The organism is Halorubrum sp. SD690R, from assembly GCF_005435035.1.
In the GTDB taxonomy this organism is placed as follows: Archaea; Halobacteriota; Halobacteria; order Halobacteriales; family Haloferacaceae; genus Halorubrum; species Halorubrum ezzemoulense.
On sequence record NZ_SGTV01000009.1, the window covers coordinates 56,918 to 113,031 of the forward strand.

The following is a 56,114-nucleotide window of genomic DNA, read 5'->3' on the forward strand; positions in this document are numbered from 1 at the left end:
CGTCGGACCGGCCTCAGGAGATGTGTGCGGCGATGTCCGTCGACGACATCATCCCGACGTAGTCGTCGTCGACGACCGGGAGGTGTTTCACGCCGTACATGGTCATCATCGCGGCGACCTCCTCCAGCATGAGGTCCGGCGTCACCGTCTCGACGTCCTCGGTCATCACGTCGCGGACCGTCGTCGCCTCCGGGTCGCTCCCGTCGGCGACCGCTCCGACGACGTCGCTCTGCGTGAGGATACATCCTCCGCCCGTCGTCACGACGAGCGCACTGATGTTCTCGTCGCGCATCCGCCGGGCGGCCTCCCGGAGCGGCGCGTCCGCCCCGATCGTCTCCAAGGGCGTCGACATCACGTCCGCGACGCGGGTCCTGTCGTCGAGATCCATACCGCGCTGTGTGTTACCATGTTTCATTACTCTTCCGGAACGCACAACGCGACGCGATCTCGACTCGGACGCGGCGCCGTCATGCGGCCTCGGGCCGTCCCGGCGCCCGACCCGTCAGCCTCGCCGCGAGAGGTACGCCGTGAGGTCCGTCGTGGAGACCATGCCGATCGGTCTGTCGTCGCCGTCGGTCACCGGGAGGTGGGTGTAGCCGTGTGCGGTCGGCTCCGCCAGCTCCGCGACGGTGTCTTCGCGGCCGACCGTGACCACGTCGGTCGTCATGAACGCCTCGACCGGCGTCCGGTCTTTCGGGTCGTTGTCCCGGACGAGGGCGACGAAGTCCGTCGCAGTGATCAGCCCGGCGAGGGCCCCGTCGGAGTCGAGGACGAGGAGAGAGCTACCCCCGGACTCGCGCATCTGCTCCGCCGCGTCGGCCGCCGCGGCCCCGCGTTCGATAGTCGTCAGGTCGGTCGACATGAGTCGATCTACCGGCACGTCATCCATGGTGCGTGCCAACGCCCCACATAATAATCAAACGTGCGGTCGGTTCGGGGGCGTTCGCCTCGCGACCGCGGACGCCTCACTCGTCGACGAGCGACTCGGGGGCGCCGGCGAGACCGACGAGGGCGTCCGCCTCGACGTGATGGAGGTCACCCGGGATCACGAGCAGGTGGAGCGGGTCGCCGAACTCGCGGTCGGCGAGCGCGCTCAGACGGTCGGCCGCGACGACCGCGTCCGGCGAGCCGGCGCGGGCGACGACGACCGCGAGCTCGTCCGCCCACTCCTCGGCCAGCAGTCCGGCGGCGACGTCCGCGGTCATGTACTCCTCGTGGTCGGGGTCCGGACCGGCGGGGCCCGTTCCCACCTTGATGTCGAGGTAGACGACGGTGTGGAGCCCGCGCTCCCGGTTCGCCTCGATCGTCTCGACCACGCTCCCGGGGACGTCGTCGCCGCCGTGAGCGTACGGGAACGGGAGCGTTGTCGCCTTGCCGAACCGGTAGTTCTGGAGCCCGGTGAGACTCGACGCCGCGGACTGGGCGGTCACGCCGTGGATCACGCGCGTGTCGATCCCGCGCTCCTCGGCGCGGAGGCGGAGGTCGGTGTGGGTGGTCGAGATCATCGTGTCGCCGGCGGTACAGAACGCGGCGTCGCCGGACTCGGCCGCCGCGAGTATCGGCTCCGGGTCCTGCTCGACGCCGGCGCGGTCGCGCACCTCGACGTCGACGCCGTGGTGCGCCTCAAGGTCAGCGACGTCGGCGCCGACCAGTCGGCTGGTGTAGAACTCCGCGAAGACCCTGTCGGCCGCGCGGAGCGCCTCCCGCCCCTCGACGGTGACGGAGCGCTCGTCGTAGAGACCGAGCCCGATGAACGTGAGCATACCCGGAGTCGGCGCGCGGCGAATGAAAAGAACGCGGAAAATCGGCTCGGCAGCGCGAGAACATTTGACACCCTAATAGACCTTCATGATTGTCCCTTGGGATTCCATAGCAAGCCATAAGAGGGAACCAACACAAGTTCAGGCCACGAGACCCACTCGGGCTCACATACCATTATGACTGACGACGAACTCATCTGGCGGATATCGGGGGGATCCGGTGACGGGATCGCTTCCACCAGCCAGAACTTCGCGAAGGCCTTGATGCGATCGGGGCTCAACGTCTTCACGCATCGGCACTACCCGTCGCGAATCCGCGGCGGCCACACCTACACGGAGGTCCGCGCGTCGGCGGACCCCGTGAACTCCCGGGGCGACGGCTACAACTTCCTCTTAGCGCTCGGCGACTCGTTCGCTCGGAACCCGTCCGAGGGCGCCGTCTACGGCAACGAGGAGATCAAGCCGCTCTCGGAGAACCTGGATGAGCTCCGCGAAGGCGGAGTCATCATCTACGACGAGGGGCTGCTCGACGCCTCCGAGATCCCGAACTTCGAGGAGCGCGCCGAGGAGAACGACTGGCACGTATTCCCCCTCGACCTCCGCGGACTCGCCCGCGATATGGGTCGCGAGGTCATGCGCAACACCGCCGGCGTCGGCGCGACCTGCGCGATCACCGGCATGGAACTCGACCACGTCGAGGACCTGATGCGCGACGCGATGCCGGAGAAGATCCTCGACCCGAACCTCGAGATCCTCGAGACCGCCTACGAACAGGTCCAAGAGGAGTACGACGTCGACGCGCCGGACGTGTCGGTCCCGACCGGCGAACACGACGAGACCCAACTGCTCATGTCCGGGTCGGACGCCATCTCCTACGGCGCCATCGACGAGGGCTGCCGGTTCATCTCCGGCTACCCGATGACACCGTGGACCGAGGTGTTCACCATCATGACGAAGAACCTGCCGAAGCTCGGCGGGATCTCCGAGCAGGTGGAAGACGAGATCGCCGCGGCCGCGCTCGCGGTCGGCGCGTCCCACGCCGGCGTCAAGGCGATGTCCGGCTCCTCCGGTGGCGGGTTCGCGCTGATGTCCGAGCCGCTCGGGCTCGCGGAGATGACGGAGACGCCCGTCGTCCTCGTCGAGGCCATGCGCGCCGGTCCCTCGACCGGGATGCCGACGAAGCCGGAGCAGTCCGACCTCGAACACGTCCTCTACACCTCGCAGGGGGACTCCCAGCGCGTCGTGCTGGCGCCCGGCACCGTCGAGGAGGCGTACGAGCAGTCCCGGCTCGCCTTCCGGCTCGCCTACGGGTACCAGATCCCGACGATCCTGCTGTACGACCAGAAGCTCGGCGGTGAGATGACGAACGTCCCGAAGAGCCACTTCGACCGGGAGGCGAACCCGGACCTCGGGAAGACGCTCTCGGAGGACGCGCTGTCGGAGCAGCCCCACAGCGACGACGGGAAGTTCCACCGCTTCCAGCACGAGGTCGACGACGGCGTCTCCCCGCGGTCGATCCCCGGCCAGAAGGGCGGTCGCTTCCTCGCGACCGGCAACGAGCACGACCCGACCGGCCACATCAGCGAGTCCCCGGACAACCGGGTCGCGCAGATCGACCGGCGGGCCGAGAAGCTGGCGGCGATCCGCGACGACCTCGACACGGTCGACACCGGGTCGTACGCCGGCCCGGAGGGCGCCGAGTACGGCATCCTCACGTTCGGCAGCCAGCAGGGAACCGTCGAGGAGGCCGTCGGTCGCCTCAACGACGCCGGCGTCTCGGTGAAGTCGTACGGCGTCTCGGACATGCTGCCGTTCCCGACCGAGCAGGTCCGGGCGTTCATCGAGAGCGTCGACGAGGTGCTGGTCGTGGAGATGACCGCCTCGGGACAGTTCCGCGGGCTCGTCCAGAAGAACCTGGGCCAGTACGGCGAGAAGCTGTCGAGCCTGCTGAAGTACAACGGGAACCCGTTCGAGCCGGCGGAGATCGTCGACGGGTTCGAGACCGCGATCGTCGAGGGCGACGGCGACGCGCCCGGCCATCAGACCACCTTCGTCCCAGCCGCAGGTGACTAAGCAATGAGCACGTTTTCAGCAATCGGAGAGGAGCGAGAGATCGACCGCGACGAGTACACCCCCGGCGTCGAGCCGCAGCCGACCTGGTGTCCGGGCTGCGGTGACTTCAGCGTCCTGAAGGCGCTCAAGCAGGCGCTGCCGGAGGTCGGGCGCACGCCCGAGGAGACCCTGCTGTGTACCGGGATCGGCTGTTCGGGCAAGCTGAACAGCTACCTCGACACGTACGGGTTCCACACGATCCACGGGCGCTCGCTGCCCGTGGCCCGCGCCGCGAAGCTCGCGAACCCCGACCTCGAAGTGATCGCCGCCGGCGGCGACGGCGACGGCTACGGGATCGGCGGGAACCACTTCATCCACACGGCCCGGGAGAACCACGACATGACGTACATCGTGTTCAACAACGAGATCTTCGGGCTCACGAAGGGGCAGACCTCCCCGACGAGCCCGAAGGGCCACAAGTCGAAGACGCAGCCTCACGGGAGCGCCAAGGAGCCGATCAAACCGCTCTCGATGTCGCTGAACGCCGGCGCCTCCTACGTCGCCCGCACGGCGGCGGTGAACCCGAACCAGGCGAAGGAGATCATCGCCGAGGCGATCGAACACGACGGGTTCGCGCACGTCGACTTCCTCACGCAGTGCCCGACGTGGAACAAGGACGCGCGCCAGTACGTCCCGTACATCGACGTCAACGACTCCGACGACTACGAGTTCGACATGACGGACCGCGTCGAGGCCCAGGAGATGATGCGGACGACCGAGGAAGCCCTCTACGAGGGCGAGGTGCTCACCGGCCGCTTCTACGTCGACGAGGACCGCCCCTCCTACGGGGAGGAGAAGCGCTCGATCGGCGAGATGCCCGAGGAACCGCTCGCCGAGCGCTACTGGGACGACGACTACGAGTGGGAACGCTCCCACGACATGTTCCTCGACAAACACGCCTGAGCCGACCGGCGGCCGTTCACGACGCGGCGAGTTCGTTTTTTGATTCGCAAGGTCTTTTTTCATTGGTGACAAACAGACTCATATGAGTACTGTATCGACAGAGGAACGGATCCTTTCCGTGTTAGAAGAGGACGCACAGGCGTCCTGCGGGGAGATCGCCGAGCGAGCCGACGTCTCGAAACCGACGGTGCGGAAGTACATCGACCGCCTCGAGGAGCGCGGCGTGATCGTCGGCTACTCCGCGGAGGTCGACCCGAAGAAGCTCTCTTCGCAGTCGATCGCCATGGTCGGCATGGATGTCGACTCGGGGCGGTACGTGGAGGCCACGCGGGATCTGAAGTCGCTCGACGAGGTTCAGGCGCTGTACACCTCCTCGGGCGATCACATGCTGATGGCGGAGGTCCGCGCCGGCGACGGCGACGAGCTCGGCGACGTCATCTCGGAAAAGCTGCTCGGCGTCGACGGCGTCACCGCGGCCCACCCCTCGTTCCTCCAAGAGCGGCTGAAGTGAGTCGGCCGAGAAGCGGTTCGTTTTGACTGTCGACGCCTCTCAGGTGAGCGCGTCGGGGTCCGCAACGACGATCGATTCGTCGCCCGCCGGGCTCCGCCGGGTCCCGCGAGGCGCGAACCCGTGCGCGCTGAAGAACTCCTCGGCGCTGGGGCGGTCCGAGGGGACGGTCGCGCGGAGCGTTTTCACCCCGCGGTCGGCGAGCGCGCTCCCCACGCGGGCGAGCAGCTCGGCCGCGACGCCCTCGCCCGCGCGGTTCGGGTGAACCCACAGCGCCAGTAGCTCGGCCTCCGTCCCGTCGGGATCCGGGTGCGCGATGGCGAGCCCGACGGGCCCCTCCTCGTCGTGTTCCATCAGGAACGACCACTCCGCCTCGGCGGCGGCCTCGCGGACGCCGGCGGCGGACACGTCGAGCAGTGGCGCGCCGATGTCGTCGAACACCGTCTCCTCGCGGGCTCGTGAGACCGCCGTTCGCAGGTCCTCCGCGTCGTCGGGGCGAGCCGCCCGGACATCCATGTTCGACCGTGAGTAAAGAACGCACCTATAGGTTTTGGGATGCGAATTGTTCCCACAGTATCGGTCGACGAAAGCTCCGACTCGTCGGGCAAGGATCGCGACGCGTTAAGCGAAAGCCGCGGCCCGTCGGGGTCGTTACGCGACCGGTTCGACCCCGATCGTGACCGCGACGCCTTCGACCTCCCACTCTTCGACGAGTCCGCCGTCGGCGTCGGCGGCGTCGCTCGCGTCGTCGAGCCATGCGTCGGCGCGCACCTCGCCGGCGATCAGGTCGGCGTGCTCGTCCACGAAGCCGGCGACCCGGTCGTCGTCGACCGCGACGCCGACGCGAATCCGCGCCTCAACGTCGAGGTCCAGTTCCTTGCGCATCTCCTGGACCCGGCGGATCACGTCGCGGGCGTACCCCTCGGACTCGATGTCGGGCGTCAGCGAGGTGTCGACGTAGACGGTGCCGCCCTCGAAGTCGGCCCCGGAGACGTGCTCCGGCGGCTCCGCGACGTATTCGACCATCTCGTCGTCGAGGTCGACGGGCTCGCCGTCGACCTCGACCTCGCCGCCCTCGACCTCGGCGCGGATCGCGCCTTGAACCGCCTCCATCACCTTCTGGGCGTCCCCGCCGAACGCCGGCCCGATGGCGGCCATCTGCGGCTCGGCGGTCTCGACCAGTTCGTCGAAGGCGTCGGTGACGACCACGTCGCGGGCGTTGACGCGGTCAGCGATCAGCGCTTTGAGGCGGTCGACCGCGGCCGCAACCGTCTCGTCGTCGGTCTCGACGACGACGCGCGGCACGGGCCAGCGGAGCTTGCGGCCAGCCTGCTGGCGCGCGTTCGCGGCCGCCTCCTCGATGTCGCGGAAGGCCGCCACGTCGCGTTCGAGGTCGTCGTCGCGCAGGTCCGCGTCCGGCTCGGGGTACGACAGCGCGTGGACCGTCGTCGCCTCGCCGTCGAGCCGCTGGTACATCCGCTCGGTGAGGTACGGGGCGACCGGCGCGAGCAGCCGGATCACCTCGTCGAGGACCGTCGCGAGCGTGGCGTACGCGCCGCGCTTCGAGGGGGAGTCGGTCTCCTCCCACATCCGGTCGCGGACGGCCTTCACGTAGAACCGCGAGACGTCCTGCGTGACGAACTCGATGACGGCGTTGACGGCGTCGCTGACGCGGTAATCGTCCCACGCGTCGGCGACCTCCGTCTCCACGGACTGGAGCCGGGAGAGCACCCACTCGTCGACGAGTTCGAGGTCGCCGTCCGAGAGGTCGGCGTCGGCCGGGTCGTAGCCGTCGAGCTCCATGTACTCGAGGGGGAACCGGAACACGTTCCAGAGGATGTTGAGCTTGCCCTGGATCTCGCCGAGCCCGTCCCACTCGAACGCGAGGTCGACGCCCTGCTGGTCGTGGCTGAGCAGGTAGGTGCGGAGCGGGTCGCGGCCGGCGCGCTCGATGGCCTCCTCCGGCGTGACGATGTTGCCGACCGACTTCGACATCTTTCGGCCGTCCTCGTCGTTGGCGAAGCCGTGCATCAGCACCTCCTCGTAGGGGATCTGATCGACCGCGGCCGTCCCCATACCGAGCTGCGACCAGAACCAGCCGCGGGTCTGGTCGTGCGCCTCGATGATGAGGTCGGCGGGCCACAGCTCCTCGTGGGCTGTCTCGTCGCTCGGGTAGCCGAGCGTGCCCCACGAGGCGACCGAGGAGTCGAGCCACACGTCGAACACGTCTTCGACGCGGCGGTAGGTCGTCCCGTCCTCGACGATCGTGAGGCCGTCGACGGCGGGGCGGTGGAGGTCGATCGAGTCGGGATCGATATCCTCCTCGACGCGGTCGGCGAGCTCCTCGCGGGTGCCGACCACGATCATGTCCTCGTCGAGGTTCCCCGGCTCGGCGTCCTCCGGGACCCAGATCGGGATCGGGACGCCCCAGTAGCGCTGGCGCGAGACGTTCCAGTCGGGCGCGTCCTCGATGAAGTCGCGGAACCGGTTGTCCCGGGCCCAGTCGGGGTGCCACTCCGACTCCTCCATGTTGTCGAGGAGGTCGTCTTTCACGTCCGTGATCGAGATGAACCACTGGTCGGTGACCAGCTGGATGATCCCGGTGTCACAGCGCCAGCAGTGGCCGTAGCTGTGGTCGACGGTGCCGTGCGCGAGCATGTGGCCGTCGGCGACGAGGTCCTCGATGATGTCGTCGTTCGCGTCGCGCACGAACTGGCCGGCGTACTCGCCCGCCGCCGCCTCGAACTTGCCGTTCGGACCGACGGGACAGTGGATGTCGAGCCCGAGTTCGGTGCCGCGGTGGAAGTCCTCTTCACCGTGGCCCGGCGCGGAGTGGACCAGGCCGGTGCGGTCGGCCTCCACGTAGTCGGCCGCGTACACCTGTCCGGCGCCCTCGAAGTCGGGGTAGTCGGCAACGTGGTCGGCGAGCGGGTGGTCGTACGCCCAGCCGACGAGTTCGTCGCCGGTCAGCTCCGCCTCGACCGCGTACTCCTCGTAGCGGCCCTCCCCGAGTACGTCCTCGACGCACTCGGCGGCGACGTAGAGGAGCTCCTCTTCGCCGTCCTTCTCGGCGCGGACGGCGTTGTAGGTGAGGTCCTCGTCGACGGCGACGAAGGTGTTCGCGGGGATGGTCCACGGCGTCGTCGTCCAGATGACGAGGCTCCCCTCGCGGTCGGCGAGCGGGAACTTCACGTAGATGGAGGGGTCCTCGACGTCCTCGTACTCGACCTCGTTGTTGGCGAGCCCGGTCTCGCAGCGCGGGCACTGCGAGATGGACCGCTTCCCCTGCTCGACGAGCCCGTTGTCGGCGACCTCGGAGAACGCCCACCAGGCGGCCTCCATGTACTCCGGCGAGATGGTCTCGTACGGGTCGTCCCAGTCCATCCACGCGCCGATGGATTTGAAGTCCTCGTCCATCGCCGCCCGGTTCTCCAGGGCGAACTCCTTACACTTCTCGATGAACGGCTCCATGCCGTACTCCTCGATGTCCCGCTTGTTCTCGAAGCCGAGCTCCTCCTCGACTTTCACCTCGATCGGGAGCCCGTGCATGTCGTATCCCGGGCGGTCGGTGACGCGGTGGCCGGTCATCCGCTTGTACCGGATGACGGCGTCTTTCAGCGTCTTGTTCCAGGCGGTCCCGAGGTGCATCTGCCCGGAGGTGTACGGCGGGCCGTCCACGAAGAAGAACGGCGGATCGTCGGCGTGCGCCTCCTTCGCCGCCTCGTAGGCGTCGTGGTCGTCCCAGTACTCGTCGACCGCGGTCTCGACGTCCGCGGGCGCGTACTGGTCGTCGATCTGCTCCATACGCGTTGGTCTGCGCGCGCGTATTTGAATACGGCGGAGTCGTGGGAACGGTTCAGCCCGCGTCGGCGGGGCCGCCGTCGAAGTAGTCCGCGAGCCGCTCAGCCGCCTCGGTCGCTCGGGGCGTCACCAGCGCGAACCGGATCCACTCGTCGCGGGCGGTGCCGAACGCCTCGCCCGGCATCCCGGCGACGCCGGCCTCGTCGATCAGGCGCTTGACGTTCGCCATCGTGCCGGGGAACCCGTCGAAGCGCGCGAGGACGTAGAAGGCGCCCTCCGGGCGGCCGTACTCCGCGCCCGCCGCGTCGAGGGCGGCGGCGAACGCGTCGACGCGGTCAGCGAGCAGGTCGCGCGACGCGGCGTAGTAGTCGGACGGCGTCTCTTCGAGCGCGTGGTACACCGCGTACTGAGAGGGGCGCGCCCCGGTGACGTTGACGAGCATGTGTCGGGTCTTCGCGTCGCCGACGTGCGCCTCGGGGAACACCCCGTACCCGACGCGGAAGCCCGTGATGGCCATCGACTTCGAGAAGCCGCTCGTGACGATGACGCGCTCGGAGTCCAGCGTCAGCGCCGACTCGAACGAGCCGGTGAGATCGAACCGGTCGTACACCTCGTCGACGACGACGAGCGCGTCGACGGCCGCCGCGATTTCGACGACCTCGCGGACCGCGTCGAGGTCGTAGACGGCGCCGGTCGGGTTGTTCGGCGTGTTGAGGACGACGAGTGCCGTGTCCTCGCTCGCCGCCTCGCGGATCGCGTCGACGTCGAGCCCGCCGTCGCGCGCCGTGGGCACGAGCGTCGGCTCCCCACCGAGCAGGTGCGTCTTCCCGGGGTAGTACGGGTACACCGGGTCCATCAGGAGCGCCTCGTCACCAGCGTCGCGGTCCAGCGCCCGGGCCATCGCGAGGTAGTTCGCCTCGCCGGTGCCGTTGGTGACGACCACGCGCTCGGGGTCGACGCCCCGGCGCTCGGCGATCGCCCCGCGGAGCTCTCGGAGCCCGTCGCTCGGCGGGTACTGGAAGTCGGCGGGCGGGAGATCGGCGTACTCGCGGAGGGCCTCTCGGAGCGCGGCGGGCGGCTCCCAGTCGGGGTTGCCGCTCACCATGTCGATGACGTCGCCGTCGGCGGCCGCGGCGTACTGCATCACGTGGAAGAACTTCGGCTCCTCGTACTCCATACGGTCGGGTCGGACGCGCCCGCCGTGGCTCTTTCGGCCCGGGAGCGTTTCGGCCCGTGAGTGGACCCCGGCCGACGGCGAGGCGGTGCGATCCTCTCCGGGCACGCCGCCCGGATCCGGTGGTTTGACCTGCCGACCCGCACACGCAGAGACATGAACAAACGCGGCCACGTCCTCAACGGCCTGCTGCTCGCCCTGGGGCTCGGCTTCATCGTCGAACCGGGTCTCGACGCGGCGACCGCGACGACCGTCGCCGAGATCACCGTCCCCGTCGTGTTGGGGGCGCTGTTCCCCGACGTGGACACCGCCTTCGGCCGTCACCGGAAGACGCTCCACAGCCTCCCCGTGCTCGCGGTGTTCCTCGCGTATCCGATCGTCTTCGGCAACCTCCAGTACGTGTGGATCGGCGTGTTGACCCACTACGTCCTCGACGTGGTCGGCAGCCGACGCGGCATCGCGCTGTTCCACCCGTTCTCGGACCGTGAGTTCGGAATGCCGAGCGGCGTGACGACGAGCAGCAAGTACGCCGACCTCGTCACGGTGGTCATCACCGGGGTCGAGCTGACGGCGTTCTGGGCGATTCACACCTACGTCGTCAGCCTCGACCTGGACCTGTCCGCGGCGTCGGAGGCCGCGGCGGGCTTCGGGCTCTGACCGGGAAGCCGATCGGGATCCGGGCCGCCCCGAGACGCTCGCACGGCCGCTATTCGTAGACGCTCACGTCGTCGAATCGCCCCTCGTATGCGACGTTCGACGGGAGGGTCGGCTCGTTACCGGAGAGGAACATTCGGTCGAGCTTCGTCCACGTGTTCTCGTAGCCGAGGTGCGCGAACTCCACGAGCCCGCGGAGCCGGTGGCCCAGTCCGCCGCGGTGGATCACCGTTCGGGGGCGTCGCTCGCGGAAGGCGTCGGCGACCGCCTCGGCGTCGTCGAGGTCGCCCTCGAAGGCCGTCCACGCCTCGCCGACCGTGCCGGGGAGGTGGGCGTACGAGGATCCGAACCCGGCGCAGCCGGTCTCCGTCGCGGTCCGGCGGGCGCGCGCGTTCTGGTGGGGGAGCAGCTTGGTGTTGTACGTCTCGACCGCGTCGATCCGGGCGGCGTGCGCGTCGACTTCGGGTCGCGTGAGCGAGATAGTGGCGAACCCGGGGTGCGGGACGAGGACGGCCGCGTCCTGCCGCTCGAACTCGGCCATCGCTCCCTCGAAGGTGATGTAGTCGGGGACGGGATCGGAGAGTCCGAGGACGAGGAGGTGTCGCCGGTTCCCCCAGTCGCCGGTGAACACCTCGCGGGCGGGGACGACGGTCAGCTCGTCGTCGGTGTACCGGGCCGCACGCTCGCTGATCGTCGGGAGGCGCGTGAAGTGCGGCGCGTACACGAGCGCGTCGATGTCGCGCGCCTTCGCCCGGGCGACGACCTCGTCGTCGAGTATCTTGACGTGGGCGTCGACGCGCGTTCTCGATCGGGTCACGGTCGCACGGTCGTCGCGCCCGCGCAAATGGGTATCGTTCGACGACGACGGTGCCGCGACTGCGGGGGTGAACCCGCGGTGCCGACCCCAGTCGACCCCCCGGCGCGCCCGCGCCGAGTTGGGAAACCGTTAATCCCCCTCGGGCGAGAGTCCGGGTATGGCCCCTCGCTGGACGTGCGGCATCGGCGACTGCGACGCCGCCTTCGACGACGTGGAGGCGGCGATCGTCCACCAGACGAACGACCACCAGCGCCACGAGTGTAAGGTGTGCGGCACGATCGTCCCCGACGGCTACTTCGCGATCCGGCACGCGTTCGACGAGCACACCCGCGCCGAGTTCGTCCGCGCGTACGACGCCGACTCGGCCGCGGTGCGCCGCCGCGAGGAGATCAAAGGCGAGGTCGAGTCCGAAGCGGACCTCCAGCAGGTCGTCGAACAGCTCGACCGAGGCGTCTGACCCCGGCCTCTCAGTACAAGACGCGCTTCCCGAACGCGCTCGCCGCCAGCTCAGTCGCGAGCTCAGCCGTCTCGTTGTGCTGGTCCAAGGTCGGGTTCACCTCGACGATCTCCATCGACCGGAGCGCGTCAGTCTCGTCGACGATCTCCATCGCGCTGTGCGCCTCGCGGTAGGTGACGCCGCCGCGGACGGGCGTCCCGACGCCGGGCGCGGCGTTGGGGTCGAGCCAGTCCAGATCGAGGCTGACGTGGATCCCGTCGACGCCCGCGGACGCGACCTCGAGCGCCTCCTCCGTGACAGCCGTGATCCCCCGCTCGTCGATGTCCGACATCGTGTACGCCGCGAAGCCGCGGTCGCGGATCAGCTCCGCCTCCGCCCCGTCGACCGAGCGGAGCCCGACCAAGGCGACGTTCTCCGGCGAGAGCCCCGGCGCGTTCGCCCACTCGGTGTCCGCGAACTCGCCGATCCCGAGCGCCGCCGCCAGAGGCATCCCGTGGACGTTGCCAGAGGGCGTCGTCGCGGGCGTGTTGAGGTCCGCGTGCGCGTCGAACCACACGGCGCCGACGTCCGCGTCGCGCGCGGACCCGGAGAGGCTCCCGATGGCGATGGAGTGGTCGCCGCCGAGCGCCAGCGGCACCTCGCCGTCGGCGAGCGTCGCGGCGACCTCGTCGCCGAGCCGCCGGCAGACCGCTTCCGTCTCGCGGATGAACTTCGCTTCCCCCTCGCTCGGCGCGTCCGCGTCCGGGTCGCGCTCCTCGGCCCGGGGGACGTGGAGGTCGCCCGCGTCGACGGTCTCGACGCCGGCGCCGGCGAGCTGGTCGGCGAGCCCGCCGTACCGGATCGCCGACGGTCCCATGTCGACTCCGCGTCGGTTCGCCCCGTAGTCTGTCGGCGCGCCGATGATCCTGACCGTGGTCATACCGGCTACGCGACGCCGCGGCGCTTGAATGGTGGGGATCGGCGGCCGGGTCGAGCCGACGGGGCGGGATCCGCCCGACCGCGGTCCGAGCGAATCCGACCGACCGGATCGGACAGCGTTTTGCGCCCGGGCCGCCACGGACGCCCATGAGCAGACCCGATCCCCGCTCGGTCGACCCCGGCGACATCGAGCCGATCGGCGCGACCATCGCGGTCGCGTTCACCGGCGCGGCGATCGGGCTCGTCGGCGCCGCGGTCTCGTTCGTCGCCGTCGACTTCGGCGTCGCGCTGATCGGCGTCGGTGTCGTCGTCGCGCTGTCGAGCCCGCTCGCGTACGTGCGGATGAAGCGGCTACGCGGCGGGTGAGCCGAACCGGCCCGAACCGACGGTCTCCGGCCGCCGAGACGATTCCACACGATCGTTTATAAATGGGTTCCACCGCATTTAAGCGGGGGCGCGGTGTATTCCGCACCATGTCATCGATCGAGCTCACTTCGAGCCAGAAAAGCATCCTCTCGGCCCTCATCAACCTGTACGGGGAACGAGAGGACGCCGTGAAAGGCGAGGCGATCGCCGAGGAAGTCGACCGCAACCCCGGGACGATCCGGAACCAGATGCAGAGCCTCAAGGCCCTCCAGCTGGTCGAGGGGGTACCCGGCCCGAAGGGCGGCTACAAACCCACCTCGAACGCGTACGAGGCGCTCGACATCCAGCGCATGGACGAGCCCGCGAACGTCCCGATCTACCACGAGAGCGAGGAGGTCGAGGGGGTCAACGTCGACGGGATCGACCTCTCCAGCGTCCACCACCCCGAGCTGTGCCGCGCCGAGATCCACGTTCAGGGTTCGGTCCGCGACTTCCACGAGGGCGACAGCGTCGCCGTGGGGCCGACGCCGCTCTCCAAGCTCGTCATCGACGGGACGGTCGACGGGAAAGACGACACCGCGAACATTCTCATCTTGCGGATCGACGATATGCGAGCCCCCGACGAGCCGGCCGAACACTGACTGCGAGAGCCGCTGTTTCGTTGCGCCGTGGAGGTCGTTCGACGGAGAACAGCGTTTGAGTCGTCGCCGACCCGAGCCGAGGATCGAAAGCCGAGAGTCGCGTCGCTACCGCGCGTCGGCCGATCTCACATGTCGCCGAACGCGCTGACGCCGCGGCTCGCGGAGGAGACCTTGGCGATCCAGCGCGTGGCGATGCCCTTCTTCAGCAGCTTCGCGGGCGTGCCGCCGAACGTCTTGATCGGCATCCCCATCACGTCGTGAGCGACCGCCTCCTCACCGACCGAGATGACCGTCCCCTTGTCCTCGTGGGTCCACGAGCGGAGCGGCGCGCCGCGGGCGGCGCGGGCGAGGTTCGCGCCCGCGACCTCCGCGGCCTGCCAGGCGGCCTGCGCGGTCGGCGGGGCCACGTCGTCGTCGCCCTGCTCGACGAGGGCGGTGTCGCCGATGGCGAACACGCGGTCGTCGCTGGTGCTGAAGTCGGAGCCGGCGTGGACGCGGTTCGAGCGGTCGTCCTTCTCGACCTCGACGTTGTCCAGTTCGGGCTGGCCCGTGATGCCGCCGGTCCAGATCAGCACGTCGTAGCCGAGCTCTTCCGGCTCCTCGTCCTCGCCGCCACCGAGGTAGACAGCCCCCTCGTCGGCCTCCGAGATGAAGTCGCCGGTGAGGATCTCGATGTCGGCGTCCTCCAGCCGCTGGCGGAGCGCCCCCTGGATCTGCGGGTCGTTGCCGGGGAACACCTCGTCGAGCCCCTCGACCAGTTTGATCTCGAGCGGGGCGCGGTGCTTGTCGCGGTACTCGGCGATCTCACCGGCCGTCTGGATGCCGGAGAGGCCGGCGCCGCCGACGACGACCTGCGCCGGGTCCGAGCGGGTCGCGTCGGCGGCCGCCTCGCGGACGTCCTCGTGGATCGCCTTCGCGTCGTCGAGCCCCTTCAGCTGGTGGGCGTTCTCCTTCAGCCCCTCGATGCCGAAGAAGGCGGTCGTGGAGCCGACCGCGAGGAGGAGGTAGTCGTAGTCGACGGTCGTGCCGTCGTCGGTCTCGACGGCGCGCTCGTCGGTGTCGACGTCGACGACCCGGCCCTGGACGAAGTCGGACTCGGGGGATTTGATCTCGTCGACGGGGATCGTGATCTTGTCTTCGACCGCGGGGTTCCGGATCGCGCGGTGGGCCTCGTGGAGAACGAGGTGGTAGTCGTGTTCCGAGATCCACGTGAGCTCGGCCTCGCCCTCGCCGACCTCGTCTTCGAACGCCTTCACCGCCCCTGCGCCGGCGTACCCGGAGCCGACGACCACGACCTGTGTACTCATGCCTGCCGCTCCGCGGTCCGTGGGTAAAGTCGCTTTGGAACGCCCGCGCCCGGCAGCGAGCAGCGTGACGGCCGGAGCGCCCGCTACAGCGAGAGGCCGGCGTGCCAGCGGTCCGCGCCCGCCTCGCGTTTCACCTCGTCCATCCGCGTGAGGAGCTTCACCGCGAGGCTCGCGGTCTCGGCCGCGCGCGACTCGCCCTCGGTCCGGAACTCGCCGGTCACGCGGTTGGCGTACACCGAGCAGACCGCGCCGGCGCGGAGCCCGTACACGTTCGCGACCGTGAGGATGGCCGACGCCTCCATCTCGATGTTCTTCACGTTCGCGTCCTGAAGCTCCGCGACGAGCTCGTCGGAGCCGGCGGCCTCGAACCCCTCGAACCCGGGTCGTCCCTGTCCGGCGTAGAAGGAGTCGGCGCTCATCGTGACGCCCGTGTGGTAGTCGTGACCGAGCCGCTCGGCGGCCGCGACCAGGGCGGAGACCACCTCGCCGTCGGCGCTCGCCGGGTAGTCCTCGCGCACGTACTCGTCGCTCGTCCCCTCCTGCCGGACGCCGCCGGTGGTGATGACGAGGTCGCCGACGTCCATCTCCGGCTGGATCGCGCCGCAGGAGCCGACGCGGATGAACGTGTCGACGCCGACGCGCGCGAGCTCCTCGACGGCGATGGCGGCCGAGGGGGAGCCGATCCCGGTTGAGGTGACCGAGATCGGGGCGCCGTCGTAGCTGCCGGTCGCGGTGCGGTACTCGCGGTGGCGCGCGACCTCCTCGTGGTCGCCCCACAGCGCGGTGATCTTGTCGACGCGCTCGGGGTTACCGGGGAGGAGGACCGCGTCCGCGACGTCGTCGGGCGCGGCCTCGACGTGGTATCCGGCCTCGTCGTTGGGGTCCTCGCTGTCGTCGGTCATGTCTCCGCCCTTCGGCGAGCCGTTTAAAAGTAGTTCCGTCTCGGCCGGACGGGTCTCCCGCCGATCTAGTCCTCTCTCGCGTCGGTCCTCCCTCGCGTCAGTCCTCTCTCGCGTCGTCGAGCGTGCCCTCGTTGATCGTGTTCGGGAGCAGTTCCCCGAGCGTGTACTCCGTGACCGCGTCGTCGCCCTCGTCGCAGGCGACGACGAGGTCGTCGGCCGCGAACTCCGCGAGCGTCTGCCGGCACATCCCGCAGGGGGTGACCCCGTCGCGGACGCCCGACGAGACCGCGATCCGGTCGAACTCGCGGTGCCCGTTCTTCACCGCCTCCGCGAGCGCAACCTCCTCGGCGTGGAGGCTGTTGGAGTAGTTCGCGTTCTCGATGTTACAGCCGGTGTAGACGGTGCCGTCGGCGGTCCGGAGCGCGGCGCCGACGCGGTACTCGGAGTAGGGGACGTGGGCGGCGTCGAGGGCTTCGCGCGCCGCGGCGATCAGCTCGTCCATACGGCCGCGTGACGCGGCGGACCGATAACTGTACTGTGTCGCGGTCGCGCCGTCCGGCTCCCGCGTCGCCGGGCGACCACGGGGGCGGTCACTCCCCGTCCGTCCACGCCGAGAAGCCGCCGTCGATGAGGGCGTCGGCCTGCTGGCGGATGTACTCGCGCTGGGTGTCGACCACCGCGGTCGCGAAGTCGTCGCCGTCGTCGAGTCGGGCGCGGACGCGGTCCCGCTTCCAGCTCGCCGGAGTCGTGCGGTTCGCGACGCGCCACCGCAGTGGCGCGATCCATTTCGCGGCCTCGTCGTCCGCGCAGCCGGCGGTCCGGAGCCCGGCCTCCGCGTGATCGAGGAGGTCCGCGTACATCGCGTCCGAGTCGGTCGTCCGGTGGCCGTCGCGGTCGATCCACTCCATGTCGGCGTCGAGCCCGTCGGCGACGGCGGCGTAGAAGTTGTCGCGCGCGGTCTCCCACTCGAGGCCGATGACGGGGTGTTCGTGCTGGGCGAGCGCCTGCATCAGCCCGGCGAAGGCCGCCTGAAACGCGATGGAGTCGCGGACCGTGGGCTGGCCGGGGATCGGCCGGAACTCGATCCGGGCGTTCGCGGCCGAGCGGCTCGCCCCCTCGAAGACGGGGCGAACCCAACGCCAGTAGCTGCCGTGTTTCGTCCGGAACGTCGCGAAGTCGTCGTCGAAGCGATCGCTGCCGCCCGGGTCCGGCATCGGGATGAGCGTCTCGTCGGCCGCGATGCGGTCGACCGCTGTCTCGACGTCGCGGAACTCCCGGGGGAACCGGACCTTGTCGGCGTCGGTCCGCGCGTTGAGGACGGACTCGAAGACGTGGACCCGGTTCTCCGTCGCCCCCTCGGCGAGGACACGCTCGCCGTCCCAGCCGTCGTCGTACAGCGCCGGCGGGAAGAACGGCGAGTTGACGCCGAGCGCCAGCAGGGGGCCGGCGATCCGAAGCGCGTACCGGAAGTGCCGCGGCAGCGTCTCGGCGTGCGCCACCTGATAGTGGGGCTGGATCGACGTGATGAGGCTCTCGGGCATCACCGTCTCCGCCGCCAGCGACACGCCCGGCGCGTCGAGGGTGACGACCGGCTCTTCCTCGGCGTCGGTCGCGGCGCCCCCGTTCGCGTCGGTGGCGTTCAGGTCGTCTCGGCGCGAGTTCGCCATCGCGTGGTACCGGACCGCGTCGCTCATGTTGACCGCGACCACCACGCCGTCGACAGCGACGCTGTCGGTGAGGTATCCCTCCGCGGTCTCGCCCGCCGGCGGGATAGTCCAGAGGCCGTCGGAGACGAGGCGCATCCCCTCGACGCCCGCGGTGTTCTCTGCGGCCTCCAGTCGGGCGCGGACCTCGGCGAGCTGGGCGCGGAGCCCGTGGTCGGAGAGGGGCTGCGGGCTCGTGGACATCTCGGCGTTGTGGAGCCCCAGCTCCTTCTCGAAGCCCATCAGCTCCAAGAGGCGGCGCGGCACGCGCATCAGCGCGTACTCGCCGGCCCGGGACTCCTCGCTCCACCGGCCGTCGCCGACCGCGTAGAACTCGTACTCGAAGCCGACGATCGACTGGTGGTTGTCGAAGGAGCCGTCGCGTAGCTCCTGTTTGACGATCTCGGCCTCCTCGGCCGCGCGCTCGGCGAACGCCTCGGCGTCGACCGAAAGCGCCTCCCGGACCCCGTCGGCCAGCGCGGACTCGGTGGTCATGCGACCGGGGAAGGACGCGGCGGAGTAAAAAGGCCACCGGCCGAGAGGTTCGCGCCGTCCGGTTCGGCAATCAGTCCGTCAGATTCGGGTCTCCGTCCGCCCGGTCCGACTACTGGTTCGCCGAGCGCGCGTCGAGCGCGACCGGTATCGACCGGCTCGCCACGTCCCCGGCGAACGCCTCGCCGTCGGCTTCCAGCAGGTCGAACGTGTCGTAGTGGATCGGGACGACGAGGTCGGGGTCCATCGCCTCGGCCAGGTCCGCCGCCTCGCGGGGGTCCGAGACGATGCCGCCCCCGCCGATGTTCGCGAGGAAGACGGAGACATCGAGCTCGGCGAACCCGTCGAGCGCGTCCGAGTCGCCGGGCCAGAAGACGGTGCGCCCGCCGAGCGACAGGAGGAAGCCGCAGCCGAACCCGGGCGGGTGCGCGACCGAGCCGTCGGCGTCCGCGTTCGGCCCTTCCGGGTCGTTGTGTGCCGGGACGGGCCAGACCCGTACCTCGCCGGCGGGCGTCTCGACGTCGACGCGGTCTTCCTCGCCGACGCGGACGACCTCGTACTCTTCCGCGAGCGCGTCGATCGGCTCCACGTCGCGGTCGATGCCGGCGGGGTCGACCCCGTCGTAGATCACGAGCGTCGCGTCCTCGCTCGCGACAGACCGGATCCCGTCGCTGTCGTAGTGGTGGTCGTGGGTGACGACGACGAGGTCGCCGTCGCGCGCCCAGTAGTCGTCGAGGACGCCGTACCGGCCGGGGTCGGTGTAGGCCACCGGCCCCCCGTCCGTCTCCAGCCGCGCCGTCGCGTAGCCGAGCCACTCCACCGAGAACTCCTCGTAGCAGACCGTCATGTTACCGTCTGCGGGCGCGCTCGTCTTGAGGGTGGCTATCGGTCGCGGTCGCGCTCGGCGTCGAGGGCCGTGTCGTCGATCGCCCCGTCGTCGACCGAGCCGTCGTCGACCGAGCCGTCGTCGACCGATTCGCCCTCACCGATCACGAGCAGGTCCCACGCCGCCGTGAGCGTCTCGCCGTCGATCGACCGCCCTAGCGCGTGCTCGGGAACGAGCGGCATCGGAATCGGAACGTATCCGGCCTCGCGCAGCGCCGCGAACCCGCTGACCGTCTCGACGACCGTCCCGTCGCCTCCCCGCCGGACGCGGAACCGCTTGTCGTCCGGATCGCGGCGGTACGCGAACGGGAACGCCTCGTCCGGCGGGGTCTGGAGGCTATCGACGCCGGCGAGGACGGCGACCGCCTCGCCGTCGACCTCGCAGAGGAGCCGGGGGACGACGGGTCGCCCCTCGTCGTCGACCGCGGCGGCGTCGACGTCCGAGCGGGCCGTCACCGGGCCGAGGGGCGTGTCCGTCTCGCGCCAGCCGAACGTCGGATGGCCGAGGCCGTCGGCGCGGACGCAGGCGTAGCCGCCGCCCGAGACCGGGACCCGGTCCGGGCCGAGGTGGAAGGTTCGTCGACCGTCGGTCCGCTCGGCGAGCAGCGGCGGGTCGGCGAGGAGGTCGCGCACGGCCGCCGCGGTGTCGGCGTCGCGGGCGACGAACAGCGCGCGGCGGCCCCGGTCGAGCGCGTGGCCGAGCCGCGAGGCGATCACGATCGGCGTCGCGTCGTCCGCTGCGAGCGGTTCCACCGCCAACCGGTCGTCGCCGCGGGTCGCGACCGCCGGCGGCTCGGCGCCCGTCTCCGGGCGGTCGACCTCGAACCCCGCCGCCGCGAGTCGCTCGACGGCCGCGTCGGTGAGGTCTCGCCGCGTCGCGTCGCCGAGCGGGCCTGGCATGTGTTACCCTACGAACCGGACCGTCAAGGAGTTTCGCGTGTCGGAACGTCAGTCGTCGCCGGCGAACCGACGGACGCGGGCGAGCGAGTCGGCGTCGTCGACCCCCTTGTCCTCGCGGACGCCGACGAAGCGGGGGAACCGGAGCGCGTAGCCTGCGGAGTACGTCGGCGAGGTCTGGATCTCCTCGTAGCCGACCTCGACCACCAGTTCGGGGTCGAACGAGACCGTCGTCCCCGTCTCGTCGACGACGTGCGGCTCCAACCGCTCCGTGAGGTCCGCGAGCGCCTCGTCGGTGATCCCCGTCGCCACCTTGCCGACCGTGGCGTACCCCGGTGGCGCGGGGTCGTCGGCGTCGCGGCCGCCGGCGTCGCGGTCGGCCGCGTCGTTCCCGGCGTCCCGCGCCGCGGACTCGTCCCCCTCGCGGACCGCGAGCAGGAACGTGCCGAACAGCTCCGCACGGCGCCCCTCGCCCCACTCGGCCCCGACGACGACGGCGTCGAGCGTCTCCACGTCGGGCTTTCGCTTCAGCCAGTCGCGCCCGCGGTCGCCGGGAGTGTACGCCGCGTCGGGTTTCTTCAGCATGACGCCTTCGTGGCCCGCGTCGAGCGCGGCCCGCTCCTCGGCCGCGATCGAGTCCGTGTCCGCGGCGACGGTGAGATCCGCGGCTGCGTCCGGGAGGAACTCGTGGAGCCGCTCGTGGCGCGTGGTGAGGGGTTCGTCGAGTAAGTCGTCGCCGTCGGCGTGGAGGCAGTCGAACGCGTGGAGCCGCAGGGAGACCGCCTCGCGCATCCGGTCGATGTCGTGTTTTCGCCGGAACCGCCGCAGCACCTCCTGAAACGGGAGCGGGTCGCCGTCGTCGTCGACCGCGACGACCTCGCCGTCGAGGATGACGGGCGCGTCGACGCGGTCGGCGACGAACTCGACGATCTCGGGGAGCGCGTCCGTCACGTCGTCCATGTTCCGCGAGTAGAGCCGTGGACCGAGCGCGGTGCCCTCGCCGCCCGGCGCGTCGCCGTCCGGCACGCCGTCGTCCGCCTCGGCTCCGTCCGGCGCGTAGTGAACCTGAACGCGAGCCCCGTCGAACTTCGTCTCGACGGCGACCTTGCCGAACGCGTCGAGCGCGTCGGTCGCGGTGCCCGCCTGCGCGAGCATCGCCTGGACCGGGCGGCCGACGCGCAGCGACTCCTCGCGGAGCCCCGCGACTCCCTCGTCGCGGGCGCGGACCGCGACCCGCCCGTAGTCGTTCGTCACCTGAAGCGCCCGCTCGACGGCCGCGACCGCGTCGTCGGGCGCGGCGAGTTCGGGACCGTCGCCGTCGGCGGGGCCGTCATCGTCGTCGTCCCCGGACTCGTCGCCGTCGTGGGGCGTCTCGGAGGTCAGGAACGCCTCCGCGATCGCGTCCCGGACGGTTCCCTCGCCGACGCCGAGCCGCATCTCGCCGAGGATAAGGCGGGCGAGGAAAGCCGCCTCGCTCGGCGAACAGCGGGTGAACAGCCCGAACAGGGCGTCGCGTTTGCGCGACTCGCTGCCGTCGCCGCTCGCGGCCGCGAGGTTGCGGAGTTCCTCGTCGAGCGCGGCCACCGTGAGCGCGTCGCGACCGGAGCCGAACGCGGCGAGGCCCCGCTGGCCGCCGAAGTCGTACGCGGCCGCGACCGCACCGATCTCGCCCCGCTCGGCGAGGCGGTCCTCGACGTCGGCGGCGTCGACGTTCGGGCCCGCGGCGCGGGCGATCGCCTCGCGGCAGAGCGCGGGCCCAACGTCGAGCGTACGGGTGTCGTGGGCGGGGAAGACGCGACCGAGGAGGAACCGGACGACGACCGGGAGGTCGTCGGTCGACCCGTGGTTCGCGCCGCCGTCGCCGGCGTCCGCGAGCAGGTTGGCGACCGCAAGGGTCGTCTCGATGTCGCCGTCGTGCGCGGCCACCCGTTCCGCCCGCTCAGCCAGCGCGGCGAATTCCATACGCGTCGGGTCGGCGGCCGGCGGGCAAAAGCGACGCGATGACGGCGGGCGACCGGGCCGGGGAACCGCTTTTCACCTCCGCCCTCGTACAGCCGTCTATGTACGTCCGCGACGCCAAAAACCGTGACGAGGCGTGGTTGTTGGACGCGATCGAGCAGCTGGGGCTCGACGACGTCGCCTTCCGGTCGCGGGACTACGTGATCGCGGTCGACGAGGAGTCGGGCGACCGGGCCGGGTTCGGTCGGCTCCGCCTCCACCGCGGCGACGAGGACGAGGAAAACCGGATCGAGCTCACCGGCATCGGCGTCCTCCCCGAGTGGCGCGACCGCGGCGTCGGGGCGCACGTCGTGGAGCGCCTCGTCGACACCGCGGCCGCGGACAGGTTCGAGACGGTGTACGTGCTCACCGACCAGCCGGAGTACCTGACGCAGTTCGGCTTCGAGCGCGTCGACACCGACGACCTCCCGCCGGCCCTCTCGGACCGCCTCACCGAGAAGCGCGAGTTCCTCGGCGGCGGGGTCGTCGGCCTCGAACTGACCGTCGACGCGTTCGAGATGGCGGACCGGTTCCGGCGGGCGTTCAAGGACGCCGAGCCGACGGGCGACGACGAGCCGGAGGAGTCGGCGGAGGACTTCGGGATCGACCCCGACTCGGCGACGTACAAGTACGACACCGGTCGCTGAGCCGCGAGACTGGTTTTTTGTGGCCGCTGTGGCGCGTGCCTCCGAGCGTCCGAAGGACGCGAGGAGCACGCGCGAGGGAGTCGGTGGTCCGGAGCGGAGCGGAGGACCACCGACGAGGCTGGGGAGGTGTGAGGCGCGGTCGCTGTGCGGGGCGGGGCTCGCGGCTGGGGCTTCGGTGGTGGTCGTTTCGATCGATAATTCATAAGTGGTATCGTCAGACAGCCGAGCGGCTGGGTGTTCGAGGTTGCTCAGCGTGGCGGCGTCAATTGCGTATAACTGGAGCCGGGATGAGGGTGATTTTACGTATAAATAAACGCTCGCCGTGTCGACGCTCACACCGGCGACCGTAGCGTCACAGCATCACCACTCGTCGAAGGAAGCAGCGTATGAATGGCGGACAGGCGGGGTAGCCCGGCGTTCCGTCACGGGGTATCCCGATTGCCTCCTCCACCCCGCGACCCGACGAGCGACTGGCGTCCGGCGGTGGGCTGCTCGCTTCCGCGCCTGACCCAATATCGCCGACGAACCGCGACGGACCGCTCCTGCGAGCGGGCGCCACGGACCGCTGTCCCCGGCGGACGAGGCTTCCACGTTGGCTCTCGGGGCCCGTGCCGGTCTGACCGGACGTGCCCGCTGTTCGGTCCCCGCTGAAGACTGCCTCACGGGTAACGAGCGGGGCCTAACCGCCCGACCTAGTCCGTTCGACGATATTCGGGTGCGGCATAAGGGCCTTTCGTTCGCCGGGCGACGGCGACGCGGGCGGCGAGCGCGCGTCGGAAAAGAGGCGTCCCGCGCGTTCCGGCGTCTCGGCTACGACAACACCGCTCGGGCGTACACCGCCGCGGAGAGCGGCAGCGGGACGGAGAGCGCGACGACGGCGGGCGCGTGCCACACCAGCCAGAGGTGGTCGCGGAACACGGCGGTCGGTTGGACCGCGAGCGCCCACGTCGCCGCGCTCGCGGTTGTCGCGAGCCCGAGGACGATTGCCACGCCCGCGAGCGTCCCCGGGTCGACGTTCCCCTGCTCGACCGAGGCGATAACGACCGCGGCGAGCAGCGCGAACAGCGCGATCCCGCTCCAGCCGACGGCCCCGGAGGCGTAGTAGGACGCGAGCTGCGACGCGTACTCCGGCCCCGTGATGATCGCGTACGGCGCGACGAGCGCGACGACGGTGACGACCGCGGCGGCGATCCCGACCCGACGCGAGACGGCGCGGAGGTTCATACCCGACCTCGGAACGGAACCGCGGTAAAAGGACCGGATCGGAGCGGACGCGGGGGGCGGCCGCCTCGCCGCGCTCCGTTCCCGTAGCGTTTTGGCCCGTCGGCACCCACTACGGACCATGTCACTCGACGTCGACCTGCCGGAGCCTCCCGAACTCGCCGCCGTCGACCCGAACGAGTACGAGGACGCCGAGGTGGCTGGCGGCGAGTACCGCCGCGACGACCTCGAAGCGCTCCTCCGCGAGGGCGCGTGGGAGGAGGCGTTCGATCAGTGGGCCGCGGGCAGCGACATGGACGCAGCGGACTGGCAGATCGCGCTCGACCTCGAGTTAGTCTCCCGGTTCGACTTCTTCTGGGACGACTTCGCCGACCGGGTCGGCTACCACGCGCCGGGGCTGCCAGAGGACTGGAAGGAGCGCGACCTCCACCCAGACCTCGACTCGTGGGGGACCGTCTCCGCGATCAACGCGGGGCTCACGGAGCTCGGGCAGATCGTCTGCGAGACGCTCAAGGAGGAGTACATCGACTGGGAGGCCGACTTCGAGGCGCCGGACGACCTGCCGGACTTCGACGAGTAGCGTCCGCTTGTGGACGGGAGGCGACTGCTCAGTGGCCCCAGCGGTTCCCGTCCGGGTCGTAGCGCGCGTCCATGATCCGGTCCCACTGCTCGTCGGAGAGGTGGAGGTCGGCCGCCGCGACGTTCTCGTCGAGCTGGTCGACCGTCCGCGCGCCGACGATTGGGACGCAGGTGAACTCGTCCCAGCCGGAGAGCCACGCAAGCGCGACCTGCGCGGGCGTCGCGTCGCACTCGTCGGCCACATCGCGGACCGCGTCGAGCACCTTCCAGCCGCGCTCGGAGAGATAGAAGCGCTCGAACCGGTCGTCGAAGCTCGCCCGGGAGCCGTCGGGCGCGATCACCTGCTCGGGGTCGTCCGGGTCGGCGCGCTCGTACTTCCCGGTGAGGAACCCGCCCGCGAGCGGAGAGTACGGGCAGACCGCGAGGTCTTGGTCGATACAGACGTCGAGGTACTCCTTCACGTCCTCGTAGTAGCCCGCGTGGTGGAGTGGCTGGACCACGTCGAAGCCCGCGTACCCGTTGGCGTCGGCGGTCCACTGCGCCTTCGTCAGTTGCCACGCCGCCATCGTCGACGCGCCGAGGTGGTGGACCTTTCCCTCGGCGACCAGCTCGTCGAGCGCGCGCATCGTCTCCTCGATGGGGGTGTCCTCGTCCCAGCGGTGGATGTAGTAGATATCGAGGTAGTCCGTGCCGAGCCGGTCGAGGGTCCCCTCGATCTGCGCGCGGATGTGTTTCCGGCCGAGCCCGGAGTCGTTGGGTCCGGGCTCGCCGCGCCCGTCGAATGGGAAGTACACCTTCGAGGCGATCACGTAGTCCTCGCGGTCCCGCTCCGCGAGCCACTCGCCGATGTACGTCTCGCTTTTCCCGTTCGGCGTCCCGTAGACGTTGGCCGTGTCGATGAAGTTGATCCCGCGGTCCGCGGCCGCGTCGAGGAGCTCGTGTGACTCCTCGCGACCCGTCTCCACGACGCCGTTCGTCTCGCGCCCGAACCGCCACGTGCCGAAGCAGAGCTCCGAGACGCTGAGCCCGGTGTTCCCGAGCCGTCGGTAGTCCATACCCGGTCCTCGCGGGGGAGGTGTGTAAAGCGTGGCGGCGCCGGCCGGCGACGCCGCGAATATCGGCCGAGGCGCCGACGCGAGCGCGGACGGCCCGGCCTGCGGCCGCGCCTACCCGAAGTTCTCGACCTTCGCGGCGTCCGCGTCGCCGCCCGCCGCCTCGATGGCGGCCTCCGCGTCGGCGACGAGGTCGGCGAACCCGTAGACGAACACGGTCCCGCCGTCGGCGCCGGTGAGGACGTCGGCGACGGCGTCGGTCAGGGGGGCATCGCCGTCGAGCAGCCTGACCGCGGCGCCGCGCTCGCGGAGGGCGTCGATCCGGTCGGCGTGGGCCACGTCGTCGTCGCGGTAGACGACGGCGGCCTCGGCGTCCTCGTCGAGCGCGCGCTCGGCGATGGCGACCGCGGGGCCGACCCCGGGGCCGCCCGCGATCACGACCGCGCGTGGCTCGCCGTCGTAGTGCTGGTCGCCGAAGGGGCCAGAGAGCGTCATCTCGGTGCCCGCCTCGGCGCCGGAGAGGAACGCCGAGAACTCGCCGCCCTCGTCGGGGTCGATACCGACCGTGACCTCGAACGTCTCGCCGACGCGGGGCGACGAGAGGGTGTAGAACCGCGCGACCGACTCGCCGTCGATCTCGGTGCCGAGCTTCACGAACTGTCCGGGTTCGGCCGCGAACCCCTCGGGGGCGCGGAAGCGGAGGGCGTACGTGTCGGAGCCGACCGGCTCCACCGACTCGACCGTCGCTGTCGTGTCCATACGTCGGATCGGCGGGGCAGACACAAACGCCTTCCCGTCGCCGTCGGTCCTGCCCATGTCGAAACCGGTTCGGACGGGAGGCCCAGACCGCCGCTGCGGTGACCGGCCCGCAGGGCCGACTGCCTCGGCATGGGGACGACCCGACACATGGACGCCAGATGCGAGGATACCCGACGCCTTGGCCTACCTCGTCGTGAACAAGTCCGCCGCGCACGGGGCCGACGCAGTTCGTCAAACGTCGAAAACGGGTCCGACGCGAAGGGTCGATCGTGATGATTTTGGTGAACGAACATCCAATTATATGCGTTATTACAAGGTATATAGGGCTCAAAGCTGACAATATTCGCGATATCGAAGACGTACGTCCAGATACACCTCGGTGGCTCCTTCCAGAAGCCTTTTGATGAGTCCGCCGGAACCTTGCCCATAGCACATGGCTGCGGATTTCAACTGGGCTGTCGGCGGAGAGGCCGGCGACGGCATCGACTCGACGGGGAAGATCTTCGCACAGGCGCTTTCCCGCGCGGGTCGACACGTGTTCACGTCGAAGGACTTCGCATCTCGGATACGGGGCGGCTACACCGCCTACAAGGTGCGGACCTCCGTCGACAAGGTACAGAGCGTCGTTGACCGACTCGACGTGCTCATCGCGTTGACCCCCCGGACGATCGAGGAGAACCTCGACGAGCTCCACGAGGGGTCGGTGATCATCTACGACGGCGAACGGACGACGATGCAGGACGTCGAGATCCCCGAGGGGATGATCGGCCTCGACGTGCCGCTGAAGAGCCTGGCCGAGGAGGCCGGCGGCGCGATTATGCGGAACGTCGTCGCGCTCGGCGCGGCCTGCGAGGTGGCCGAGTTCCCCATCGAGAACCTCGACTCGGCGCTGGAGAAGCGGTTCAAGGACAAGGGCCAGAAGCTCGTCGACAACAACAAGGAGGCGGCCCGCGCGGGCCAGTCGTACGTCGCCGACGAGTACGACCACGAGTTCGACTACTCGCTGGAGACCACCGACGAGGACTACGTCCTCCTCAACGGCGACGAAGCGATCGGCATGGGCGCCATCGCGGCCGGCTGCCGCTTCTACGCCGGCTACCCGATCACGCCCGCGACCGACGTGATGACGTATCTCACCGGCCGCATCGAGCGGTACGGCGGCCACGTCGTCCAGGCGGAAGACGAGCTCTCCGCGATCAACATGGCGCTGGGCGCGGCCCGCGGCGGCGCCCGCGCGATGACCGCGACCTCCGGGCCGGGGATCGACCTGATGACCGAGACGTTCGGGCTCATCGCCACCTCGGAGACGCCGCTCGTCATCTGTAACGTGATGCGCTCGGGCCCCTCGACGGGGATGCCGACGAAACAGGAGCAGGGCGACCTGAACCAGATGTTGTACGGCGGCCACGGCGAGGTGCCGCGGTTCGTCCTCGCGCCGACCACCATCTCGGAGTGCTTCTGGAAGACCGTCGAGGCGTTCAACCTCGCCGAGAAGTACCAGCTCCCTGTCTACCTCACCGCCGACCTCTCGATGGCGGTCACCGAGCAGACGTTCTCCCCGGAGACGTTCGACATGGACGAGGTGGAGATCGATCGCGGCAAGATCGTCGACGAGACGGCGATCGACGACCACATGAGCGAGTCGGGCGGCTTCCAGCCCCACGAGATCACCGATGACGGGGTCTCGCCGCGGGCGTTCCCCGGTACGGCCGACGGCGCGCACATGTCCACCGGCCTCGAACACGACGAGCAGGGCCGCCGGACAGAGGACACGGAGATGCGCGTCGAGCAGGTCGACAAGCGCAACCGCAAGGTCGAGACCGCCCGCGAGCGCGAGGACTGGAGCCCGCGCGAGTTCGGTGACGAGGACGCGGACACCCTCGTCATCACGTGGGGGTCGAACGAGGGCGCGCTCGCCGAGGCAGTGGAGTTCCTCGACGAGGACGGACTGGACGTGCGGGTCCTCTCGGTCCCGTACATCTTCCCGCGGCCGGACCTCGCGGAAGACGTGGCGGCCGCCGAGACGACGGTCGTCGTCGAGTGTAACGAGCAGGGCCAGTTCGCGGACCTCGTCGAACACGACGTGCTCGAACGCGTCGACCGCGTGAACAAGTACAACGGCGTGCGGTTCAAGGCCGACGAACTCGCAGCGGAGATCAAGTCGACCCTCGAAGCGGGGGTGGAGGCGTAACCAATGAGCTCAGACATTCGATTCACCGATTTCAAGTCCGACAAGCAGCCGACGTGGTGCCCGGGGTGCGGCGACTTCGGGACGATGAACGGGATGATGAAGGCCCTCGCGGAGACGGGCAACGACCCCGACAACACCTTCGTCGTCGCCGGCATCGGCTGTTCCGGCAAGATCGGCACGTACATGCACAGCTACGCGCTCCACGGGGTTCACGGGCGCGCGCTCCCCGTCGGCACCGGCGTCAAGATGGCGCGGCCCGACATCGAGGTGATGGTGGCCGGCGGCGACGGCGACGGCTACTCCATCGGCGCGGGCCACTTCGTCCACGCCGTCCGGCGCAACGTCGACATGACGTACGTCGTGATGGACAACCGCATCTACGGGCTGACGAAGGGCCAAGCGTCGCCGACCTCCCGCGAGGACTTCGAGACGTCGACGAGCCCCGACGGGCCCAAACAGCCGCCGGTGAACCCCCACGCGCTGGCGCTCGCCTCCGGCGCGACGTTCATCGCGCAGTCGTTCTCCTCGGACGCGCTCCGCCACCAAGAGATCATCCAGGAGGCCATCGAGCACGACGGGTTCGGCTTCGTCAACGTCTACTCCCCCTGCGTCACCTTCAACGACGTCGACACGTACGACTACTTCCGCGACTCGCTGGTCGACCTGAAGGAGGCGGACCACGACCCGACCGACCGCGAGGCGGCGAAGGACGTGATCCTCGACAACGAGAAGGAACACCAGGGCGTCATCTACAAGGACGAGTCGTCGGTGCCGTACCACGAGCAGCACGGCGTCGACGAGGACATGTCGGTGCTTCCGGACGGCGCCCCCGAGGGCGCGACCGACCTCGTCCGCGAGTTCTACTGAACCGCGCCGCGGTCCCGGCGGGCGGACCCGATCCGACGCCCGTTTCGGGGGCCGGGTCTGCGTCCGACCGCCGGATGAGACCCCGGTAATTCCGACCTCTCTCGACGGCCAAAACCGGGCGAACGAGGGGGTTCGCGCGTATTTTCCGGTGGGTTTCAGCAAGCCTAATTAGGTGGGTCCGTAACCGTCGTGTATGGTTGACCGCTACGACGTCGCCATCGCCGGCGCCGGTCCGGCGGGCGCGCAGTGCGCCCGTGACCTGGCGACGCGCGACTACGACGTCGTCGTCTTAGAGACGGAGTCGGAAGACGAGTTCCCGCGACAGAGCAACAAGTCGACGGCGGGCACGTTCCCGTCGATGATGTCCTCTTTCGGAATCCCCGACGACGTCGTGATGTCGTACACCGACGACGTCGTGCTGGAGTCGCCCAACGAGTACTATGAGAGCTACCAGCCGGGCGCGGTGTTGGAGTTCGCGGAGTTCAAGCAGTTCCTCGTCGCCGACGGTCGCGACAACGGCGCGGAGTACCGCTTCGACGCGCGGGTCTCGCGGCCGATCCTCGACGACGACGGCGTCATCGAGGGGGTGCGGTACAACGGCGACGAAGCGGTGTACGCCGACATCGTGATCGACGCTACCGGTCCGGCCGCACCGATCGCCAGCGCGCTCGACGTGGTCGACCTCGAACGCGAGAACCAAGCCATCGGTATCGAGTACGAGATGGAGGGCGTCGAGATGAACCACCCGGACTACGCGGACCTCCGGCGGGCGATGATGCTCCGCTTGGACCACAACATCGCGCCCGGCGGCTACTCGTGGATCTTCGCGACCGGCGAGGACACCGCGAAGGTCGGCATCTGTTACATCCAGAACGACCGCCACCGCGAGTTCGCCGAGGCGGGGAAGACCGTCGACGGGTACCTCGACGACTGGATCGACCGCGACCCGCGGTTCGCCGAGGCGGAACAGATCGACGAGACGGTCCACCGCGGCTCCGCGCACATTCAGCGCCCGGAGCAGATGTACACCGACCGGTTCCTCGCCGTCGGCGACACAGTGCCGAGCATCGACCCGCTGTGGGGAGAAGGGATCCACAAGGGCATGAAGTCGGCCCGCGCCGCCGCGGCGACCGTCGACCGCTGTCTCACCGACTCGGAGCGGCGAATCGACGCGGAGAGCCTCGCGGTGTACGAGACGCTCTGGCACCGAGACGTGGCGCCGCGCGCGGAGTCGCGACTGACGCTCACGGAGTTGCTGTACCTCGCACCCAACGAGCGGTACGACCGGTTGATGCGCGATCTCCAAGAGACCGACGACGACATCTTGGCGAAGGCGAACCGCGGCGAGAAAGCGGGGATGGCGCGGCTGCTTCACCTCGACGACGTCCCGCTGCTCGCGAAGTACGCCCGCGAGCGGTTCGGTATCTGAGGAGCCGGGCCGACCGGTCGCGGGCGCACACATTCTGCGGGCGGGTGACGCGTCGCGACGTTTGAAGAACCGTTCGGAGAAGGCGGGTGGGCGGCGGCCGCGACCGTTACCGTTCGTCGAGGGGAACGAACTCGCTGTCTTCCGGACCGGTGTACCGGGCGCGCGGACGGATGAGGCGGTTGTCCTCTTGATACTCGGCGACGTGCGCGATCCAGCCGCCGACGCGGCTCATCGCGAAGATGGGCGTGTACATGTCGACGGGGATGCCGAGCGAGTCGTAGACGGAGCCGGAGTAGAAGTCGACGTTCGGGGCGATCCCCTCCTCGACGAGCCCCTGTTCGGTGAGGTACTCCTCGATGGCGGTGGTGTAGTCCAGCCACTTGGTGTCGCCCGACGATTCGGCGAGGTCGCGGAGCTTCTCCTCGAGGATGTTCGCGCGGGGGTCTTTCACCTTGTAGACGCGGTGCCCGAAGCCGGGGACGCGCCGTCCGTCGTCCCGGGCGTCTTTCACCCACTGGACGGGGTCCTTCGAGGAGGCGTCCACCTCGTGGAGCACCTCCATCACGTCTTGGTTCGCGCCGCCGTGGAGCGGACCGGAGAGCGCGCCGATACCCCCGGTGACGCCGGAGTAAACGTCCGCCATCGTCGACCCGATCACCATCGCGGTGAACGTGGAGGCGTTGAGCCCGTGGTCGGCGTGGAGCGTGAGCGCCATGTCGAACGTCTCCTCGCTCACGTCGTCCGGCTCGGTCCCGGTCAGCATGTAGAGGAAGTTCCCGGCGTGCGAGAGGTCCGGGTCGGGGGCGACCGGCTCCTCGCCCTGACGGACGCGCTCGAACGCGGCGAGGACCGTCGGGATCTTCGCCGTGATCCGTCGTCCCTGACGAAGCGTGGCCTCACCGGCGTCGGCCTCGTCGTCCGGGTCGTACGCCGACAGCATCGACGTCGCGGTCCGGAGCGCGGCCATCGGACGCTCGCCGGCGTCCGCGAGCGCGCGGACCGTCTCGATGACGTCGTCGTCAACCTCGCGCTCCGCCGCGAGGTCGGCGGCGAACGCGTCGAGCTCCGCGGCGGTGGGGAGCGAGCCGTGCCACAGGAGGTACAGCACCTCCTCGTAGCTCGCGCCCCGCGCCAGGTCTTCGATGTCGTACCCGCGATACACGAGCTTCCCGACCTCGCCGTCGACGTAGCTCAGATCTGACTCCGCGACGAGGACGCCCTCGAGCCCGCGTTTTAACTCATCAGCCATACCCCGAGTTATCTAGGCCGTCAAAAAAGCGTTATCTTTCAGGAGGGATACGTTACGACAATCGTGGTATGTGGCCGCGTCGAACGACGACGTGACAGCGAGCGAAAACGTCTGGCGTGGATGCGATCGCCAGCCAGCGGGGCGATCGGACGGCCGTCGGGCGGCTACGTCCGACCCGAACGGCCGGTTGCGGGATTCACCGCGCCGGGACGACCGTCACGGTCCGGTTCCGGTCGATCGCGTCCTCCAGTTCCTCGGCGATGGCCGAGCCGCGCGAGACCTGAACCTCACCGCCGCGCCCGACCGTGGCAGTGAAGAGGTACTCGCCGTCCGCGCGCACTTCGACCGTCTCGCCGACCTCGTCGTCGACGTCGATGACGACGTGACGCGAGGTGATCTCCGGCGCGACCACCGTCCCGCTCTCGGCGCCGACCTGCCCGTCGCCGTGCCCGTTCTCGGGGCCGCCGGCGGGACCGGCGCCGGACCCGCCGGGCTTCTCGTCGTGTGTGCGGACGTCGATGTCGATCCCGAGGCGGTTCTCGATGTCGGCGATGCGGCCGCCGCCCTTCCCGATCACCGTGCCGATGTCGCCCTCGGTGACGTAGACGACCGCCTCGTCGTCGCCGTTCAGCTCCACCTCGACGTGGCCGTGCGCGACCGAGCGGATCTCGCGTTCGATCTCCTTTTTCGCGATGCGGCCGACGCCCGTCTCGCTCCCCGCCTCGCCGCCGTCCTCGTCGAGCGGGACGGTGACGACCTGCCGGTTGAACGTGTATATCTCGTACTCCGGCCGACCGGTCTCGAAGTTCGACACCTGAATGACCGGACGGGCGAGGTCCTCGGCGGTGAGCCCCGCCGGCACCTTCACTTCCGTCGTCACGTCGTAGACCGTGTGGACCTCGCCGGCCTCGATGTAGACGACGGTGTCGACGATCTGCGGGATCATCCCGAGTTCGACGCGGCCGACGAGCCGCTGGAGCGCGTCGATGGCGCGGGAGGCGTGGACGACGCCGACCATGCCGACGCCAGCCATACGCATGTCGGAGAACACCTCGAAGTCGTTCGTCTTCCGGACCTCGTCGTAGATGGTGTAGTCCGGCCGGACGAGGAGGAGAGAGTCGGCGGTGTTCTCCATCTCGCCGCCGAGCGCGCCGTACTGCGTGATCTCGGGACCGACTTGGAGGTCTCGGGGCTTCTCCATCGTCTTCACCGCGTAGTCGCTGTCGTTCAGGAACTCCGCGACCGCCTGCGCGAACGTCGACTTCCCGGCGCCGGGCGAGCCCGAGATGAGGACACCGCGTTTCCGCTCCGCGAACCGGTCGCGGAGCTCGTCGGCGAACTCGTAGTCGTCGAGGTCCGTCTTCGCGATGGGACGGACGGCGGTGATCTCGACGCCGTCGGCGAACGGCGGGCGCGCCACCGCGATCCGGTAGTTGCGGAACTGGACGATGTCCATCCCGTCGTCAGAGAGCTCGATGAACCCCTCGCTCGACTGGCGGGCCAGGTCGACGATCGAGTTCGCCCACTCCCGCAGCTGCGCCTCGTCGGTGGGGTCGTCCGCGATCTCGACGTAGCGCATCTCGCCGAGCGCCCCGCGCTTCGCCTTCGGGACGGTCCCCGTCTTGAGGTGGACTGACATCGTCTCGTCGGTGAAAAAGTCCTGTATCGGCAGCTCGTCGACGACGCCGCGGGCGACGGGCTCGACGTACTCGACGTCGAGCCCCTTCGCGCGGGCCACCTCGGCCTGAACCACGTCGCTGGAGAGGAGCGTCGCGTCGTGGTCGGCGGCGAGGTCGCGGATCAGCGCGTCCACGTCGCCCTCGTGTGCGTTCGAGCGGGCGTCGCCGCTCGCGCGCTCGCCGACGTACCGCAGCTCGATCGTCCCGTCGTCGGCGTAGTCCGCGAGCCGCTTGAGTTCGCTGAGCCCGTCCCAGCCGGATTCGAGCCCGTCGTTCGCCTGCGACTCCAACTCGCCGACGACCGCCTCCGGGACGAACACGGTGACCGACTCGTAGGTCCCGTCCGCGACGCGTTCGGACACGCGGCCGTCGACGACCGCGCTCGTGTCCGGTACTACGTTCATACCCGAGTTCGGGACGGGAACCGTATAAGGGTGTTCGACCGGGGGCCGCGGGCGGACGGCGTGGAATCGCGCCGGTCAGTCGTCGCGTCGGTCGTGGCGGTCGAGCGGCGCGGCGGTCGCGCCTCCGTCGAACCGGTCGACCCGCTCAGTCGTCCGCGGCCGCCCGCTCCGCCCGCTCGGCCGCCAACCGCTCGGCGTAACCGGTGAAGTTCTCGAACAGTTGCTTCGCCTCGCAGGCGGCGTCGTAGGCGTCGGGCGTGATCGACTCGAGGACGCCGTCCACGCGGGCGTCACCGATCTGATCCCGCTTACCGTCGGTCACGTCGCGGGCCGTGTCGATGTCGTACTCCGGGTGGAACTGGACCCCCCAGCAGTGGCCGTCGCGGAACGCGTGGACGCCGCGGTCGTTCTCCGCGAGCAGCGTCGCTGACGGCGGGAGTTCGACGACTGCGTCGCCGTGGGTGGTGAAGGCGGTGAACGTCTCGTCGATCCCCTCGAACAGCGGGTCGTCGCGAGGTCGGCGGATCTCGTTGTAGCCGATCTCGAACCCGTCCATGCCCGCGACGCGGCCGCCGAGCGCCTCCGCGAGCACCTGGTGACCGTAACAGACGCCGAGGACGGGGACGCCGGCGTCGGCGGCCTCGGCGACGTAGTCGACGAGCGGCGGGATCCACGCCTCGTCCCAGTAGACCGACGAGCGCGACCCGGTCACCACGACGCCGTCGAACTCGGTGTGATCGGGGAGGTCTCCCGCGACGGCGTCGAACTCGACGAGGTCGGCGTCGAGCTCTCTGCGGAAGTTCCGCCGGGTGTTCGCACCGTCGTGGGCGGCGTTCAGCAGGGCGAACCGGAGGCGAGTCATCAGGCGAAGAGTTCGGCGAGAGTCACAAAACGGTTGCGACGCCGGACGCCCCGGCCGACGACGCGGACGCGGGCGTCGCGCGGCCCCGAACGCCGCGCCTACTCGAACCGGCCGGCCGCGTGTTCGGCGAGCCAGCCGACGAGGAGGTCGTTGACCGCGGCCGACGCCTCGACTCCGACGAGGTGGCGCGCCCCGTCGATCCCGTGGAACTCCCCACGGGGGAGCCCCTCCGCGAGCGTCTCCCCGGCCGTGGCCGGACAGACCGTGTCGTCGGTGCCGTGGACGACGAGCGCGGGCGTGGTGATCTCGTGGAGGCGACCGGCGAGGTCGAACCCCTCGATCGCGGCGCGGTGCGCCTCGTACGTCTCGCGGTCGGCGTCCTCCGCGAGGCGCCACTCCGCGATCCGCGAGAGCGCGTCGGGATGGGCCTCACGGAAGTCGAGCGAGAGGAGGCCGTTCAGCGACCCCTCGACGGCGGCCGGATCGGCCGGGGGGGCCCAGACGCCGTCGGGGTTGTAGGCGTCCCCCGCGGGCGGCGTCCCGACGAGCGCGACGCTCGCCGGCCGCGAGGAACTCGCCGCGGCCGTCAGCGCGACCATCCCGCCGAGCCCGTAGCCGACAAGGTGAGCGTTTCGGATCCCCTTGGCGGCACACACCGCGTCCACGTCGGCCGCGAGCTCCCCGACCGCGTACGGGCCGGGCGGGGCGTCGGACCGCCCGACACCCCGCGTCTCCGGGGTGATCACGGTGTGTGGACCGGCGAGCGCCGCGTGCTGCCAGCCGAACTGCCAGGCGCCGAGCCCGACGTCGCCGCAGAACACCACCGCCTCGTCGCCGTCGCCGGTGTCGGGGGCGTCCACCTCGTACCGGATCTCGGTCCCGGCGTTGGTCGCGTGCGGCATAGTGGCGAACTGGGCGCGTTCAGGCCTCCTGAAGGCTGCGGAGGACGTCCGGCGCCGCGTCGAGGGCGTCGTCTAAGGCGTCCGCGTCCGGGCCGCCGCCCTGCGCGAAGTCCGGCGGCCCGCCGCCGCCACCGCCGACGCGCCCGGCGAGCTCCGAGACGACCTGCCCCGCGTTCACGTCGACGCAATCGGGGACGCCAACGACGAAGCTCGCGGAGCCGTCCGCGCCGCTGCCGATCACCGCGACTTTCCCGTCGTCGACGTGGGCGTTCGCGGTCGCGCGCAGTTCGTCGGCGTCGCCGTCGAGCCGCTGGATCACCGCTGTCGTCCCGGCAACCTCGACCGCCTCGGCGTCGGCGCCGCCGGCGGCCCGCGCGGCCGCGAGCTCCTCTTTGAGCGACTCGATCTCCTTGCCGCGGGCCTTCCACTCCTCGAAGAAGCGCTCGGCGGTGTCCGGCACGTCGAGCGGGTCCACGTCCAGGACCTCGGCCGCGTCGTACAGCGCGTCCTCGGTGCGCTGGGTCGCCTCCACCGCCGCGGCCCCGGCCGCGAAGACGATGCGCTCGACGCCGTCCTGTACCGGCTCCGTCTTCAGCACTTTCACGGCGCCGATCTCGCCGGTGCGGGCGACGTGCGTGCCGGCGCAGGCCTGAACGTCGGCGTCGCCGACGTGGATCAGCCGGACGTTCGTTCCCGGCGGGACGCCGCCCTGATACAGGTCGAAGCCGTGCTCGGCCTCCGCCTCGTTGCGGTCGGGCCACTCCTGGCGGACGGGGACGTCGTCGCGGACCAACTCGTTCGCGACGCGCTCGATCGCCTTCACGTCCTCGCGGTCGATGCGCTCGAAGTGGCGCACGTCGAGCCGCGCCGAGTCGGTTCCCTTCTGGGCGCCAGCCTGCCGGACGTGGTCGCCGAGCACCTCGCGGGCGGCGTGACCGATCAGGTGCGTCGCGGTGTGGTGCGCGCGCAGTCGGTCGCGGCGGTCGCCGTCCACCTGCCCCGTGACGAACTCGCCTTTGCCGGGGTCCGCGTCCGTGCGGTGGAGCACGACCCCGTCGACCTCCTGAACGTCGTCGACGTCGACGGTGGTCTCTCCGACCGTGAGGTGGCCGCGGTCGGCCGGCTGACCGCCGCTCTCGGGGTAGAACATCGTCTGGTCCAGCACCACGTCGTACCCGCCCTCGGCCTCCAGCACGTCGAGGACGACCGCCTCGAACTCCGTGCGTCCCTGGTCGTCGTAGAACAGCTTCTCCGTCTCGGGGAGGTCGGCGAGCCGCTCGTCGCGCTCGTCGCTCTCTCCCGCGGCGTCGCCCTCCTCGTGTCGGTCGGCGACGAGCGCGTAGAAGTCGTCGGGCACGTCGACGGTCGCGCCGCGCTCGTCGGCGATGTCGGCGACCATGTCGGGCTGGATCCCGTGGGAGTCGTACAGCTCCAGTAGCTCCCCCGTCGGGATCGGCTCACCGGTGCCGGCGTACTCGTCGGCGAGCTGTTCGACCTTGCGGGCGCCGCGCTCCAGCGTCCGCTCGTACTTCCGCTCCTCGCTGCGGACGATCTCGCGGATCGTGTCGCGGTTCTCGTAGCCGAGCCGCTCGGCCTGCATGTCGACCAGCTCGTCGAGCGGCGCGTCGACGCCGACCTCGTCGACGAGGCGCTTCATCCGGCGGAGCACCATCCGGGCAAGGTAGCCCGTGCCGACGTTCGACGGGACGATCTCGTCGCCGAACATGTACGCGAGCGTCCGCGAGTGGTCGGCGATCGCGTAGATCGCTTCGAGCGGTTCCACCAGCTCGCGCAGTCGGTCGACGTCCACGTCGAGCCGGTCTGCGATCTCGCCGCGGGCGGCCTCCACGTCGTCGACGTCGTCGATGTCGAGCCGGCCGGAGAGCTTGGCGGCGCGGTGGACGATCTCGCGTTCGGCCTCGGTGTGCTCGACACCGGCGTTGTCTTTCAGGAAGTCGATCGCGTCGGGGTAGACGGCCTCGTACACGGTCGCGGTCCCCTGGCTCATCCACGTCCACCGCTCTAACCCGTACCCGGTGTCGACGATGTACGTGTCCATGAACGAGTACGAGTTCCCGTCTTTCATCTCGTAGTCGCCGTCGGGGTCCCGCTCCATACACATGAAGACGAGCGTCGCCAGCTCGGCGCCCTTGTAGATGACCTCGATGGCGGGGCCGGCGTTACCGCCGCCGACCCACGGGTCCTCGATGTAGGTGATCTCTTCGAGGTCGGCGCCGAGACTCTCGAACAGCTCGTCGCAGTACCGGACCGTCTCGTCTTTCCAGTACACCTCGCCGTGGTAGGCGTACTCGTCCTCGTCGACCTCCTCGCGCGTGTTGAACGCGTGGTGGGCCATCATCTCGAACGCCATCGTGTGCCGGCCCGTCTTGCCGACGTTGTCGATGTCCTGCATCCGGATACAGGGCTGCGAGATGGTCAGCGGGTTCGCCGGCGGGGGCGTCTGTCCCGAGGTGACGAGCGGCTGGAAGTCGTAGATTGACGCCTGCGTCAGGAGCACGTCGTCGCGCCAGCGGTTCGCGGCGACCGGGTACGGGTCGATCCGCTCGTGGCCGTTGTCTTCGAAGAAGGAGAGGAACGCCTCGCGCATCTCCGACAGCGAGTGCGCCTCCGGGAAGCCCGGGTCGTCGATGAAGCTGTAGTCCTCGCAGGGCGGCTCGCCGCACAGGTCGCGGTCGCCGTCGCGGGTCCAGAAGTGCGCGCCACAGGAGGGACACTCCTTGCGCTCGAACCCCTCCTCCTCGAAGTAGTCGAGACGGTACTCCGCTTCGAGATCGCTCATTACACGAACGTGGCCCGTGTTGCTCCAAAAGGGTTCCGGGGTCGCTCGTCGCCGGCGAGGAGGGCGGAGCGCGGGACGGCCGGAACCGCCCGACTGCGGAGATCGGTACGAAGTTTTATGCTCTCGGCGTGTACTAATTCGTACAATTGTGACTCCTGCGTTGGGTGAGCGCGCGTCCGTTCTCGTGCTCGCAGACGACCCCCGACTCACCGACGAGGTCGAGTCGGGGGCCGACCCAGAGAACCGCGGCGACGACGGACCGGTCGCGGTCGAGACCCACGCGACAGCTCCCGCCGACGTCGACGAGGAGCGCCTCGCGGAGGTCGACGTGGCGGCCGTCACCGACGAGGCGGGGCTCGACCGGGTCCGCTCGGCCGAGGCCGTCGAGTACGTGATCGCGTACGTCGACGATCCGACGGGCCGGACCGCGACGGACCCGCTCGTCGACGCGGTCGCCGGAACGCCCGAGGCGCTCTCGGAGACGGTCTCGTGGCTGCTCGCCCGGGATCAACGGTCGACCGTCCGGGCGAAGCCGACCCGGACCCCGTCGCGAATCGAACAGCTCAACGCCGGGATGGCGGAGCTCGCCGCCGTCAGGTCGGTCGACGAGGCGTACCGGGCGGCCATCGCCGTCACCGAGCAGGTGTTTCCGGAGTATCACGCCGTCGTCGCCGTTCGGGACGGCGAGTGGGTCGAGCCCGTGGTCGCCTCCAGCGGGACGCCCGTCGAGGACTGTAACCGGGTCCGCGTCGGCGCCGGCGTGGCCGGCAGGACCGTCCAGACGGGCGACGCGTCGATCGCCCCGAACCCGAACCCAGAGGGCCAGTTCGGTACGCTGCTCACCGTTCCCGTGGGCGACGACGTCGTCTTCCAGCTCGCCGCCGACGGAGTTGACGACGGCGACGCGTTCGACGACGCCGACCGCCGGCTGGCGGAGCTGCTCGCCTCCCACCTCGAAGAGACGCTCGACCGGATCGGGGTCACGGAGGCGCTCCGGACCGAACGCGACAGGCTGCTCGCGCTGTTCACGAACGTACCGGACCCCGCCGTCGCCTACGACTACGTCGACGGCGAGCCGATCGCCCGACAGGTGAACGACGCGTTCGAGGCGACGTTCGGCTACGAGGCCGAGACCGTGCTCGGCGAGTCCATCGACGAGTACATAGTCCCCCCCGACGCCGAGTCGGAGGCCGACGACCTCAACGAGCGCTTACAGTGCGGCGAGAACGTCCGCCGGGAGGTGACCCGGACCACCGCGGAGGGGCCGCGTCACTTCATCCTCCACGTCATTCCGATCCACCTCGACGCCGCCAACGCGGCCGGATACGCCATCTACACCGACGTCACCGACCGACGGGAGCGCGAGGAGACTCTCCGGCGGCAGAACGAGCGACTCGACGAGTTCGCGTCCATCGTCTCGCACGACCTCCGGAATCCGCTGTCGGTCGCGGAGGGGTACGTCGACCTCGCCCGCGAGACGGACGACACGGCGCCCCTAGAGAAGGCCGCGGACGCGCTCGGGCGGATGGACGAACTCGTCGCGGACCTCCTGTCGCTGGCCCGGGAGGGACACTCGGTGGGAGAGACCGAGTCCGTCTCGGTGGTGGACGTCGCGCGCGAGGCGTGGGAGTGCGTCGACATGGCGAACGCGACCCTCGACGTCGAGACGGATGCGACGCTGGACGCGAACCGGACGCGGCTCTGCGAGCTGCTTGAGAACGTCTACCGGAACAGCGCGGACCACGGCCGCGACTCCCCCGACGAGCCGCTCTCGGTCCGCGTCGGAGCGCTGACGCGTCGCGACGACGGGACCGCGGCCGACGGCTTCTACGTCGAAGACGACGGGAGCGGGCTCCCGGACGACGCCGACAATGTGTTCGAGAGCGGGTTCACGACCGACGAGTCGGGGACGGGACTGGGACTCGCCATCAGCGAGCGCATCGCCGAGGCCCACGGCTGGAGCGCGCACGCGCTCGCCGCCGAGGACGGCGGGGCGCGCTTCGAGTTCCGGGTCCCCTGAACGCGCCCGGCGGCGGTCCGAAACGACCTTACGCCGCGCGCGAAGGTATCCGGTATGGTCGAGAACGTCGTCTACCCCGCATACTTCGACGCCGAGCTGTCGCGGTCCGAGGGGCGCCGCGTCCCAACGGATCTGGCGGTCGAAGCGCCGACCGTCGACGAGATAGCGAAAGCCGTCCAGCAGGTGGGCTACGACGCGGTCGTCGAGCGCGACGCGACGTATTCCCGGGAGTTCGAGCCACGGGGCTCCGTCGTCGTCAAAGGCACCGAAGACACCGCGAAAAACGACCTCGTTCAGGCGATCGCCGCGTACCTCGGCGTGCTCCGGGAGTAACCGTGCGGCGCGTCGGCACCGTCGTCCGCACGGCCGGCGGACTCGCGATCGCCCGCGGCGACGCCGGCGACGATCCGCCCCGGATCGGCGCGAGCATCGTCGACGAGTCGCTCTCGACGGTCGGCCGCGTCGTCGACGTGTTCGGTCCTATCGACCGCCCCTACGTGGCGATCACGCCCGGCGACGGCGTCGGACTCGCCGACCTCCTCGGCGAAAAGTTGTACGCGCGGTAGCTACGCGTCGCCCGGCTCGGGTGTCGTTCGTCCCTCCGCCGCCTCCTCGTCGACCGCCACGTCGAAGTCCGCGAGCGTCTTGTCCGTGCGAGCGAGGCGCTCGGCGACGAGCAGCTTCTCCCGCCGCTCCAGTCGGTCCCAGTCGAACTCCGCCGGCGGCGACGCCTCCAGCGACTCGAACCGCTCGATCACCGCCTCGTTCGCGAACCGCTCGAACGAGCCGCAGTCCGGACAGGTCCGGGACAAGTGCGACGTGTCGAAGGTGCGCGTGACGGTGGCGTCGAGGCAGTTCAGACACCGATAGGTGTGGCTCCGGGACACGAACACAGTAACGGGGCGAACGAATGAGTATCTGTGGTCGGCGGTGCGGGGTTCGGCGACCGAAACCGCCCTCCGGGGCGCGGTGAGTGGTGACGCGGAGAACAGCGGAAACAGAAATCGACCGGCGGAACGGACCGCTCAGCGCTGCGGAGCCGCCGGTCAGAACAGCGCGGAGGCCGCCGCTTCGGCCGTCTCGATGACGGGCCCGAAGCCGGGCAGGAGCAGCACCGTCGCGACCGCCGCGAAGATGACCGCGGCGTACAGCGCCGTCGGCCGCACGTCGATCGCGTCGAGCGCGCTCGGCGACGCGGGGTCGTCCAGGAACAGCGCCTTCACGACCCGGCTGTAGTAGTACAGCGACACGACGCTGTTTATCGCGCCGAGCCCGGCGAGCCACAGGAAGCCGTTGTCGATGGCCGCCTGAAACAGGAAGTACTTCGAGAAGAACCCGGCGAACGGCGGGAGCCCCGCCAGCGAAAACATGAACACGGCCATCGCGACGGAGGCGACCGGCGCGCGCCGCCAGAGCCCCGCGTAGTCCGCGAAGGTGCGGCCGACGCCCCACCGCTCCGCCATCGCGACGAAGAGGAACGCGCCGGTGTTCATGAACCCGTAGACGAGCAGGTGCGCCATCGCGGCGCCCATGACGGTGCCGTTGGCGGGCCCGTCGACCGTGAGCGCGGCGACGCCGATGAGCGCGTATCCGGCGTGCCCGATCGAGGAGTAGGCCAACATCCGCTTGACCTCCTCCTGGACCGCGGCCGCGAAGTTACCGAGCGTCATCGTGACGGCCGCGAGGATCGCGAACGCGAGCATCCAGTCGACGTTCGCCGACGCCGCCATCTCCAGCGGGAACGCCTCGGTGAACACGCGGAACGCGACGACGAACCCGGCGGCCTTCGAGGCCGACGAGAGGAACGCGCTCACCGGCGCGGGCGCGCCCTCGTACGCCTCCGGCGCCCAGAAGTGGAACGGGACGGAGGCCGTCTTGAAGGCGACGCCGCCGATCATCATCACGACGCCGACGCCGAGCACGCCGGCCAGCCCGTCGATCGAGGCCGACGCGATGTCGGCGAGGATCAGCGAGCCCGTCGCGGCGTACACGAGCGAGATGCCGAACAGGAAGATAGCCGACGAGAGCGCGCCGACGAGGAAGTACTTCAGCCCCGCCTCGACGCTCCCGCGGTTCTGCTTGAGGTACGCGACGAGCACGTACGAGGGCAGCGACACCATCTCTAAGGCGACGAACACGACCGCGAGCGAGTTCGCGACCGCCAGAAGCGCCATGCCGGTCGCGGCGAACGTCACGAGCGAGTAGAACGCCGCCGGGTTGGCGTGGTCGTGGAAGTAGTCGTGGGCCGCGACGAGAACCAGCGCGGTCACCGACGCGAAGATGGCGGTGAAGAACAGCGACAGCGTGTCCACCTTCACCGCGTCCGCGAACAGCAACACCGCGCCGCCGTCCGGGCTCACACCGCCGCTGGCGGTGAGCCAGACGCTCGCCGCGAGCGCGGCGAGGGACCCGATCGCGCCGACGACCGCCATCGACGTGTTCGACCGCGCGTCCGGCCGGACCGTGTCGACCAAGAGCAGCGCGAGACCGGTGACGGCAAGCAGGAGCGCCGGCAGCAGCGCCGTCACGCCGGGCAGGCCGTTAACCATTGATCGTCACCCCCTCTACCACGGGTAGGGCAGCGTCGCGGATCATCTCGAAGAAGATGTCGGGCGCAACGCCGAGCACGATGATCGCTACCAGCAGCACCGCGAGCGGGGCGACGTCGTGGAACGGCGCGGGCCCCACGTCGTAGTCGGTCTCCAGTTCGAACGGACCGAACAGCGTACTCTGCATCGCCGACAGCAGGTAGCCGGCGACGATGACGATACCGAACATCGCGAGCGCCGTGAACACCGGCGCGTACGGGAGCGACGGGGCGGACAGCGAGCCGACGAAGATGAAGAACTCGCCCGCGAAGCCGGCCATCAGCGGGAGCCCCATGTAGCCGAACGCGCCGGCGACGAGGATCCCGACGGTGACCGGCATCCGGTCGGCCATGCCGCCCATGTCGCCGATCATCCGCGTGTGGGTCGTGTTGTAGATGACGCCGACCGCCATGAACATCAGTCCCGAGATGAGGCCGTGCGCGACCATCTGGAACGTCGCGCCGCCGACCCCGTACTCGGTGAACACGATGAGCCCGAGGATGACGTACCCCATCGACGAGACCGACGAGTACGCGACGATGCGCTTGAGGTCCTTCTGTGCGAGCGCCAGCATCGCGCCGTAGATGACGCTGATGACGGCGATCGCCGCGATCGGAACCGCGAGCATCGACGCCTGGTCGGGCAGCATCGTGAAGTTGAACCGGAGCAGCGCGTACGTCCCCATCTTCAGGAGGACGCCCGCCAGCAGCACCGACGCGGGGGTCGGCGCCTGAACGTGCGCGTCCGGCAGCCACGTGTGGAACGGCACGATCGGGACCTTCACCGCGAACCCGAGGAACATCGCGAGGAACGCGAACAGGGCGAGGCGGTCCGGCGCGATGCCGAACCACGTGCCCAAGTCACCCGCGGCGATCGCCTGCGCGATCTCGGGTAAGGCGAACGACGACACCGAGTCGCCGAGCGCGAACACGAGGCTCATGAAGCCGATGAACATCAGTAGCGACGCCGCGTTCGTGTACACGAAGAACTTGATCGCGGCGTACTTGCGGCGCGGACCGCCCCAGATCCCGATGAGGAAGTACATCGGGACCAGCACGGCCTCCCAGAAGACGAACCACAGGAAGAAGTCGAGCGCGGCGAACACGCCCAGCAGGTTCGCCTCCATGAACAGCATGAGCCCGTAGAACTGGCTCTGCCGCGAGTCCACGGGCGTCCACGCGCTGACGATCGCCAGCGGGACGAGGAACGTCGTGAGCACGAACAGCGGGAGGCTGATCCCGTCGAGGCCGACGAACCACGAGACGCTGCGGCCGCCGACTTCGAGCCACTCGATCTGCGTCGCGTACGCTATCTCCCCGCCCAGCAGGGCGTTGCCGCCGGCCTCGAAGCCGGACCACAGGTAGAGGCTGCCGACGAACGGGATCAGGCTGATCGCGAACGACAAGCGGCCGGCCCACTCGTCGGGCGCGAGGAACACGGTCAGCGCGCCGACGAAGGCGGCCGCCATGAGCGCTTCGAGTATCACAGGAACCACCCCCCGGTCGCGCCGAGCACGAGCAACAGCGCGACGAGTCCGAAGGTGAGCAGGGCGGCGTACTGCGAGACGATCCCCGACTGGAGCTGACGGATCCGACCGCCGCCGGTGAGGCTCACCGAGGAGACGCCGTTCACGACGCCGTCGATGATTCCCTGATCGAAGACGTTCGCGCCGCCCGCGACGTCTTCCGTGCGATACGCGAGCCAGACCTGCAGTTCGTCGAGGTAGTAGTTGTTGTACAGCACGTCTTTGATGCCGCCGAGCTTGGCGGTGTGTTCCGCGGGCGACGGCACGTTGTAGAGCCGCCAGGCGAGTCCGAGTCCGAGCAGCGCTAAGCCGAGCGAGACGGCCGCGCCGACGAGGACGGTCCCGGTCTCACCGCCGACGAGGTAGCCGCTGCTGTAGGGACCCAAGTCGGCGTAGTGGTGCGAGGAGAGGCCCTCGATGCCGCCCCAGTGGTTGTCGAGCCACAGGTGAAGCAGGTCGATCCCTTCGATGCCGAGGACCTTCTGGACCGGCACCATGTTGATGAACCCGGTGACGACCGCGAGCGAGCCGAGGACCGTCAGCGGCCCCTTCACGTTCCAGCGGACCGGGACGGGGTCGCGCGCGGTGTCGCTGCGGGGCTCGCTGTGGAAAGTCAGGAACACCATCCGGAAGGTGTAGAACGCGGTGACCGGCACCGCGAGCAGCCCCATCAGGTAGCCGCCGAGCAGCAGCGGGTCGTTGAGGCCGTGGACGAGCGCCTCGTAGAGGATTTCGTCTTTCGACCAGAAGCCAGCGAACGGGAAGATGCCCGCGAGCGCCAGCGACCCGGCGAGGAAGGTGTAGTAGGTGACGGGCAGCTTCGACTTCAGCCCGCCCATGTCCCACATGTCTTCGTTGTGGTGCATCGCGATGATGACCGACCCGGCGCCGAGGAACAGCAGCGCCTTGAAGAACGCGTGGGTGGTCAGATGGAAGACCGCGGCCACGTACCCGCCCGCGCCGAGCGCGAGCATCATGTACCCGTACTGGGAGATGGTGGAGTACGCGAGCACCTGCTTCAGCTCGTTTTTCACGAGCCCCATCGTCGCAGCGAACAGCGCCGTGAAACCGCCGATGAAGGCGATGACCGCCATCGTCGTCGGCGTCAGCACGTAGAACCCGTACATCCGCGCGACGAGGTAGACGCCGGCCGCGACCATCGTCGCGGCGTGGATCAGCGCCGAGACGGGCGTCGGGCCCTCCATCGCGTCTGGGAGCCACGTGTGAAGCGGGAACTGCGCGGACTTCCCGACGACGCCGCCCAAGACGAGCAGGCCGACGACGGTCAGCCACGTCCCGAGTTCGACGCCGCCGGGCGTCCACGCGACCGAGCCGGAGCCGTTGAGCGCCGCGTCGGCGAGCGCCGGGAACGACTCCGGACCGGCGAACTGCGCCGTGCCGAAGGTGGCGAACACCGCGACGACGCCGACGAGGAAGAAGTAGTCGCCGAAGCGGGTGACGAGGAACGCCTTCTTCGCCGCCGACGGCGGGCCCGGCTCCCGGAAGTTGAAGCCGATGAGCAGGTACGAGCAGAGCCCGACCAGCTCGAAGAACATGAACGCCATCAGGAGGTTGTCGGCGACGACGAACCCGAGCATCGAGGCCGTGAACAGACCGAGGCCGGCGTAGTAGCGCGGCAGGCCGGTCTCGCCCTCGTCGTTCATGTAGCCGAGCGAGAACACGTGGACGAGAAGCGCCACGAGCGTCACGATGACGAGCATGAGCGCCGACAGCGGGTCGATCAGGACGCCGAAGGAGAGCTCGATGTCCGTCGGGCCGATGCCGGCACCGCCCTCGCTCGCCCAGTAGTACAGCGTCTCGTTGTACGCCCGTCCGCCCGCGACGGTCGCCGCGACCCAGATCGACAGCAGGAACGAGCCCGCGGTCGCGGCGATACCGCCGAACGCGCCGCCCTTCGGGAGGTACCTGCCCGCGCCGAGCGCGACCAGGAACGAGAAGAACGGGAGGAGCACGATCGCCGGGACGTATGCGAATGCGTTCACCATCTTACCACCTCATCTCCGCGGGAACAGTCACGTCTGTCGTGCCGAAGTTACGGTATAACACGAGTATGATGCCGATACCGATGGCGACCTCGGCGGCGGCGAGCGCGATGACGAACAGCGCGAACACCTGCCCCGTGAGGTCGCCGTAGTAGAGCGCGAACGCGACGAAGTTGATGTTGGCCGCGTTCATCATGAGCTCGACGCTCATGAGGAAGTACAGCGCGTTCCGGCGCGTCAGCACGCCGAACAGACCGACGCAGAAGACGGCCGCCGCTAGCAGCAGGTACCACGACGGCGGAATGGAGGACGCGACGGCGGTCACTTCCGATCACCTCCGTCGCGTCCGCCGTCCGTGAACGCCTGTCCGACCGCCGAGATGACCGACCCGTCCTCCTCGCGTTTCGCGAGGTAGACGGCGCCGTCGACCGCGACGTCGAGCGCGACCGCGGCGATCAGGAAGGCCGCGAGGAACCCCTCCGCGGGGATGGTCGCGATGTCGTACGCGCCGAGGTTGAACAGGGCGTACCCGAGGTTGTGGACGATCGAAGCGTCAGCCGGGAAGCCCACCTCCTCGAAGCCGAACGTCGCCGCGTTGATCGTCGCGGCCAGCACGGCGAACAGGGCGCCCACGGCGACCGCGGGGGCGATCCGCGACCCGCGGCTCTCGTCGTTGCTCACGCGCTACTCACCTCCGTTTCAGAATCAGATCGCGTGAGCATCACGGCGAACGTGACCAAGATGAGAACCCCGCCCACGTAGACGAGGATCTGCATGGCGGCGATAAACTCCGCCCGCAGCATCACGTAGTGCACCGCGACGCTCGTGAGGGCTCCGCCCAGCAGCAGCGCGGCGTGGAACACGTCGCGCGCCAGGACGACCCCGAGGGCGAACGCCAGCGTAACCGCGGCGAACAGCCCGAACGCGATGGTAGGATAAACCATTGTGTTTGTCTCCTATGAGAACCCCTTTGAAGATTTCGAGACGTGCCCGCTACTGGTAGTCGACCTCGCCGTCACCCTCCCCGATCCACGCGCCGCGATCGGGATTGCGGGACTCCAGCGGGTCGATCCCCTTGTACCACGGGACGTTCTTGAGCTGTTCTTTGTTGAACACGAAGTCGTCTTTCGTGTCGGCGGTGAACTCGAAGTTCTGCGTCAACAGGATCGCGTCGACGGGACAGACCTCCTCGCAGAGCCGGCAGTAGATGCACTGCCCGATGTGGAGGTTGTACTGCTCACCGTTGCGCTGGTCGTCCTGAACGATCTGGATCGTGTCGTTCGGACAGACGTTCTCGCACTGCCGACACCAGATACACCGTTCCTGGCTGAACTTGTGGACCCCGCGGAACCGCGGGCTCACTTCGGGCGCGTCCTCCGGGTATTCCACCGTGAACGTATTCCCGTCCAGCGCGTGCTTCATCGTCGTCGCCATGGATTTCATGAGTCCAATCATGTTACGCGATCACCCCCACGATTACGGCCGTGAGCACCAGGTTCGCGAACGACAGCACCAGCATTCCCTTCCAGCCGATTTCGATCAGCTGGTCGATACGGACGCGGGGCAGCGCCGCGCGGGCCCACTGCGTGAACAGGAAGAAGCCCCAGATCTTCACCACGAACCAGATGAAGCTGATACTCTCCGGACCGGGCCCGGAGGCCCCGCCGAGGAACGTCACGGCGAGGATCGCCCCGCCGAGGAAGATGTGGACGAACTCGCCGAGGTAGAAGAGGACGAAGTACGCCGAGGAGTACTCCGTCTGGTACCCGCCGACGATCTCGGTCGGCGCCTCGGGGATGTCGAACGGATTCCGCCCGATCTCCGCCATGTTCGCCGTGAGGAACAACACGAACGCGAACGGGTTCACGAGGGCGTACCACGACGGGATCGAGACGCCGGCGATCGTCACGAGCGTCTCCGTCTGCGCGCCGACGACGCCGCTCATCTGGAGCGTGCCGGAGAAGATCACGACCGACATCGCCGTGACGATGAGCGGGATCTCGTACGCGAGGTTCTGCGCGACGGCGCGGAGACCGCCAAGGAGCGAGTACTTGTTGTTCGACGCGTAGCCGGCCATCACCAGCGAGACCGAGGCGATCGACGCGAACGCGAACACCAGCGCGAACCCGACCTCGGGGTCCGCGAGGTGGAGGTTGATCGGACCGAGCTGGCCCATCGGGATCACGGAGAAGCCGAGCAGCGCCGACGACGGCAGGATGATCGGCGCGATGTCCCACGAGGGGCGGTCGACGCCCTCGGGGATGATCAGCTCCTTCGCGAGGAGCTGGATCGCGGCCGCCGGGATGATGAGCAGGCCGAACGGGCCGATCCGGTCGACCGCGATCCGGTCGGTGAACGCCGCCGTGATCTTCCGTTTCGCCCACGGGCCCGCGACGCCCGTGAACGCGAGGATGATGTTTCCGACGACGAAGGCGGCGACCAGCGAGGCCGCGACCTCGCCGATGACGCTGTCGAGCCCGAGCGTGTCGACGATGAACTCGGGGAACAGCTGTGCGGGGGCCGTACCCATCAGCGGTCCACCTCCCCGAGAACGACGTCGAGGCTACCGAGGGCCGCGATGACGTCGGGGATGTACTCCCCGTTCGCCATCTCCGGCAGCGTCTGGAGGTTCGAGAAGCACGGCGACCGGATCTTGAACCGCGCCGGCTTGTCCGTGCCGTCCGCGCGGATGTAGATGCCGAGTTCGCCCTTCGCGCCCTCGACGGCGCGGTAGATCTCCGTGTCGTCGTCCGGGCGCAGCGTGCGCGGCACGTTCGCCTGGATGTTGCGCTCGTCTTCGGGCCAGTCCTCGAGCAGGTCGACGCACTGCTCGATGATCTTCGCGGACTCCTCGACCTCGCGCATCCGGACGAGCAGGCGGCTGAAGTTGTCGCCGCCGTCCTCGGTGACGACGTCCCAATCGAGCTCGTCGTAGTAGCCGTACGGGTCGTCGCGGCGGAGGTCGTAGTCGACCCCCGAGCCGCGGGCGACGGGGCCGGTCGCGCCGTAGTTCTTCGCGACCTCCGGCGGCAGGATGCCCGTGTCGATGGTCCGCATCTGGAACACCTCGTTCGAGGTGATCAGGTTGTGGTACTCCTCGACGGACTCCGGGAGTTGGTCGAGGAAGTCCCGGGTCTTCGAGAAGAACTCCTCGCGCGGTTCCGGCAGGTCCCAGACGACCCCGCCGAGCCGGAAGTAGTTGAACATCAGCCGCTGTCCCGTCAGGTCCTCCAAGAGGTTCTGGACGCGCTCGCGGTCGTTGATGGCGTACATGAACGTCGCCGTGAAGTCGCCGTTGATGTCGAGCGCGAACGTCGCGAGCGCGAGCATGTGCGCGGCGATCCGGCACATCTCCGCGCCCATCGTCCGAATGACCTGCGCGTACTCGGGCACCTCGATGTCCGCGAGGTCCTCGGCCGCGCGGGCGTACGCCCACTCGTTGAGCAGGCCCGCCGAGATGTAGTCCCAGCGGTCGGGGTACGGCATGATCTGGTGGCGGTACGTCCCGGACTGCGCCATCTGCTCCTCGCTGCGGTGGAGGTAGCCGATGTCTGGCTCGACGTCGGCGACCTGCTCGCCGTCGAGCACCGTCTTCAGGTGGAGGACGCCGTGGGTCGCGGGGTGGTGCGGCCCGATGTTGAGGAACATCGTGTCGGACTCGGCGTCCTTGTGGTGGTCCTCCAGCGGGTTCGCGTGCTCCGGCAGCGTGGCGATCTGCGGCCGGTCCTTGTCGTAGTCCATCGACAGGGGGTGGCCCTGCCACGTCTCGGGGAGCAGGATCCGACGGAGGTCGGGGTGGTCGTCGTACTCGATCCCGATCAGGTCGTACGCCTCCCGCTCGTGCCAGTCGGCGGTGCGGAAGACGGGCTCGGCCGACTCGGAGACGGGGTCGTCCTTGTCGGCGGGCACGACGATGCTGACCTCTTGGGTCGGATCGTCGTACTTCTTCAGGTGGTAGATGGACTCGTAGCGGTTCTCGTACTCCTGTGCGGAGACCACGGAGAGGTGGTCGTACCCCGCCTGCTCTTTCAGGGTCCGAAGCGTTTCCTGAACGGTGTCCGGGCGGATGACGAACCCGGGCGCGTTCAGATGGTCGTCGCGGTCGACGACGAGGTCGCCGAGCAGCGCCTCCAGCTCGTCGGGGGTGCGCTCGACGGCGTCGTCGTCGACTCTGTCTGGTCGTTCGAGGCTCATGGCGAATCAGCGAAGTTGTACCGCATGACGAGTTCGTCGTCGTCGATCTGGTCGGCCAGCTTGTCGACGAGCTCGTCGCGTTCGAGGTCCGAGAACTCCTCCAGCTCGTACGGCTTGACGGTGACGGGCGCGGCCTCGCCGTTGGCGACGCGCTCCTGTAGTTTCACGACGCCGTACACAAGCGCCTCGGGGCGGGGCGGGCAGCCGGGGACGTGGATGTCGATCGGGATGACCTCCTCGGCGCCCTTGATCACGTTGTACCCCTCCTGGAACGGGCCGCCGGAGATGGTACACGAGCCCATGCCGACGACGAACTTCGGCTCGGGCATCTGGTCGTAGACGCGCTTCATCCGCGGAGCGAACTTCGAGACGATCGTCCCGGGGACGATCATCACGTCGGCCTGCCGCGGCGAGGCGCGGGGGACGCCCGACCCGAAGCGGTCGAGGTCGTGTTTCACCGCGTAGGTGTGCATCATCTCGATGCTACAGCAGGCGATACCGAACTGCAGCATGAACATCGAGGAGCCCCGACACCAGTTCAGGAACTTGTCGAACTTGGTGAGGATGAACGGCGAGGAGCCGAACGCCTCGCGGAGCCGGGAGTTGAACCGGTCCCCCTGCCCGGTCATCCGGGCGTCCCTCGTCTCGGTTACGACCTGCGATTCGTCGGTGATAAACGGTTGATCGCTGCTCATTAGTTGATGTCCTCCGTCGTTTTTCTGCTGGTCGCGCGGGGGCTGCGGGCCCAGCTGATCGCCCCCGACCGCCACGCCCAGACGAGTCCGACCGCGAGGATTCCGACGAAGGCCAACATCGGCCACAGCAGGTCGGCCATCGGCACGCCGGCCTGGACGGCCGGGCGGTAGATGACAGCCCACGGGAACAGCAACACGGTCTCGATGTCGAACACGACGAACAACAGCGCGACCATGTAGTACTGGATGTTGAACCGGATGCGGGTTCCGCCCGTCGGGGTCTCGCCGGACTCGTAGGTGGTACTTTTACCGGTCTCAGGCACGCTCGGACGGAGCAGCGCCGACACTGTCATCATCGCTATCGGGATGAGCAGGCCGACGACCGCCAAGGCGCCAATCGCTATCCAATCGCTCATATAGGTCTCCGTAACGTGCTGGGGTTTGGACCGCCCCCTCATAAGCGTTGAGTCTTGTGCGTCCCCGCGTGTGCGGGCCGGTACCGGCCGTTCGCGGTCGAAGCGACGCCGAAGCGACCGAGAGTCCTCGATCGGCCCTCGATCGTGAACCCGCGTGCGAGTGGGGAGGGGGACGGCGATTCGGTGGGAGACGAGGCATCCGGTTTTATAAACCGACGCGCGGTCGCGGTGGCGCGTGCCTACGAGCGGGACGGAGGCCCGCGAGGCAGCACGCGCGATGGAGCGGTGAGCACTCGGAGAGCGCGAACAGCGAGGCTGGGGAGGCGTGAGGCACGGTACGGTCGCGGTCGAGGGAGACGCGAGTGGGCGGCCACGGAGCGGACGGACGCCCCCTCACCGGTCGCGGAACCCGTCGATACCGAGGTCGTGGAGGTCGGCGGAAACGTCCGCGACGCCCGCTTTCTGCCCGTCGTGGAGGTCGAGCAGTCGCTCTTCGACCTCGTCGTGTTCGCGCGCGAGCACCTGCGCCGCCGACAGCGCCGCGTTGTACGACTTCCCGGCGTCGACGGCGACGATCGGGGCCCCGGTCGGCATGCCGATCACGGAGTCGACCGACTTCTCTTGAACCGGCACGCCGATCACGGGGACCGGATACGCGATCGAGGCGGTCATGTTCGGCAGGTCCGCGGACTTCCCGCCCGCGCCCGCGACGATCACGTCCAGCCCGCGGGCCGTCGCCGTCTCCCCGTACGCGTACATCAGCTCCGGCGTCCGGTGCGCGGAGACGACGTAGCTCTCGTAGGTGAACCGCGCGTCCGGCGCGTCGCCGAAGTCGGTCTGCTCCGCGAAGCCGAGGTCCTCGAGCGCCTCGTAGGCGCCCTCCATGACGGGGAGGTCCGAGTCGGAGCCCATGATGATCCCCACGTCGGGGGTGGTCGACGGGTCGGCGTCCGCCGCAGCCTCCGATTCGAGCCGCTCGATCAGGTCGTCTACCGTGGTCATGATCGGGCGTTCGGCGGAGGGCTACAAGGAACTCCCGGATGCGGCGACGCCGGTGTGCTCCGTCTCCCGGACGGCGTTCAGAGGTACGGGCGGAGCAGGGCGCCGTCGTGGAGGGCGGCCGGGACAGCCTCGAACCACCGCGCGGCGCGGATCTCGTCGGGAGAGACACCGAGACCGGCGGCGTCGGGAATACGCCCCGCGGCGCGGGCCGCGTAGACGACGTACTCAGCCTCGAACGCGACCGCACCGCTCTCGGCGCCGACGTACGACTGCTCGAAGACGACGACCGGGTCGTCGATCGCCGCGTCGAGTCCCGTCTCCTCGCGGACCTCCCGCGCCGCCGCGGTCGGGGGCGACTCGTCGGGTTCGACCGCGCCGCCCGGAAGGACCCACCCGTCCGACCACGAGGTCTTCACGAGCGCAATCCGACCGTCGGGGTCGCGGACGCGGGCGGCGGCGGTCAAGCCGGTTCCCGCCTCCGCCCACTCCCGAAGGGCCTCGATCCGCTCTTCCGGAAGCCGGATCGACTGCGACTCGCGAGGGGCGCCTGGCGCGACGCCGCCGGGAGCGTTGTCAGACATCGGGGCGAGCTACGCGTCGCGGAACGTCAGTCCGTCCCGGAGTTCTCGCGCGTGTGAGAGCAGCGCGTCGCGGTCGGCCCCGTCGTCGCTTCCGCCTGTCACGGTCAGATGCCCCATCTTCCGGAGCGGGTACACGTCGTCTTTGCCGTACCAGTGGAGGTCGGCGTCGGGCGCGGAGAGGACGGACTCGACGTTCCGGAGCGTCGCCGGTCCGGTCGCCTCTGCGTCACCGAGGACGTTCGCCGTGACCGCGGGCGCGACGAGGTCGGTCGGGCCGAGCGGCCACCCCAGCACGGCGCGGACGTGGTTCTCGAACTGCGAGGTTCGCGCGCCCTCGATCGTCCAGTGCCCGGAGTTGTGCGGGCGCGGCGCGATCTCGTTGACCAACACCTCCCCCTCGCGGGTCTCGAACAGTTCGATCCCGTAGACGCCCCGGCCGTCGAGGACCGCCAGTACGTCGCGGGCGACCGACTCCGCCTCGGCGACGACCGCGTCGTCGGCGCGGGCGGGACTGACGCTCTCGCGGAGGATCTCCTCGCGGTGGACCGTCTCCGTGACCGGGTACGTCCGCGTCTCGCCGTCGGCGCCTTTCAGGCCCATCACGGCGATCTCACGCTCGAAGTCGAGGAACTCCTCGGCCATCGCCGCGCCGCCGATCTGGTCGAGCGCGGCGGCCGCCTCGTCGGGCGTCTCGACCGGGACGTTCCCGCGGCCGTCGTAGCCGCCCTCGCGGGCCTTCAGCATGACGCCGCCGAACTCCTCGACGACGCGTTCGAGCCCCTCGGCGGTGGCGACCGCGACGAACTCGGGGACCGGGATCCCCGCGTCGGCGAGCGCCTCCTTCTGGACCAGCTTATCCTGAATCGTCTCCAGCGTGGCCGGGTCGGGGTGGACCGGCACGTCGTGGTCCTCGCTCGCGGCCGCGAGGACCGCCGGGTCCGCGAGCTCGATCTCGAAGGTCAGGGCGTCGACGCGGGCCGCCAGTTCGCCGATCGCGTCCGCGTCGTCGAAGTCCGCGACGATCTGGTCGGCCGCGACGGGCGCCGCCGGACAGTCGGGCGTCGGGTCCAACACGACGAGGTCGACGCCGAGCGGCGCGGCGGCCTCGGCCAGCATTCGGCCGAGCTGGCCGCCGCCGACGACGCCGAGCGTCGGCCCCGGAAGAGTGATCGACATGTGCGGGTCGGTACCCAACAGAGATGAATAAGTATTGCCAATCGACCCGTCGAATACGCACAGATACGGATCAAAGCCGAGAGAGCTGCCTCGGTGCGTCGGAAGGACGGACGGGACGAACCGACAGGCTGAGCGGGGGCCGAAGGGGACGGACCGACGAGCCGAACGAGGGGCGGACGGGACGAACCGACAAGCCGAGCGAGGGCCTGGGAGGGCGAGTCAGACGGAGATCCGTTCGAGGTCGCTCTCGAGTTCGTCGACGAACTCGTTGTACGTCTCGACGAAGCCGCGGAACCGGTCGGCGTACTCCCGGACGTCGGCCGCGGAGGGGGCGCCGTACTGCGAGAGGAGGTAGAGCCCACCGGACCCCCCGATCCGGAGGTACGAGACGGCCCCCTCGTCGTGTTTTAGCTCCCAGCGGTCGCCCTCGACGCGCGCGGTGAACGTCCCGTAATCGTCTCCCTCGTACCGGTGTATCTCCCCGGCGATCACCGCGCAAGTGTCGCGAATTTCGTCGAGGACGCGGTCGCGCTCGGCCACCACGCCCTCGGTGGTCGCCGGCTCGGGGAACTCCGCGCTCACGCCGTCGAGAACGCCCGAGAGCGAGTCGACGTGCTCGTTCCACGCGGCAACGAACGCCGCGTAGTCGTCGAGCGCGGTCGAAAGCGCCGCCGGCTCCGGCAGCTGCTTCGTCGAGATCACGTACGTGTCCGAGCCCGACTTCGGCGAGAACAGGAGGAACTCCAGCTCGCCAGCCTCGTGTTTCACCGTCCACTCGCCGCCGGACGTCGAGAGCGTTTCGCGCCCGTAGTCGCCGCCCTGGAGCCGCGCGAGCTGGTAGGCGATCCGCCCCGCGTGGTCGCGCACGGCGGCGACTATCTCGTCGCGGCGCTCCGCGACGGCCGCGGCGTCGCGCACGTCGAGGTCGATTCCGAGGTCTGCCTGCGTCGTCACGGGTTCACTGGGCGCGCCACTCGG

The 56,114-nt window shown here is 69.4% G+C and carries 54 protein-coding genes and 1 other RNA gene; 15 read left to right on the top strand and 40 right to left on the bottom strand.

Annotated features, from left to right (window positions below):
- Positions 1–13 precede the first annotated feature (13 nt).
- From EXE41_RS07460 to dph5, 3 genes are all read right to left on the bottom strand, one after another.
- The gene (locus tag EXE41_RS07460; protein ID WP_086220484.1) at positions 14–388 is read right to left on the bottom strand and encodes a CBS domain-containing protein; all 375 of its coding nucleotides are present in this window, start codon (positions 386–388) and stop codon (positions 14–16) included.
- 114 nt (positions 389–502) lie between these two features.
- The gene (locus tag EXE41_RS07465; RefSeq protein ID WP_137690674.1) at positions 503–889 is read right to left on the bottom strand and encodes a CBS domain-containing protein; all 387 of its coding nucleotides are present in this window, start codon (positions 887–889) and stop codon (positions 503–505) included.
- A gap of 76 nt (positions 890–965) precedes the next feature.
- On the bottom strand, positions 966–1,763 hold the full coding sequence (gene dph5, locus EXE41_RS07470; RefSeq protein ID WP_089307885.1) for a diphthine synthase: 798 nt from the start codon (positions 1,761–1,763) through the stop codon (positions 966–968).
- Positions 1,764–1,937: 174 nt separating this feature from the next.
- Here dph5 and EXE41_RS07475 point away from each other — a divergent pair, with 174 nt between their 5' ends.
- From EXE41_RS07475 to lrpA1, 3 genes are all read left to right on the top strand, one after another.
- Entirely contained in the window at positions 1,938–3,833 is a 1,896-nt protein-coding gene (locus EXE41_RS07475) for a 2-oxoacid:acceptor oxidoreductase subunit alpha (protein WP_137690675.1), read from the top strand.
- Positions 3,834–3,836: 3 nt separating this feature from the next.
- Complete coding sequence (locus EXE41_RS07480; RefSeq protein WP_049931144.1) at positions 3,837–4,775, top strand: thiamine pyrophosphate-dependent enzyme; 939 nt, start codon at positions 3,837–3,839, stop codon at positions 4,773–4,775.
- Between the two features lie 82 nt (positions 4,776–4,857).
- Positions 4,858–5,286, top strand: a complete 429-nt coding sequence (gene lrpA1 / locus EXE41_RS07485) for an HTH-type transcriptional regulator LrpA1 (protein ID WP_049931146.1) — start codon at positions 4,858–4,860, stop codon at positions 5,284–5,286.
- Positions 5,287–5,325: 39 nt separating this feature from the next.
- Here the strand turns inward: lrpA1 and EXE41_RS07490 are convergent, their stop codons facing one another.
- From EXE41_RS07490 to EXE41_RS07500, 3 genes are all read right to left on the bottom strand, one after another.
- Complete coding sequence (locus EXE41_RS07490; RefSeq protein WP_049931147.1) at positions 5,326–5,799, bottom strand: N-acetyltransferase; 474 nt, start codon at positions 5,797–5,799, stop codon at positions 5,326–5,328.
- Between the two features lie 135 nt (positions 5,800–5,934).
- A complete protein-coding gene (ileS, locus tag EXE41_RS07495; protein WP_137690676.1) occupies positions 5,935–9,087 on the bottom strand; it encodes an isoleucine--tRNA ligase in 3,153 nt (1,050 codons plus the stop codon).
- Between the two features lie 52 nt (positions 9,088–9,139).
- On the bottom strand, positions 9,140–10,261 hold the full coding sequence (locus EXE41_RS07500; protein ID WP_086220742.1) for a pyridoxal phosphate-dependent aminotransferase: 1,122 nt from the start codon (positions 10,259–10,261) through the stop codon (positions 9,140–9,142).
- A gap of 153 nt (positions 10,262–10,414) precedes the next feature.
- Between EXE41_RS07500 and EXE41_RS07505 the strand changes: the two genes are divergently transcribed.
- Positions 10,415–10,915, top strand: a complete 501-nt coding sequence (locus tag EXE41_RS07505) for a metal-dependent hydrolase (protein WP_049931154.1) — start codon at positions 10,415–10,417, stop codon at positions 10,913–10,915.
- A 49-nt stretch (positions 10,916–10,964) separates the two neighbouring features.
- On the opposite strand, the gene EXE41_RS07510 is transcribed toward EXE41_RS07505, so the two are convergent.
- Positions 10,965–11,756 carry a PHP-associated domain-containing protein gene (locus EXE41_RS07510; RefSeq protein WP_086216110.1) on the bottom strand — a complete coding sequence of 264 codons (792 nt, stop codon included), beginning with the start codon at positions 11,754–11,756 and terminating at the stop codon, positions 10,965–10,967.
- A gap of 130 nt (positions 11,757–11,886) precedes the next feature.
- Between EXE41_RS07510 and EXE41_RS07515 the strand changes: the two genes are divergently transcribed.
- The gene (locus tag EXE41_RS07515; RefSeq protein ID WP_049931157.1) at positions 11,887–12,186 is read left to right on the top strand and encodes a hypothetical protein; all 300 of its coding nucleotides are present in this window, start codon (positions 11,887–11,889) and stop codon (positions 12,184–12,186) included.
- Positions 12,187–12,196: 10 nt separating this feature from the next.
- Here EXE41_RS07515 and rocF read toward each other — a convergent pair whose 3' ends face one another.
- Entirely contained in the window at positions 12,197–13,105 is a 909-nt protein-coding gene (rocF, locus tag EXE41_RS07520) for an arginase (RefSeq protein WP_049931159.1), read from the bottom strand.
- 146 nt (positions 13,106–13,251) lie between these two features.
- Here rocF and EXE41_RS07525 point away from each other — a divergent pair, with 146 nt between their 5' ends.
- Together EXE41_RS07525 and EXE41_RS07530 are read left to right on the top strand one after the other, a co-directional pair.
- Positions 13,252–13,470: a hypothetical protein gene (locus tag EXE41_RS07525; protein ID WP_137690677.1), complete on the top strand. Its 219-nt coding sequence runs from the start codon at positions 13,252–13,254 to the stop codon at positions 13,468–13,470.
- 107 nt (positions 13,471–13,577) lie between these two features.
- On the top strand, positions 13,578–14,111 hold the full coding sequence (locus tag EXE41_RS07530; RefSeq protein WP_049931162.1) for an Rrf2 family transcriptional regulator: 534 nt from the start codon (positions 13,578–13,580) through the stop codon (positions 14,109–14,111).
- A 125-nt stretch (positions 14,112–14,236) separates the two neighbouring features.
- On the opposite strand, the gene EXE41_RS07535 is transcribed toward EXE41_RS07530, so the two are convergent.
- The 7 genes from EXE41_RS07535 to EXE41_RS07565 all read right to left on the bottom strand — a co-directional run bounded on the left by EXE41_RS07535 (position 14,237) and on the right by EXE41_RS07565 (position 22,259).
- On the bottom strand, positions 14,237–15,418 hold the full coding sequence (locus EXE41_RS07535; RefSeq protein WP_086216112.1) for an NAD(P)/FAD-dependent oxidoreductase: 1,182 nt from the start codon (positions 15,416–15,418) through the stop codon (positions 14,237–14,239).
- Positions 15,419–15,501: 83 nt separating this feature from the next.
- A complete protein-coding gene (locus EXE41_RS07540; RefSeq protein WP_049931170.1) occupies positions 15,502–16,320 on the bottom strand; it encodes a nucleoside phosphorylase in 819 nt (272 codons plus the stop codon).
- A gap of 97 nt (positions 16,321–16,417) precedes the next feature.
- On the bottom strand, positions 16,418–16,822 hold the full coding sequence (gene cdd, locus EXE41_RS19970; RefSeq protein ID WP_049931171.1) for a cytidine deaminase: 405 nt from the start codon (positions 16,820–16,822) through the stop codon (positions 16,418–16,420).
- Positions 16,823–16,910: 88 nt separating this feature from the next.
- Positions 16,911–18,518, bottom strand: a complete 1,608-nt coding sequence (locus EXE41_RS19975; protein ID WP_049931175.1) for a hypothetical protein — start codon at positions 18,516–18,518, stop codon at positions 16,911–16,913.
- Between the two features lie 109 nt (positions 18,519–18,627).
- A complete protein-coding gene (locus EXE41_RS07555) occupies positions 18,628–19,362 on the bottom strand; it encodes an MBL fold metallo-hydrolase (RefSeq protein ID WP_137690678.1) in 735 nt (244 codons plus the stop codon).
- 35 nt (positions 19,363–19,397) lie between these two features.
- Complete coding sequence (locus EXE41_RS07560; protein ID WP_137690679.1) at positions 19,398–20,300, bottom strand: hypothetical protein; 903 nt, start codon at positions 20,298–20,300, stop codon at positions 19,398–19,400.
- A 48-nt stretch (positions 20,301–20,348) separates the two neighbouring features.
- Positions 20,349–22,259, bottom strand: coding sequence for a DNA ligase (locus EXE41_RS07565; RefSeq protein WP_137690680.1), 1,911 nt, complete (start codon positions 22,257–22,259; stop codon positions 20,349–20,351).
- Positions 22,260–22,357: 98 nt separating this feature from the next.
- Here EXE41_RS07565 and EXE41_RS07570 point away from each other — a divergent pair, with 98 nt between their 5' ends.
- Complete coding sequence (locus EXE41_RS07570) at positions 22,358–22,942, top strand: GNAT family N-acetyltransferase (protein ID WP_137690681.1); 585 nt, start codon at positions 22,358–22,360, stop codon at positions 22,940–22,942.
- 391 nt (positions 22,943–23,333) lie between these two features.
- On the opposite strand, the gene ffs is transcribed toward EXE41_RS07570, so the two are convergent.
- Positions 23,334–23,645, bottom strand: an RNA gene (gene ffs / locus EXE41_RS07575) — signal recognition particle sRNA.
- Positions 23,646–23,752: 107 nt separating this feature from the next.
- Complete coding sequence (locus tag EXE41_RS07580) at positions 23,753–24,166, bottom strand: hypothetical protein (protein ID WP_086219636.1); 414 nt, start codon at positions 24,164–24,166, stop codon at positions 23,753–23,755.
- Positions 24,167–24,284: 118 nt separating this feature from the next.
- Between EXE41_RS07580 and EXE41_RS07585 the strand changes: the two genes are divergently transcribed.
- Positions 24,285–24,743: a hypothetical protein gene (locus EXE41_RS07585; RefSeq protein WP_049931186.1), complete on the top strand. Its 459-nt coding sequence runs from the start codon at positions 24,285–24,287 to the stop codon at positions 24,741–24,743.
- A 28-nt stretch (positions 24,744–24,771) separates the two neighbouring features.
- On the opposite strand, the gene EXE41_RS07590 is transcribed toward EXE41_RS07585, so the two are convergent.
- Entirely contained in the window at positions 24,772–25,797 is a 1,026-nt protein-coding gene (locus tag EXE41_RS07590) for an aldo/keto reductase (protein ID WP_089307892.1), read from the bottom strand.
- A gap of 111 nt (positions 25,798–25,908) precedes the next feature.
- Complete coding sequence (locus EXE41_RS07595) at positions 25,909–26,553, bottom strand: FAD-dependent oxidoreductase (protein ID WP_086216260.1); 645 nt, start codon at positions 26,551–26,553, stop codon at positions 25,909–25,911.
- A 433-nt stretch (positions 26,554–26,986) separates the two neighbouring features.
- On the opposite strand from EXE41_RS07595, the gene EXE41_RS07600 reads away from it, so the two are divergent.
- From EXE41_RS07600 to EXE41_RS07610, 3 genes are all read left to right on the top strand, one after another.
- On the top strand, positions 26,987–28,744 hold the full coding sequence (locus EXE41_RS07600; RefSeq protein WP_086216261.1) for a 2-oxoacid:acceptor oxidoreductase subunit alpha: 1,758 nt from the start codon (positions 26,987–26,989) through the stop codon (positions 28,742–28,744).
- Positions 28,745–28,747: 3 nt separating this feature from the next.
- A complete protein-coding gene (locus EXE41_RS07605) occupies positions 28,748–29,611 on the top strand; it encodes a 2-oxoacid:ferredoxin oxidoreductase subunit beta (RefSeq protein WP_049931193.1) in 864 nt (287 codons plus the stop codon).
- Positions 29,612–29,804: 193 nt separating this feature from the next.
- On the top strand, positions 29,805–31,040 hold the full coding sequence (locus EXE41_RS07610) for a digeranylgeranylglycerophospholipid reductase (RefSeq protein ID WP_049931194.1): 1,236 nt from the start codon (positions 29,805–29,807) through the stop codon (positions 31,038–31,040).
- Positions 31,041–31,146: 106 nt separating this feature from the next.
- Here the strand turns inward: EXE41_RS07610 and citZ are convergent, their stop codons facing one another.
- The 5 genes from citZ to alaS all read right to left on the bottom strand — a co-directional run bounded on the left by citZ (position 31,147) and on the right by alaS (position 38,936).
- Positions 31,147–32,289 carry a citrate synthase gene (gene citZ, locus EXE41_RS07615; protein WP_086216262.1) on the bottom strand — a complete coding sequence of 381 codons (1,143 nt, stop codon included), beginning with the start codon at positions 32,287–32,289 and terminating at the stop codon, positions 31,147–31,149.
- A gap of 196 nt (positions 32,290–32,485) precedes the next feature.
- Positions 32,486–34,372, bottom strand: a complete 1,887-nt coding sequence (locus tag EXE41_RS07620; RefSeq protein ID WP_137690682.1) for a PINc/VapC family ATPase — start codon at positions 34,370–34,372, stop codon at positions 32,486–32,488.
- A gap of 145 nt (positions 34,373–34,517) precedes the next feature.
- Entirely contained in the window at positions 34,518–35,234 is a 717-nt protein-coding gene (locus EXE41_RS07625; RefSeq protein ID WP_049931200.1) for a type 1 glutamine amidotransferase, read from the bottom strand.
- A gap of 98 nt (positions 35,235–35,332) precedes the next feature.
- Positions 35,333–36,136 carry an alpha/beta fold hydrolase gene (locus tag EXE41_RS07630; RefSeq protein WP_137690683.1) on the bottom strand — a complete coding sequence of 268 codons (804 nt, stop codon included), beginning with the start codon at positions 36,134–36,136 and terminating at the stop codon, positions 35,333–35,335.
- A 19-nt stretch (positions 36,137–36,155) separates the two neighbouring features.
- On the bottom strand, positions 36,156–38,936 hold the full coding sequence (alaS, locus tag EXE41_RS07635) for an alanine--tRNA ligase (protein ID WP_137690684.1): 2,781 nt from the start codon (positions 38,934–38,936) through the stop codon (positions 36,156–36,158).
- Between the two features lie 148 nt (positions 38,937–39,084).
- Between alaS and EXE41_RS07640 the strand changes: the two genes are divergently transcribed.
- From EXE41_RS07640 to EXE41_RS07650, 3 genes are read left to right on the top strand one after another with little or no spacing between them, the layout of a single operon-like run.
- Positions 39,085–40,956 carry a PAS domain-containing sensor histidine kinase gene (locus tag EXE41_RS07640; protein WP_137690685.1) on the top strand — a complete coding sequence of 624 codons (1,872 nt, stop codon included), beginning with the start codon at positions 39,085–39,087 and terminating at the stop codon, positions 40,954–40,956.
- Positions 40,957–41,010: 54 nt separating this feature from the next.
- Positions 41,011–41,289, top strand: coding sequence for a signal recognition particle subunit SRP19 (gene srp19 / locus EXE41_RS07645; RefSeq protein WP_004596410.1), 279 nt, complete (start codon positions 41,011–41,013; stop codon positions 41,287–41,289).
- 2 nt (positions 41,290–41,291) lie between these two features.
- On the top strand, positions 41,292–41,522 hold the full coding sequence (locus tag EXE41_RS07650) for an H/ACA ribonucleoprotein complex subunit GAR1 (RefSeq protein ID WP_086216266.1): 231 nt from the start codon (positions 41,292–41,294) through the stop codon (positions 41,520–41,522).
- Here EXE41_RS07650 and EXE41_RS07655 read toward each other — a convergent pair whose 3' ends face one another.
- From EXE41_RS07655 to EXE41_RS07730, 16 genes are all read right to left on the bottom strand, one after another.
- The gene (locus tag EXE41_RS07655) at positions 41,523–41,843 is read right to left on the bottom strand and encodes a hypothetical protein (protein ID WP_049931211.1); all 321 of its coding nucleotides are present in this window, start codon (positions 41,841–41,843) and stop codon (positions 41,523–41,525) included.
- 159 nt (positions 41,844–42,002) lie between these two features.
- Positions 42,003–43,505, bottom strand: coding sequence for an NADH-quinone oxidoreductase subunit N (locus EXE41_RS07660; RefSeq protein WP_086216267.1), 1,503 nt, complete (start codon positions 43,503–43,505; stop codon positions 42,003–42,005).
- Positions 43,498–45,012: a NuoM family protein gene (locus EXE41_RS07665; protein WP_049931345.1), complete on the bottom strand. Its 1,515-nt coding sequence runs from the start codon at positions 45,010–45,012 to the stop codon at positions 43,498–43,500. The genes EXE41_RS07660 and EXE41_RS07665 overlap by 8 nt, the downstream gene beginning before the upstream one ends.
- Positions 45,013–45,026: 14 nt before the next feature.
- Positions 45,027–47,075: an NADH-quinone oxidoreductase subunit L gene (gene nuoL, locus EXE41_RS07670; protein ID WP_137690686.1), complete on the bottom strand. Its 2,049-nt coding sequence runs from the start codon at positions 47,073–47,075 to the stop codon at positions 45,027–45,029.
- Between the two features lies 1 nt (position 47,076).
- Positions 47,077–47,397 carry an NADH-quinone oxidoreductase subunit NuoK gene (nuoK, locus tag EXE41_RS07675; RefSeq protein WP_049931218.1) on the bottom strand — a complete coding sequence of 107 codons (321 nt, stop codon included), beginning with the start codon at positions 47,395–47,397 and terminating at the stop codon, positions 47,077–47,079.
- Positions 47,394–47,753 carry a hypothetical protein gene (locus tag EXE41_RS07680; RefSeq protein ID WP_086216269.1) on the bottom strand — a complete coding sequence of 120 codons (360 nt, stop codon included), beginning with the start codon at positions 47,751–47,753 and terminating at the stop codon, positions 47,394–47,396. Before EXE41_RS07680 ends, nuoK begins: the two co-directional genes overlap by 4 nt.
- Positions 47,750–48,016: an NADH-quinone oxidoreductase subunit J gene (locus tag EXE41_RS07685; RefSeq protein WP_049931222.1), complete on the bottom strand. Its 267-nt coding sequence runs from the start codon at positions 48,014–48,016 to the stop codon at positions 47,750–47,752. The genes EXE41_RS07680 and EXE41_RS07685 overlap by 4 nt, the downstream gene beginning before the upstream one ends.
- Before the next feature lie 49 nt (positions 48,017–48,065).
- Positions 48,066–48,527: an NADH-quinone oxidoreductase subunit I gene (locus tag EXE41_RS07690; protein ID WP_049931224.1), complete on the bottom strand. Its 462-nt coding sequence runs from the start codon at positions 48,525–48,527 to the stop codon at positions 48,066–48,068.
- Between the two features lies 1 nt (position 48,528).
- Entirely contained in the window at positions 48,529–49,602 is a 1,074-nt protein-coding gene (locus tag EXE41_RS07695) for an NADH-quinone oxidoreductase subunit H (RefSeq protein WP_049931226.1), read from the bottom strand.
- On the bottom strand, positions 49,602–51,266 hold the full coding sequence (locus EXE41_RS07700; RefSeq protein WP_049931227.1) for an NADH-quinone oxidoreductase subunit D: 1,665 nt from the start codon (positions 51,264–51,266) through the stop codon (positions 49,602–49,604). Before EXE41_RS07700 ends, EXE41_RS07695 begins: the two co-directional genes overlap by 1 nt.
- Complete coding sequence (locus tag EXE41_RS07705; protein ID WP_006113007.1) at positions 51,263–51,961, bottom strand: NADH-quinone oxidoreductase subunit B; 699 nt, start codon at positions 51,959–51,961, stop codon at positions 51,263–51,265. Before EXE41_RS07705 ends, EXE41_RS07700 begins: the two co-directional genes overlap by 4 nt.
- Positions 51,961–52,377, bottom strand: coding sequence for an NADH-quinone oxidoreductase subunit A (locus tag EXE41_RS07710; protein WP_004596397.1), 417 nt, complete (start codon positions 52,375–52,377; stop codon positions 51,961–51,963). The genes EXE41_RS07705 and EXE41_RS07710 overlap by 1 nt, the downstream gene beginning before the upstream one ends.
- Before the next feature lie 393 nt (positions 52,378–52,770).
- Entirely contained in the window at positions 52,771–53,379 is a 609-nt protein-coding gene (gene purE, locus EXE41_RS07715; RefSeq protein ID WP_086220038.1) for a 5-(carboxyamino)imidazole ribonucleotide mutase, read from the bottom strand.
- 77 nt (positions 53,380–53,456) lie between these two features.
- The gene (locus EXE41_RS07720; protein ID WP_137690687.1) at positions 53,457–53,960 is read right to left on the bottom strand and encodes an NUDIX hydrolase; all 504 of its coding nucleotides are present in this window, start codon (positions 53,958–53,960) and stop codon (positions 53,457–53,459) included.
- A gap of 9 nt (positions 53,961–53,969) precedes the next feature.
- Positions 53,970–55,136: a 5-(carboxyamino)imidazole ribonucleotide synthase gene (locus EXE41_RS07725; protein WP_086220040.1), complete on the bottom strand. Its 1,167-nt coding sequence runs from the start codon at positions 55,134–55,136 to the stop codon at positions 53,970–53,972.
- Between the two features lie 219 nt (positions 55,137–55,355).
- Complete coding sequence (locus tag EXE41_RS07730) at positions 55,356–56,090, bottom strand: hypothetical protein (RefSeq protein ID WP_137690688.1); 735 nt, start codon at positions 56,088–56,090, stop codon at positions 55,356–55,358.
- Positions 56,091–56,114: the final 24 nt, after the last annotated feature.

Coding starts and splice junctions, on each gene's coding strand:
- EXE41_RS07460 (WP_086220484.1), bottom strand. CDS start 388: ATGGATCTCGACGACAGGACCCGCGTCGCGGACGTGATGTCGACGCCC.
- EXE41_RS07465 (WP_137690674.1), bottom strand. CDS start 889: ATGGATGACGTGCCGGTAGATCGACTCATGTCGACCGACCTGACGACT.
- dph5 (WP_089307885.1), bottom strand. CDS start 1,763: ATGCTCACGTTCATCGGGCTCGGTCTCTACGACGAGCGCTCCGTCACC.
- EXE41_RS07475 (WP_137690675.1), top strand. CDS start 1,938: ATGACTGACGACGAACTCATCTGGCGGATATCGGGGGGATCCGGTGAC.
- EXE41_RS07480 (WP_049931144.1), top strand. CDS start 3,837: ATGAGCACGTTTTCAGCAATCGGAGAGGAGCGAGAGATCGACCGCGAC.
- lrpA1 (WP_049931146.1), top strand. CDS start 4,858: ATGAGTACTGTATCGACAGAGGAACGGATCCTTTCCGTGTTAGAAGAG.
- EXE41_RS07490 (WP_049931147.1), bottom strand. CDS start 5,799: ATGGATGTCCGGGCGGCTCGCCCCGACGACGCGGAGGACCTGCGAACG.
- ileS (WP_137690676.1), bottom strand. CDS start 9,087: ATGGAGCAGATCGACGACCAGTACGCGCCCGCGGACGTCGAGACCGCG.
- EXE41_RS07500 (WP_086220742.1), bottom strand. CDS start 10,261: ATGGAGTACGAGGAGCCGAAGTTCTTCCACGTGATGCAGTACGCCGCG.
- EXE41_RS07505 (WP_049931154.1), top strand. CDS start 10,415: ATGAACAAACGCGGCCACGTCCTCAACGGCCTGCTGCTCGCCCTGGGG.
- EXE41_RS07515 (WP_049931157.1), top strand. CDS start 11,887: ATGGCCCCTCGCTGGACGTGCGGCATCGGCGACTGCGACGCCGCCTTC.
- rocF (WP_049931159.1), bottom strand. CDS start 13,105: ATGACCACGGTCAGGATCATCGGCGCGCCGACAGACTACGGGGCGAAC.
- EXE41_RS07525 (WP_137690677.1), top strand. CDS start 13,252: ATGAGCAGACCCGATCCCCGCTCGGTCGACCCCGGCGACATCGAGCCG.
- EXE41_RS07530 (WP_049931162.1), top strand. CDS start 13,578: ATGTCATCGATCGAGCTCACTTCGAGCCAGAAAAGCATCCTCTCGGCC.
- EXE41_RS07535 (WP_086216112.1), bottom strand. CDS start 15,418: ATGAGTACACAGGTCGTGGTCGTCGGCTCCGGGTACGCCGGCGCAGGG.
- EXE41_RS07540 (WP_049931170.1), bottom strand. CDS start 16,320: ATGACCGACGACAGCGAGGACCCCAACGACGAGGCCGGATACCACGTC.
- cdd (WP_049931171.1), bottom strand. CDS start 16,822: ATGGACGAGCTGATCGCCGCGGCGCGCGAAGCCCTCGACGCCGCCCAC.
- EXE41_RS19975 (WP_049931175.1), bottom strand. CDS start 18,518: ATGACCACCGAGTCCGCGCTGGCCGACGGGGTCCGGGAGGCGCTTTCG.
- EXE41_RS07555 (WP_137690678.1), bottom strand. CDS start 19,362: ATGACGGTCTGCTACGAGGAGTTCTCGGTGGAGTGGCTCGGCTACGCG.
- EXE41_RS07560 (WP_137690679.1), bottom strand. CDS start 20,300: ATGCCAGGCCCGCTCGGCGACGCGACGCGGCGAGACCTCACCGACGCG.
- EXE41_RS07565 (WP_137690680.1), bottom strand. CDS start 22,259: ATGGAATTCGCCGCGCTGGCTGAGCGGGCGGAACGGGTGGCCGCGCAC.
- EXE41_RS07570 (WP_137690681.1), top strand. CDS start 22,358: ATGTACGTCCGCGACGCCAAAAACCGTGACGAGGCGTGGTTGTTGGAC.
- EXE41_RS07580 (WP_086219636.1), bottom strand. CDS start 24,166: ATGAACCTCCGCGCCGTCTCGCGTCGGGTCGGGATCGCCGCCGCGGTC.
- EXE41_RS07585 (WP_049931186.1), top strand. CDS start 24,285: ATGTCACTCGACGTCGACCTGCCGGAGCCTCCCGAACTCGCCGCCGTC.
- EXE41_RS07590 (WP_089307892.1), bottom strand. CDS start 25,797: ATGGACTACCGACGGCTCGGGAACACCGGGCTCAGCGTCTCGGAGCTC.
- EXE41_RS07595 (WP_086216260.1), bottom strand. CDS start 26,553: ATGGACACGACAGCGACGGTCGAGTCGGTGGAGCCGGTCGGCTCCGAC.
- EXE41_RS07600 (WP_086216261.1), top strand. CDS start 26,987: ATGGCTGCGGATTTCAACTGGGCTGTCGGCGGAGAGGCCGGCGACGGC.
- EXE41_RS07605 (WP_049931193.1), top strand. CDS start 28,748: ATGAGCTCAGACATTCGATTCACCGATTTCAAGTCCGACAAGCAGCCG.
- EXE41_RS07610 (WP_049931194.1), top strand. CDS start 29,805: ATGGTTGACCGCTACGACGTCGCCATCGCCGGCGCCGGTCCGGCGGGC.
- citZ (WP_086216262.1), bottom strand. CDS start 32,289: ATGGCTGATGAGTTAAAACGCGGGCTCGAGGGCGTCCTCGTCGCGGAG.
- EXE41_RS07620 (WP_137690682.1), bottom strand. CDS start 34,372: ATGAACGTAGTACCGGACACGAGCGCGGTCGTCGACGGCCGCGTGTCC.
- EXE41_RS07625 (WP_049931200.1), bottom strand. CDS start 35,234: ATGACTCGCCTCCGGTTCGCCCTGCTGAACGCCGCCCACGACGGTGCG.
- EXE41_RS07630 (WP_137690683.1), bottom strand. CDS start 36,136: ATGCCGCACGCGACCAACGCCGGGACCGAGATCCGGTACGAGGTGGAC.
- alaS (WP_137690684.1), bottom strand. CDS start 38,936: ATGAGCGATCTCGAAGCGGAGTACCGTCTCGACTACTTCGAGGAGGAG.
- srp19 (WP_004596410.1), top strand. CDS start 41,011: ATGGTCGAGAACGTCGTCTACCCCGCATACTTCGACGCCGAGCTGTCG.
- EXE41_RS07660 (WP_086216267.1), bottom strand. CDS start 43,505: ATGGTTAACGGCCTGCCCGGCGTGACGGCGCTGCTGCCGGCGCTCCTG.
- EXE41_RS07665 (WP_049931345.1), bottom strand. CDS start 45,012: ATGGCGGCCGCCTTCGTCGGCGCGCTGACCGTGTTCCTCGCGCCCGAC.
- nuoL (WP_137690686.1), bottom strand. CDS start 47,075: ATGGTGAACGCATTCGCATACGTCCCGGCGATCGTGCTCCTCCCGTTC.
- EXE41_RS07685 (WP_049931222.1), bottom strand. CDS start 48,016: ATGGTTTATCCTACCATCGCGTTCGGGCTGTTCGCCGCGGTTACGCTG.
- EXE41_RS07690 (WP_049931224.1), bottom strand. CDS start 48,527: ATGATTGGACTCATGAAATCCATGGCGACGACGATGAAGCACGCGCTG.
- EXE41_RS07695 (WP_049931226.1), bottom strand. CDS start 49,602: ATGGGTACGGCCCCCGCACAGCTGTTCCCCGAGTTCATCGTCGACACG.
- EXE41_RS07700 (WP_049931227.1), bottom strand. CDS start 51,266: ATGAGCCTCGAACGACCAGACAGAGTCGACGACGACGCCGTCGAGCGC.
- EXE41_RS07705 (WP_006113007.1), bottom strand. CDS start 51,961: ATGAGCAGCGATCAACCGTTTATCACCGACGAATCGCAGGTCGTAACC.
- EXE41_RS07710 (WP_004596397.1), bottom strand. CDS start 52,377: ATGAGCGATTGGATAGCGATTGGCGCCTTGGCGGTCGTCGGCCTGCTC.
- purE (WP_086220038.1), bottom strand. CDS start 53,379: ATGACCACGGTAGACGACCTGATCGAGCGGCTCGAATCGGAGGCTGCG.
- EXE41_RS07720 (WP_137690687.1), bottom strand. CDS start 53,960: ATGTCTGACAACGCTCCCGGCGGCGTCGCGCCAGGCGCCCCTCGCGAG.
- EXE41_RS07725 (WP_086220040.1), bottom strand. CDS start 55,136: ATGTCGATCACTCTTCCGGGGCCGACGCTCGGCGTCGTCGGCGGCGGC.